We start from the raw sequence: 57,332 nt of genomic DNA on the forward strand, positions 1-57,332 counted from the left end.
CCGCCGGAGGAGTCGGATCGTGCCCCTGGCACCGGGGAAGGGGTGCCAGGAACGCGAAAGCGGCTGGAGATCTCGCAGTACGTCGGGCGCCGTCACGCCCTACAGACCGCCGGGCAGCACCCCCTCCTCGATGTCGGCGAAGTCGTCTTCGCTCTCCGCGAGGTAGGTCTCCCAGGCGACCTTGTCCCAGATCTCCACCCGGGTGCTGGCACCGATCACCACCAGCTCCCGGTCGAGGGCCGCGTAGGTCCGCAGATGCGCGGGAATGGTCACCCGACCCTGCTTGTCCGGCACCTCGTCGTGCGCGCTGGCGAAGAAGACCCGGCTGTAGGCCCGGGCCGCCTTGTGCGTCATCGGCTGCGCGCGCAACTGGTCCGCAATCCGCTGGAACTCCGGTGTCGGGAAGACGTAGAGACAGCGATCCTGCCCTTTGGTTATCACGACACCCCCCGCCAGCTCGTCCCGGAACTTCGCCGGAAGGATCAACCGGCCCTTGTCGTCGAGACGCGGAGTGTGGGTGCCGAGAAACACGGCCCAACCCCCTCGCCCCTGAACGGCGTTCGCGGCGCCGCTGACCCCCCGGGCCGGTGGGGCCCTCCCGGCCTCACCATCGCGCCCCACTCTACTCCACTTCCCTCCACCCGCAACCAGAATCGCCCGCGTGGCGCGCCGTTCGCGCGACCAAAACAGCACGTCAGTGCGGGTGGAGCGGAGTGGAGGGCGGGAGCGCCCGCCCGGCCAGGTCCGCTTTCCGACATTGATCGACTCCGCCCGGCCGATGCCATCCGGTCCCGGGGGTGGGTACGCCCCGACCGAACGGATCGCACTCGGCGGCGATCTGGTGGGCTCGCTGGTCCGGTAACCTCGCTCGCGTGACGGACGCGAAGATGCCCCTGCGGGCAAAGGTGGCCAGCTCGGTGTCGCGGACCGCCGCGGCGCTGTCCCGGGCCGCCGGCCGGGGCGACGGATCGGTGATCGGTGGCTGGATCGGCCTGAAGATCGACCCGGACCTGCTCGCCCACCTGTCGGCCGGACGCGCGATCGCGCTGATCTCCGGCACCAACGGCAAGACCACCACCACCCGGCTGACCGCCGCCGCCGTCGGCGTGCTCGGCCGGGTCGCCACCAACTCCTTCGGCGCCAACATGCCCACCGGTCACACCTCGGCACTGGCCAAGGCCGGCAGCACGCCGTACGCGGTGCTGGAGGTGGACGAGCACTACCTCGCCCAGGTGCTGGAGGCCACCGAGCCGCACGTGGTGGCGCTGCTCAACCTCTCCCGCGACCAGCTCGACCGGGCCAAGGAGGTCGCCATGATGGCGCAGCTCTGGCGCGCCGCGCTGGTCCGGCACACCGAGGTCCGCGTCGTCGCCAACGCCGACGACCCGATGGTCGTCTGGGCGGCCACCCCGCCACCCAACCACGACCACCGCATCTCACCGCCGCACGTCACCTGGTTCAGCGCCGGGCAGCGTTGGCACGACGACTCCTGGGTCTGCCCCGAGTGCGGCTCGACGATCGAGCGCAACGGCGAGCAGTGGTGGTGCACCGGCTGCCCGCTGCGCCGGCCGGAACCGCACTGGACGGTCGAGGACGACGGCGTGGTCGACCCGACCGGGGCCTGGCACAAGGTGACGCTCTCCCTGCCCGGCAAGGTCAACCTCGGCAACGCCGCGACCGCGCTGGCCGTCGCCGCCGAGTTCGGGGTCCGCCCGGTCGACGCCGTGCTCAAGCTGGGCAGCGTCACCTCGGTCGCCGGGCGTTACGCGCAGGTGGACCGGGACGGACGCAACATCCGGTTGCTGCTGGCCAAGAACCCGGCCAGCTGGCTGGAGGCGTTCGACATGGCCGACGAGGCCCCCACGCTGCTCTCCATCAACGCGCGCGACCCCGACGGCCTGGACACCTCCTGGCTCTTCGACGTCGACTTCTCCCCGCTGCGCGGCCGGCAGGTGCTCATCACCGGCGACCGCGCCTTCGACCTCGCGGTGCGTCTGGACGTCAACGGCGTGCCTTTCCAACACGTGCGGACGTTCGACGAGGCCGTCCGGGGCGTACCGCCGGGCCGGCTGGAGGTCATCGCGAACTACACCGCGTTCCAGGACATCCGAGCGGAGTTGGACCGTGTCAACTGAGAGCCTGCGCATCGTCTGGATCTACCCCGACCTGCTGTCCACCTACGGCGACCGGGGCAACATGCTGATCCTCGCCCGCCGGGCGCAGCAGCGCGGACTGCCCGTCGAGGTGCTGGAGGTCCGCTCCGACCAGCGCGTGCCGGCCAGTGCCGACATCTACCTCATCGGCGGCGGCGAGGACGGTCCGCAGGCGCTCGGCGCGCAGCGACTCCTCGCCGACGGGGGCCTGCACCGCGCGGTCGCCCAGGGTTCGGTGGTGTTCGGCGTCTGCGCCGGCTACCAACTGCTCGGCACCTCGTTCTTCGCCAAGGGCACCCGTTGTACCGGCCTGGAGCTGCTCGACCTCTCCTCCGACCGCGGCCCCACCCGGGCCGTCGGCGAACTGGCCGGCGACGTGGACCCGCGGCTGGGCATCCCCGCGCTGTCCGGCTTCGAGAACCACGGTGGCCGTACCCACCTCGGACCGGGGGTCGCCCCGCTGGCCCGGGTGACCGCCGGGGTCGGCAACGACGGCGCCACCGAGGGAGCGTGGCGGGGCAAGTTGCTCGGCACCTACTCGCACGGGCCGGCGCTGGCGCGCAACCCGGCGCTGGCCGACCTGCTGCTGCGGTGGGCCACCGGCGTGCACCAGCTGCCACCGCTGGACGACACCTGGTCCGACCGGCTCCGTGCCGAGCGCCGCGCCTCGGTGGCCGCCGCCGCCCGGCCGTGATCCGCGCCGTCCGGCGGCTCCTTCCCCGGCCGCCGGTCGTCCGGCGGCTGCTGCGGGACCCGTCGGCCGTACGCTTCGCACTGCTCCTGCTCCTGCTCGCGGTCCTCACGCCGGTCGCGCTGCTCGCGCCCCGGCCGGCCCTGGCGGACCTGCCGGCGCACGCCGACCGTCTCGGCGGGTACGCCCCGGTCGCGGCGATCGTCGGCGGCGCGGTGCTGCTGGTCGCACTGGTGCCCCGGACCTTCGTCACCCTCGCCTCCGGTGCGCTGTTCGGCGCGCTGGAGGGTGCCGCGTACGCCCTCGGCGCCGCGCTGCTGGCGGCGGCCGTCGGCTTCACGGTGGGTCGGCTGCTCGGGCGGGAGTTCGTCGCCGAGCGGGTCCGGGGCCGGCTGGCCCGGCTGGACGGCTGGTTCGCCCGGCAGAGCGTGCTCGGCGTGATCACCGTACGGCTGCTGCCGATCGCCGGCTTCGGCCTGGTCAGTTACGGCTACGGCACCACCGGCGCCCGGGTGCTGCCGTTCCTCGCCGGCAGCGTGCTCGCCTCCGCCCCGACCGCGTTCGGCTACGCCGCGGTGGGTGCCGCGGTCACCTCCCCCGGCGACGTGAACTGGCTCGCCGCCGCGCCCGCCGGGCTCGGGCTGATCGCCAGCGTGGTGCTGATCCGCCGCTGGTGGCTCGCCGAACGCCAGCGCCGCCTCGGCCCCACCTGATGTCGGCCGAGCAGCGGTTGCCGGGCGGCTTCGTCAGCGAGGTCTTCCGGGCCGGCGACACCGTTCGGCGTACCCCCGGACCGCACACCGCCCGGGTCGCGGCGCTGCTGCGCCACCTGGAGCGGGTGGGCGCGGACGTCGCGCCCCATCACCTCGGGTACGACGAGCGCGGCCGGGAGGTGCTCAGCCACGTCGACGGCCGGGTGCCCTGGCGGGACCGCGAGGACCCGGGCTTCTTCGCCGATCCGGCCCTGGCCCGGCTGGCGGCGTTGATCCGGCGGCTGCACGACGCCTGCGCCGGCACCCCGCTGGCCGGCGACGCCGAGACGGTCTGCCACCACGACCTGTCGCCGAAGAACACGGTGTACCGGGACTCCCCCGCCGGTCCGCTGCCGGTGGCGTTCCTCGACTGGGACCTCGCCCGGCCGGGCCGGCGGATCGACGACGTGGCGTTCGCCGCGTGGCACTGGGCACCGCTGGGGCCGGACGCCGACCCGGCCGAGCTGGGCCGGCGGGCGCGGCTGCTCTGCGACGCGTACGACGCCGCCGACGCCGACTCGCCACCCCGCCGCTCCGGCGCCGGCCGGGTCGACGGGCCCGGTGTCCCTCCGCTGCCCCGCGCCGAGCTGGTGGACGTTGCCCTCGACCAGCTCGACAGCACGTGGCGCGGCATCGAGGCGGGTGCGCGGCGCGGCGAGGGCGCGATGCGCCACCTGGCGGCGGCTGGTGTACCCCCGCTGATCCGCACCTGGCACGACTGGCTGCTCGCCCGCCGCGCCACCGTGGACACCGCCCTGCACGCCTGACCCACGCCCCGCGCCCCGCGCCCGCAGTTCCGGGGAACCACCGCGCGGTCGTGGGCGGTGCGGGTGCGATGGATGTGGGTGGGTCAGCGGGGTGGGCCGACCAGGGCGGCCTCGTAGGCGGCGATGACCAGGTGCACCCGGTCCCGGGCGCCGAGCTTGGTGAAGAGCCTCGCCACGTGCGCCTTGGCGGTGGCGGCGCTGATGTGCAGCTCGGCCGCGATCTCGCCGTTGGACAGACCCCGGCCGACCAGGGTCAGCACCTCCCGTTCGCGGTCGGTGACACCGGGCAGGGCGCGGGCCCGGACGGCCGCCTCGGGCCGGCGGGTGAACTCGGCGATCAACCGCCGCGTGACGGCCGGTGCGATGAGCGCGTCCCCGCCGGCCACCACCCGGACCGCGCCGAGGATGTCGTCCAGGGCCATGTCCTTGACCAGAAAACCGCTGGCGCCGGCGCGCAGGGCGGCGTGCACGTGCTCGTCGTCGTCGAACGTGGTGAGCACCAGGACCCGGGTCGGGCCGCCCGCCGCGGTGATCGCCCGGGTGGCCTGGATTCCGTCGGTTCCCGGCATCCGCAGGTCCATCAGCACCACGTCCGGGGCGACCTCGCGGACCAGCCGGACGGCCTCGGCGCCGGTGCCGGCCTCGCCCACGACCTCGATGTCGGGCGCGTCCGCGATCAACACGCGCAGGCCGGCCCGGACCAGGGGCTGGTCGTCGGCGAGCACCACCCGGACGGTCACCGCTCCACCCCCGGCGCCTCGGCGCGGTCCGCCACCGGCACGACCACGCCGTCCGCCACCGGCACGACCACGCCGTCCGCCACCGGCACGACCACGCCGTCCGTCCCCGGCACGACCACGCCGTCGGCTGTCGGGCCCGTCCGCGACGGAGTCGGCCGGGCGGGCATCGGGTCCGCACCCGACGGGCGGTCGGCCGGGAGGACGTCCGGCGGCACCGGAAGCCGGGCCGCCACCCGGAAGCCGCCCGCCGGCTGTGGTCCGGCCGTGAACCGGCCGCCGAGCAGCGCGACCCGTTCGCGCATGCCGACCAGGCCGTGCCCCTCGCCGCCGACCGGGCCGCCCCGGCCCCCGTCGACGACCTCCACGCTCACCTCGTCGGGGCGACGGGACACGGTCACCCGGCAGTGCCCGGTGCCCGCGTGTCGGACCACGTTGGTGAGCGACTCCTGCACGATCCGGTAGGCGGCCAGGTCCACCTCGGTGGGGATCGGCCCCGGCGCGCCGTCGCACCGCAGGTCGACGCGCAGCCCGGCGTCGCCGGCCGCGGCGACCAGCCGGTCGAGGTCCGCCAGTCCCGGCGTGGGTTCCAGCGGCGCGGCCTCCTGCTCCGGCCGGCGCAGGGCGCGCAGCGTACGCCGGAGCCCGGCGAGTGTCTCCCGACTGGTGGCCTCGATGGTGGCGAGCGCGGCGCGGGCCTCGGCGGGTTGGGTGTCGATGACCCGTGCCCCGACGCCGGCCTGAATGGCGATCACACCGATGCTGTGCGCGACCTGGTCGTGCAGTTCGCGGGCGATGCGCAGCCGTTCGGCGGTGACCGCCTCGGCCGCCGCGTGCGACCGCAGGGACGCCGCGTAGCGACGGCGGGTCCGGACCGAGTTGCCGACGGTCCAGGCGGTGGCGACGCCCAGCACGGAGAGGGTGGCCCGGTCCAGCGGGTCGAACCCGGTGTTCAGGAAGCTGGCGGCGATCTGGACCAGGAGCACCATCCCGGCGGCGGTCACCGAGATCCGCCGGGAGCGGGTGCCGGCGACCACGCCGACGGCGATGTCCACGGCCGCGAACTGGAGGTGGAAGACGTCGTCGTCGTAGCCGACGTCCCCGCCGTGGACCGTCCCGGCGGCCAGCGCCGCGCCGGCCAGCATCAGGCCGAGCGCGGTCAGCGGGTGGCGCCGCAGCAGCAGCGCGGGCAGCGCGACGACCAGCGCCGGCACCAGGTACCGCTCCGGCAGCCACCACCCCGCAACGCCGAGACCGGCACCGCTGTGCGCGGCGACCGTGGCATAGAACCAGAGGACGGGCAGGACGGCGATCAGCGCACCGACCGGCGCCAGCCGCAGCGTCGCCGCGAGAGCGGTCCGCGGCGACGGGGCGTTCTCCATGCGCCCACCGTAGCCAGCCGGGCCGCGCGCGGTCATCGGCCCGGAGGCGTACGCCCGGGGGCTGACCCGCCGCCGGCGGTTGTGGCCGGCGGGGCGACGATCCGGCGGCGGCCCACGGGCAGCGTGGTCGGCATGATCGCACTGAACGCCCTGACCAAGCGGTACGGCCGCACGACCGCGGTCGACGACCTGACACTGACCGTGCGACCCGGTCACGTCACCGGGTTCCTCGGCCCGAACGGCGCCGGTAAGTCCACCACCCTGCGGATCATCCTCGGTCTCACCGCGCCGACCAGCGGCAGCGCCACGGTCGACGGGGTGCGGTTCCGCGACCACCCGCGCGGGCTGCACCACGCCGGTGCCCTGCTCGACGCCGGTGACGTGCACGGCGGGCGCAACGCCCGGGCGCACCTGAGTGCGCTGGCCCGCAGCAACGACATCGGTCGCGGCCGGGTCGAGGAGGTGCTGCGCGAGGTGGGCCTGGCGGCCGTCGCGGGACGGCGGATCGGCGGGTACTCCCTGGGCATGCGGCAGCGCCTCGGCATCGCCGCCGCGCTGCTGGGCGACCCGCCGGTGCTGCTGTTCGACGAGCCCTTCAACGGCCTCGACCCGGCGGGCGTGCGCTGGGCTCGCGACCTGCTGCGGCGGCTGGCCGCGCAGGGCCGGACGGTCTTCGTGTCCAGTCACCTGATGAGCGAGATGGAGCACTGCGCGGACCGGCTGGTGGTGCTCGGCCGGGGCCGGCTGGTGGCCGAGGAGAGCCTGGCCGCGTTCGCCGCCCGCGGCGGCCGCGCCGACGTGGCCGTCCGCACGCCGGACCCGGCCGCACTGGCCGCGGTGCTCACCGCCGAGGGCGCGGGCGTACGCCGGGAGGACGGCGGACTGCTCGCGGTCACCGGGTTGGCCGCCGACCGGATCGGCGACCTCGCCCTGGCCCACGGGCTCCCGCTGCACGAGTTGACCACCCGTACCGCCTCACTGGAGGAGGCCTTCATGGACCTGACCGCCGACAGCGTCGAGTACGGCGGCCGGCCGGCCGCCCCCGTTGCCGCCGGGGAGCAGCGGTGACCCCGGCGACCGGCCGGGCCGCCGGGGTCGGAACGGAAGGGACCGGCACGACCGGTGCCCCGGTCCGCTTCCGCGACCTGGTCGCCGCCGAGCGGATCAAAATGTGGTCGCTGCGCTCCACCTGGTGGGCGCTCGGGTTGATCCTGGTCTCGATGGTCGGCCTGGCCGCGTACGCGGCGCTGGCCACCACCGACGGTTGGGCCGGGTGGTCGCCGGAGCAGCGGTCCCTGCACTCGCCCCTGGGCGACGCCTTCCCGGACGAGGCGCAGCTCTTCGTCATCCTGGCGGCGAGCGCCGTCGGGACGGTCGCGGTCGGCGGCGAGTACGCCAGTGGGCTGTTCCGCGGCACCTTCGCCGCGGTGCCCCACCGGGGTGCGGTGGCCGCCGCGAAGGTCCTGGTGCTCGCCACGGTGACGACCGCCGTCGGCGTGCTCGGCGCGGCGGCCGCGTTCACCGTCGCGCAGGTGATCCTCACCGACGTGGGCGCGCAGATGTCCGTCACCGACCCGGGCGCACTGCGCGGGATCACCGCGTCGGCCCTGCTGGTACCCCTGTCCGCGCTGATCGGCACGGCGGTGGCCGCGCTGGTCCGGCACTCCGCACCGGCGATCGTCGCCGCGACCGCCCTGCTGCTCCTTCTGCCGACCGCCCTGGACGAGGACGAACGGTGGACGGCGATGCTCCGGCACGCGATGCCGGTGGCCGCCTGGCAGCGCCTGATGGAGACCGGAGAACCGCCACCCTGGATCAGCCTGCCGTACCGCGCCACGGTCGGGGGCGCCTGGGGCACCTACGCGGGGTGGACGCTGGTGGCCGCCCTGCTCACGGTCGCGGCGATCCACCGCCACGACCCCTGACCACTCCCCACTGACCCGCGCGGCGGGTTGTTAAGAAAGGGCCCCTCCTCTACGCGAGGCGTTAAGAAGGGGCCCTTCCTCACGCCTCAGACGACGACGGACACCATCCGGCCGGCAACCACGATGACCTTGCGGGGCTCCTTGCCGGCCAGCGAACCCGCGACCGCCTCCAGGGCCGCCGCGCGGACGGTCTTCTCGGACGCGTCGGCGGGCACCTCGACCCGGCCCCGGACCTTGCCGTTGACCTGCACCGGGTAGGTGACCGTCTCGGCCACCAGCAGCGCCGGGTCGGCGGTCGGGAAGTCCGCGTACGTCAGCGACGTGGTGTGCCCCAGCCGCCGCCACAGCTCCTCGGCCACGTGCGGGGCGAACGGCGCCAGCATCAGCACCAGCGGATCGGCCACCTCGCGCGGGGTCTCCGCCAGCCGGGTCAGCCCGTTGGTCAGCTCGATCAGCTTGGCGATCGCGGTGTTGAACCGGATCCCCTCCATGTCGCCGCGGACGCCGTCGATCACCTTGTGCAGCAGGCGACGGGTCGCCTCGTCGGCGGGCGCGTCGGTGACCCGCAGGTCGCCGGTCTGCTCGTCGACGACCGCCCGCCACACCCGCTGCAGGAACCGGTACGAGCCGACCACCGCGCGGGTGTCCCAGGGGCGGGACACCTCCAGCGGGCCCATCGACATCTCGTACACCCGGAAGGTGTCCGCGCCGTAGGCCGCGCACATGTCGTCCGGGGTCACCACGTTCTTCAGCGACTTGCCCATCTTGCCGTACTCGCGGTTGACCTCCTGCTCGCCGTGGAACCACCGGCCGTCGACCTCGACGACCTCCTCCGCCGGCACCGGCGCGCCCCGGGAGTCGCGGAACGCGTACGCCTGGATGTAGCCCTGGTTGAACAGCCGCCGGAACGGTTCGAACGACGAGACGTGGCCCAGGTCGTACAGGACCTTGTGCCAGAACCGCGCGTACAGCAGGTGCAGCACGGCGTGCTCGCCGCCGCCGACGTACAGGTCGGTGCCCCCGCAGTCGCCGGCGCCGCGCGGCCCCATCCAGTACGCCTCGTTCTCCGCGTCGACGAAACGCTGCGCGTTCGTCGGGTCCAGGTAGCGCAGCTCGTACCAGCAGGAGCCGGCCCACTGCGGCATCACGTTCGTCTCGCGGGTGTAGCGCTTCGGCCCGTCGCCCAGGTCCAGCTCGACCTCGACCCAGTCGCGGCGGCGCGACAGCGGCGTCTCCGGGTCGCTGTCGGCGTCGTCGGGTGCGAAGGTGCGCGGGGAGAAGTCGTCGACCTCGGGCAGCTCGACCGGCAGCATCTCCTCCGGCAGCGCGATCGCCGCCCCGGTCTCGTCGTACACGATCGGGAACGGCTCGCCCCAGTACCGCTGCCGGGAGAACAGCCAGTCGCGCAGCCGCCAGGTGACCGCGCCCGCGCCGTGCCCGTTCGCCTCCAGCCAGGCGATCACCGTGGCCTTCGCGTCGGCGATGCCCAGGCCGTCCAGGTCCAGGCCGCGGTCGGGCGCGGCGCTGTTGACCGCCGGGCCCTCCCCGGTGTACGCCTTGCCGTCGAAGCCCTCCGGCGGCCGCACGGTACGCACGATCGGCAGCTCGAACACCTCGGCGAACGCCCAGTCCCGCTCGTCCTGGGCGGGCACCGCCATGATCGCGCCGGTGCCGTAGCCGGCCAGCACGTAGTCGGCGACGAAGACCGGGATCCGGCCCCCGGTGGCCGGGTTGACCGCGTACGCGCCGATGAAGACGCCGGTCTTCTCCTTGGTGTCGGCCTGCCGCTCGACGTCGGTCTTGGCCGCCGCCGCCTTCCGGTACGCCTCGACGGCCGCCCGCGGGCTGGCGTGCCCGCCGGTCCAGGCGTCCCGGGTGCCCTCCGGCCAGGCGGCCGGCACCAGCGCGTCGACCAGCTCGTGCTCGGGCGCCAGCACCATGTAGGTGGCCCCGAAGATGGTGTCCGGCCGGGTCGTGAACACCCGGATCGGCGCGTCGGCGGTCGCGAAGTCGATGTGCGCGCCGGTGGAGCGGCCGATCCAGTTGCGCTGCATCAGCTTGATCGGCTCCGGCCAGTCCAGGGTGTCCAGATCGTCCAGCAGCCGGTCGCCGTACGCGGTGATCCGCATCATCCACTGCTTCAGCTTCCGCTTGAAGACCGGGAAGTTGCCCCGCTCGGACCGGCCGTCGGCGGTGACCTCCTCGTTGGCCAGCACGGTGCCCAGCCCCGGGCACCAGTTGACCGGAGCCTCGGAGACGTACGCCAGGCGGTGGTCGTCGACGACCTGGCGGCGCTCCGCGACGCTCAGCTCGGCCCACGACCGGCCGTCCGGGGTGGGCCGTTCACCGCCGGAGAACTCGGCGACCAGCTCGGCGATCGGACGGGCCCGCCGCGCCTCCGAGTCGTACCAGGAGTTGAAGATCTGCAGGAAGATCCACTGCGTCCAGCGGTAGAAGTCGGTGTCGATGGTCGCCACCGTCCGGCGCTCGTCGTGGGCCAGGCCCAGCCGGCGCAGCTGCGCCTTGTACCGCTCGATGTTCGCCTCGGTGGTGGTCCTGGGGTGGGTACCGGTCTGCACCGCGTACTGCTCGGCGGGCAGGCCGAAGGCGTCGAAGCCCATCGCGTGCAGCACGTTGCGCCCGGCCATCCGCTGGTAGCGGGCGTAGCAGTCGGTCCCGATGTAGCCCAGCGGGTGCCCGACGTGCAGGCCCGCCCCGGACGGGTAGGGGAACATGTCCAGTACGTACAGCTTCTCCGCGCCGGCGCGCGGGTGAGCGGGGTCGGCCAGCGGACCGGTCGGGTTCGGCGCGTGGAACGTGCCCTCCCGCTCCCAGGTGTCCTGCCAACGCCGCTCGATCTCGTCGGCCAGGGTCGCGGTGTACCGGAACGGGGGAATGTCGCCCGTCGGTGCGGCTGCCTCACTCATGGCGTCTCCTCGTTTCACTGTGGCGGAGTCTGTGCTGGCTGGTCCCGTGCTCGGCGGCCACCGGTCTGACCGGCGGCGGACACGAAAAAGCCCCTCGCGCAGGAGGGGCCGCCGTGCTGTCGCGCGTCAGCGCATCAGCACGGCCCGGTAAGAAGCAGGAAGACTCCGGCCATGGCGTGAGTGTACCGCGCGGCGCCGCCGCGCGCGTGGCGCGCTACCGGCGGCCCGGACACCGACCCCGGTCGGTGATCATGGCAGCCACCCACAGCGACGGTCGATTCCCCCGTCGGAACGAATATTCCGGGCGTAACCGGCCGACCACCTGCGGGGGTCGGCGGTAGCGAGAAACATGGTTAGCCTGAGAGACCAGTGAGATTCCTGCGGCAGACGAGGCTCGGCGTCGCGAACCCTACGGCGGGTCCAGGTGCTCTCTAGAGAGCTGCCGTTTCGGCGACGAGGAGGAGGCCCGTGACACAACAGACCTGGGACGAGGTGGGCGGCGTACTGCCGCACGACGAGTTCCGCGCCGCCAGTGAAGCCATCGTCTCGAACATCGAGCACGTCATCGAGGGCAAGACCGCCACCGTGCGGCTGGCCCTGGCCGTGCTGCTCGCCGAGGGCCACCTGCTGATCGAGGACGTCCCGGGCGTCGGCAAGACCAAGCTGGCCAAGGCGTTGGCGCGCTCGATCGACTGCTCGGTCCGCCGGATCCAGTTCACCCCCGACCTGCTGCCCAGCGACGTCACCGGGGTCAGCGTCTACAACCAGGAGACGCACGACTTCGAGTTCCGGCCCGGCGCCGTCTTCGCCAACCTGGTGGTCGGCGACGAGATCAACCGGGCGTCGCCGAAGACCCAGTCCGCGCTGCTGGAGTGCATGGAGGAGCGGCAGGTCACCGTCGACGGGGTGACCTACCAGCTCCAGACGCCGTTCATGGTCATCGCCACCCAGAACCCGATCGAGATGGAGGGGACCTACCCGCTGCCGGAGGCGCAGCGCGACCGGTTCACCGCCCGGATCGCGATGGGCTACCCGGACCCGCACGCCGAGCTGGCCATGCTCGACGGGCACGGCGCCGTCGACCCGCTCAACGACCTGCGCCCGGTCTCCGACGCCGACACGGTGCGTCGGCTGATCGCGCACGTCCGGCAGGTGCACGTCGCCGACGCCGTCAAGCAGTACGCCATCGACCTGGTCACCGCCACCCGCGAGGCCCCCGACCTGCGTCTCGGCGCGTCGCCCCGGGCGACGCTCCAGCTGCTGCGCACCGCCCGCGCGGTCGCCGCCCTGGAGGGCCGCGACTACGTGCTCCCCGACGACCTCCAGGTGCTCGCGGTGCCGGTGATGGCACACCGGATCATCCCCACCGCCGACGCCCAGATGGCCCGCCGCACCACCGACGCGATCGTCTCCGAGCTGGTGCACCGGCTGCCGCTGCCGCACGACCGCAAGCGGTCGCCGTACGACACCCGGCCGCCGGCCGCCGGCAACGGCCACGGTGGTCCGTACGAGCCGCGGAGGCCGTGACGTGCGTGACGGGCTGCGTGGGCTGACCACCCGCGGCCGTTCCTTCCTGGCCGCCGGGGTGGCCGCGGCCGTCTCGGCCGGCATCCTCGGGGAGAAGGACCTGCTGCGGGTGGCCGTGCTGCTCGCCGTCCTGCCCCTGCTGGCCGCCCTCTACGTCGGACGCAGCCGCTACAAGCTGGCCTGCAACCGCTCGCTCGACCCGCACCGGGTGCCGGTCGGCGCCAACTCGCGGGTGGTGCTGCGCCTGCAGAACCTCTCCCGGTTGCCCACCGGCACCCTGCTGCTGGAGGACCGCCTGCCGTACGCGCTGGGCAGCCGGCCCCGGGTCGTGCTGGACCGGCTCGGCGCCCACCAGGCCAGCTCGGTCGCGTACACCGTGCGGGCCGACGTGCGCGGCCGCTACGAGGTCGGTCCACTGGTGGTCCGGATGACCGATCCCTTCGGGCTGTGCGAGCTGACCCGGGCGTTCCCGAGCACCGACCGGCTGACGGTGATCCCGCAGGTCACCCCGCTGCCGTCGGTCCGGCTCCCCGGCGAGTACGCGGGCAGCGGCGACAGCCGGGCCCGCTCGGTGGCGGTGCACGGCGAGGACGACGCCGCCACCCGGGAGTACCGGCGGGGCGACGACCTGCGCCGGGTGCACTGGAAGTCGACCGCGCGCACCGGCGAGCTGATGGTGCGGCGGGAGGAGCAGCCGTGGGAGAGCCGCGCGACGGTCCTGCTGGACACCCGCGCGTACGGCCACCGCGGTGACGGCCCGACGGCCAGCTTCGAGTGGGCCGTGTCGGCCGCCGCCAGCATCGCGGTGCACCTGCGGCACGCCGGTTACAAGCTGCGGCTGGTGACCGGCTCCGGCGCCGACGTCGACGCCACCGAGGCGGCCGGCGACGGCGTGCTCCTCGACCAGCTCGCCGAGGTCCGCCTCGACCAGCGGGTCGAGATCACCACGCTGGTCGAGCACGTCCGGCGACGGTCCGACGGCGGCCTGATCATCGGCCTGTTCGGGTCGCTGAGCACCGCCGAGGCCGAGCTGCTGGCGGCACTGCGGGGCAACGGCGCCACCTGCGTGGCCCTCCTGCTGGACAGCTCCACCTGGCTCAACCTGCCGGCCAAGGCCCGCGCCGAGGCCGATCACGCGCACGGTGCCGCCGCGCTGGCCCTGTTGCAGAGCGGCTGGCGGGTGATCGGGGTCGACCACGGCGCCCAACTGCCCGCGCTGTGGCCGCAGGCGGCGCGCGGCTCGCAGGGTTTCGCCCTGCGGGCGGCGCTCGCCGAGACGGTGGCCGGCGGCATGCGATGAACGGAAGGGTCCCCTCATGATCGCCCACCGGAACCTGGGCCTGGTGGCCGCCGCCGCGACCCTGCTCGCGGCGGCGCCGCTGTCGGCCATCTTCGAGCGGTGGACCTGGCTGATCCAGGCGACCATCGCGGTCGCCGTGGTCGCCGCCGTGGCCGCGCTCACCCGGCTCGGCCGGGTACCGGTGTGGGGTCAGGTGCTCGGCATGCTCGCCGGCCTCGCCGTCGCGCTGACCTGGCTGTTCCCCAGCGGCGAGGAACTGCTCGCCGTGGTGCCCACCCCGGGCACCTTCGCGCACTTCGCCGATCTGACGAGCTCCTCCGTGGAGGACATGCGCTCGTACGGCGTGAAGGTCCCGGACACCGACCCGCTGCTGTTCGTCACGGTGCTCGGCGTCGGTGGCGTGGCCGTGCTGGTCGACCTGCTGGCCGTCGGCCTGCGCCGGCCGGCCCTGACCGGCCTGCCGATGCTCGCCATCTACTCGGTACCGGTGGCGGTCTACGTGGACAGCGTCCCGCCGGTGCCGTTCGTCATCGGCGCCGCCGGCTACCTGTGGCTGCTGGTCACCGACAACGTCGACCGGGTCCGCCGCTTCGGCCGCCGGTTCACCGGGGACGGCCGGGGCGTGGACGTCTGGGAGGCGTCCCCGCTGGCCTCCGCCGGCCGGCGGTTGGCCGTCCTCGGGGTGGCGGTGGCCGTCGCGTTGCCGCTGGCCGTACCGGGGATGACCGGCGGCCTGCTGGACACGGTCGGCTCGGGCACCGGCGAGGGCAACGGCCGCCCCGGTCAGGGCGGACCTCCGGGCCGGATCGACCTGTTCGCCTCGCTGAGCGGCCAGCTCAACGAGCGCGAGGTGGTCGACATGGTCAAGGTCACCACCAACGAGCAGCAACCGTTCTACCTGCGCTTCGGCGCGGCCGACCGGTTGTTGGAGAGCGGCTTCCGGGTGCGCAACCCCAGCGGCACGGCCGCCAACCGGGAGTTGTCGGGCCCCGAGGGCCAGCCGGGCAACGGGGTGCAACGCAACGCCTACCGGGCCACGGTCGAGGTGACGAAGAACCTGGACATGCCGTTCCTGCCGGTCTACAGCGAGCCGGTGCGGACCGAGGGCCTCAACGGCAACTGGTACTACGACGACAACCTCAAGGTGGTCTTCTCCAACCGGGACACCGCCCGGGGCAAGCGCTACGCGTTCGACTACGTCCGCACCACGTACACCCCGACGGCCCTGCGGCAGGCGCAGCCGCTACCGGCCGACCACCCGATGCGAACGGCCGGGCTGACGCAGACGCCCGACGTGCCGGAGGTCGACGCGCTGGTCGGTGGCCTGGTCCGGGGCAAGCGCACCGACTACGACAAGGTGCGCGCGATCTACGACTACTTCTCTCTGGAGAACGGCTTCTCCTACAACCTGCAGACCGAGGGCGGCACCAGCGACCAGGACATCGTCAACTTCCTCGACACCAAGGTGGGCTACTGCCAGCAGTACTCGGCGGCGTTGGCGTGGATGGTCCGGGCGGCCGGCATCCCGGCCCGGGTGGCGTTCGGCTTCGCCAACGGCACCAACTCCGGAACCGGCACGTACACGCTGACCAACCGCAACCTGCACGCCTGGACCGAGGTCTACTTCGACGGGATCGGCTGGGTGCCGTTCGACGCCACCCCGGCGTACGGCGTCAGCGGCTCGACCCGCTCGGCCTGGGCGCCGGACACCGACGCCCCGGAGGAGCAGACTCCCGACGCCGGGGCGACCACGTCACCCGACGAGCCGGCCGCCGCGCCGACCGACGACCGCCGTGGTCCCGGTCAGGAGGACCCGGCCTCCGGGCTCCCGATCGACGCGGCGCCCCCGACCCGCGAGGCGCCGGTGTGGCCCTGGTGGCTGGCCGGCGCGCTGGCCCTGATCGCTCTGCTCGCCGTACCGGCGCTGCGCCGGCTCGCCCTGCGCCGCAAGCGCAGTGGCCGGTCGGCACCGGTGCTCGCCGGACCGGCGTTCGGCGCGGCGGCGGGCGACGGTGACACCGACGGGCAGCGGATGGTGGTCGTGGCGGACAACGACCGGGCCCGGGCGGACGCGCACGCCGCCTGGGACGAACTGCTGGACACACTGGTGGACTTCCGGGTCCGGATCGACCGGACGGAGACGCCGCGGGTGACCGCCGACCGGCTCGTCCGGGACGCGCTGCGTGACGACTCCGACGCCGCCGCGGCGGCCCGGCTGCTGGGACGGGCCGAGGAGCGGGCCACCTACGCCCGGAACCCGCTCGGCGGCGAGGACCTGCCCCCGGCCCTGCGCCGGGTACGCGGCGCGCTGGCCGCCCAGGCCGACCGGCGTACCCGGCTGGTCGCCGCGGTCCTCCCGCCGTCGGTGCTGCTGCGCTGGAAGACCGCCGCGGCCGACACGTCGTCCCGCCTGGTGACCGGGTACGGCCACACCCGCCACCGTCTGACGAGGTGGAGCCCTCGCCGTCTCCTGGCCGGGCGCCTGGCCCGCTGACCCGAACCGGACGGGGTCCGGCCTGTCCGCACGGGCGCGACCCGTCCGGGCGGTCCGACCCGTCCGCCTCGGGGGACCCGGCTACACCGCCTTGACGGCCACTGCCGGGTTGTCCCCTGCACCCCGTCCCAATGTGTCCCCCTTCTTCCTCCGACTCGATATCAGTGATATCGGGGTGACCTGGAACCCGGACACCCCGACATCACGGAAATCGAGTGGATCTCCGACAACACCGTCGAGCGATCGCGACCGAGACGGCCCGGAGCAGGAGGGTCAGGGCGCGCGGGAACGCCGACGGTCGCCGGGGCTTCCGGCGACCTCACACGTCGTCGCGCCGGGTGGCGTGCTCAGTGGCCGGCCGTGGTCAGCGGTGCCCTTCCGGGCGCTGCCGCCAGCGGTCCTCCATCCGGTCAAGGATGGAGGATCGGCGACCGGCCCGACCGCGGGGACGGCGACGACTCGTCGTGCCACCCACCACGTGCAGGTCGGGCGACTGCGCCCGACGGTGCGACTGCACCCCGTAGCCCAGCGCGGCCAGCATGACGACGAACCCCGCCACTGCCAGCGGCGGAGTCTTGATCACCGCGCCGTAGACCAACAGGGCGAGGCCGATGACGACCACGCCGGCGGCGACGAGCAGGCGACGCCGCGTCTGGAAACGCGGGTCGCTGGCGCGCACGGCCGAGGCGAATTTGGGGTCCTCGGCAAGCGACCGCTCGATCTGCTCGAACAGCCGCTGCTCGTGCTCCGAGAGCGGCACGGCACTCCTCCCCGGTCATGTTGGTCGGGCCCGGTCGGGCCGACAGACCGTGGCAGCCAACCGGCTGCTTACCCGCAAGTCTACGAGGGCCCTCGCGCGTCGGAAAGCGGGACGACCTACGGCCGGGGTGGATTTTCGTTTCGTCGGGTCTCCGGGGTGCCGAGCAGACTGGCCGGACCTATGACGGACCGCCCGAAACGGGCAGCCGCGGCGTCGGCGGCGGCTTCCGCCTCGCGCCAGCCACGCTCGGGCGCGCCGAGGGCGAGCTGCCGGGGAGTCTCCCGGGCGACGGCGAGCCCCTCGGCCCGTACGCCGACGAGGCGGATCGGCTCACCGGGGTCGAGCGCGGTGTAGAGCGCCCAGGCGGTGTCGAACATCTCCCGGGCGACGTCGGTGGGCACCCCGAGGGTGCGGGAGCGACTGACGGTGCGGAAGTCGGCCAGCCGCACCTTCAACGACACCGTCCGCCCCACCTGACCCGCCCGGCGCAGCCGGGTGCCGACCTTCTCGGCGAGGGCGAGCAGGGTCCGGCGGATCTGCGCCGGGTCGGTGACGTCGACGTCGAAGGTCACCTCGGCGCCGATCGACTTCTCCACCTGCTCCGGGCTCACCCGGCGCGGGTCGCGTCCCCACGCCAGCTCGTGCAGGTGCCGCGCGGACGCCTCGCCGAGCGCCCGGCGCAGCATCCCGTAGGGCGCTTCGGCGAGGTCACCGATGGTGGTCAGGCCGAGCCGGCGCAGCGTCTCGGTCGACCGCTCCCCCACCCCCCACAGCGCGGACACCGGAAGGGGGTGCAGGAAGTCGAGCACCCGGTCGGCCGGGACCACGAGCAGACCGTCGGGCTTGGCCCGGGTGGAGCCGAGCTTGGCGACGAACTTGCTCGGCGCCACCCCGACCGAACAGGTCAGCCCCTGGTCGGCCGCGACCCGCTCGCGGATCTGCCGGGCGATGGCGGCCGGTGACCCGAACAACCGCCGGGCGCCGGTCACGTCGAGGAACGCCTCGTCCAGGGAGAGCGGCTCGACCAGCGGGGTGACGTCCCGGAAGATCTGCATCACCGCCCGGGACGCGGCCGAGTAGGCCGGGAAGTCCGGCGCCAGGAAGATCGCGTGCGGGCAGAGCGCGCGGGCGCGCATGGTCGGCATGGCGCTGCGGACGCCGTACCGTCGGGCCTCGTAGCTGGCGGAGCTGACCACCCCGCGCGGCCCGATGCCGCCGACCACGACGGCCCGGCCGCGCAGCTCCGGCCGGGCGCGCACCTCGACGGAGGCGAAGAAGGCGTCCATGTCCACGTGCAGCACGGTGCAGCCGGTGTCGTCGGCGTCCGGCCCGAAGCGGGGATCGCCACCCCTCGGCAACGACTGGCTGCGACCCATGCCGGCAGGCTAGCCCCCGGCTACGACGGAAACCGGGTCAGCCCCGGACGACCAGCAGCGGGATGGTCATCTCGGCCGCGGTGTCCGCCCCGTGGTACGCGACCAGGCGCGACGCCATCGGCGGCTCGGAGCGGGTGGCGAGCACGGCGTGGGTGCCGTTGCTGACCACGACCACGTCGCCGATGCGGCCCAGGTGTTCCTCGGGCACCGGGCCGAACCAGCCCTCGGCGACCATCTCCTCGCGGGTCCGCACCCGGGCCGCGTCGCCGAGCACCGCCGACCAGGCGGCCCGTACGTCGTCCCGGGCGCCCGGCGCGACGTGCAGGTAGCGGACCCGGGGTTCGCCGGCGACCACGGTCACGCCGGCCCGCAACCGCTCGTCGGCGTCCAGGTCGACGCGGTGCCCGGGCGGGATGTCGAGTTGGCCGTGGTCGGCGGTGACCAGCAGCGCCGCGTCCGGGCCCAGCCCGTCCACCAGGCGCGCGAGCAGCCGGTCCACGTCCGCGGCGGCGGCCCGCCAGGGCATCGAGTCGACTCCGGCGAGGTGGCCGTGCCGGTCCAGATCGGGATGGTAGCCGGAGACCAGGGTGGGGCCCGGTCCGGCGGCGAGCGCGGCGAGCATCTGCCCGGCCAGCGCGTCCACCCCGGCCGCGCCCCGGTAGTCCCCGCCCCGGTTGGCCGCCACGGTCAGCCCGCTGCCGCCGAACTCGGGCCGGCTGACCACGGTCACCGTGACCCCCGCCGCCCGCGCCCGTTCCAGCCGGGTGGGCACCGGCTGCCAGCGTCGCGGGTCGGGGTCGGCCGCCCACTCGACGTGGTTGAGCACCCGGTCGGTGCCGGGTATCCGCAGCGTGAAGCCGAGCACCCCGTGCGCGCCGGGCGGCGCGCCGGTACCGAGCGTCACCAGGCTGGTCGGCGTGGTGGACGGGAAACCCGAGGTGAGCGGGCGGCCGGTGGTCGCGGCAAGCCCGGCCAGGGTCGGCGCGTACGGGGCGGCGGTGGGGATCTGGTACCAGCCGAGGCCGTCGACGAGGAGCACCGCGATCCGGCGTACCCCGGCGAGGGCGTCGGTGAGGCCGAGCGTGTCGGCGGCTCCCGGCACCCCGAGCACCGCCAGCGCGGCGGGCAGCACGTCGGCGAGGCTGGCCGCGCCGTAGCGCGGCGCGACGACCTCCAGCGGCGCCGGCGCGGCGGCCGGACCGGGGGCGGGGGGTGCGCCGCTCATGCCGGGCGGCGGGCGAACAGGTGCAGCTGGGCGGCGAGGTCCCGCCAGGGCGCGCGGGCGGCGAGCGCCCGCTCCAACTCGACGAGCGCCGCCGGTTGGCCGTCGGCGACGGTGGCGGGCAGCAGGTCGGCCAGGACGCGTACGCCGTGGATCTCCTCGACGGTGAGCCCGGCGGCGGCCAGCAGCGCGGCGGCGCCGTCGGCGTCGTAACGCCGACGCAGGGTGTCCCGTGGCCCGGCGGCGCCGGCCGGGTCGGCGGCCAGCGCGGCGGCGGTGTCCAGGTGGCCGTTCATGGCCCGGCCGAGCACGGCGGCGGCCCGCCCGGCGACCAGCACGCTGGCGGCGCCACCCGGACGCAGTGCGTCGGCGAGTGCGGCCACCACCGCCGCCGGGTCGTCGACGACCTCGAGGACGGCGTGGCAGAGGACCAGGTCCACGCTGGCCGGCTCGACCAGCCCGGCGAGCGCGTCGCCGTCACCCTGCACGGCCCGTACCCGGTCGGCGACCCCGGCCTCGGCGGCCCGGCGGGTCAGCGCGGCGAGCGCGTCGGGACTGGCGTCGACCACCGTGACCCGGTGCCCGGCGTGGGCCAGCGGAACGGCGAAGCCACCGGTGCCGCCGCCCACGTCCAGTACGGTCAGCGGGGCGTCCGCGCGGCGGTCCAACTCGGCGCGCAGCACCGACCAGATGACGGCGGTACGGGGGGTCAGCGGCGGCCCGGCGAGCCGGCCTCGGGTCTGGTCCACCCCGACGAGCCTAGTCACCCGGTCCAGCCGCACCGGGAACCCGCCCGGCCCGGCCGGGAAACGGCCCGCCCGTGGTCACGCCGGGCCGTCGGTGCCGTTCTCCTCGGCGCGGGAGCGCAGGGCGTTGGCGACCGGCCGGTCGCTGATCTCGTACTCGCGCGGCTCGGCGTGGTGGGCCGGCACCCAGCCGGCGCCGAGTCGGGTCCGGCGGGAGTTGGCCACCCCGCCGCTGGCTGCGCGATTACCCGTCATCGGTTCGTTCCCCCTCGTGACGCGCGGGCCACTCTGCCCGCGCGGGCTGCAAGTCTCCCGCCGGACGGGACGGAAAACCGTAATGTGGATCACTCTCGGCTCAGCGGAAGTCACGGGAGGCGGGACTGACCGGTGGCTCGATCGCGTCCAACCGGTCGGCGGTGAGATTGATCACTCCCTCGTGCCGCTGCAACAGGCCCCGCACCACCAGGGCGGCGCTGGTGCGGGCCACCCGCCGGTACCGTTCCCACAACCCCGGTGAACAGGTGACGTTGAGCATGCCGGTCTCGTCCTCCAGGTTGAGGAAGGTGACCCCGCCGGCGGTCGCCGGGCGCTGCCGGTGGGTCACGATCCCGCCGACCCGGATCCGCCGGCCCGGCTCCACCCGGGGAAGCCGGGCGATCGGCACCGCACCCAGCGCGTCCAGCCGCGGGCGGAGGAAGCGGGCCGGGTGACTCTCCGGCGACAACCCGGTCGCCCACACGTCGGCCATCAACCGGTCCACCGCCTCCAGGCCGGGCAGCGGCGGCGCGGTCGTGCCGGTCACCGTGCCGGGCAGCCGGCCGGGCCGGTCCTGGGCCGCCGCGCCGGCGGCCCAGAGCGCCTGCCGCCGGGACAGCCCGAAACAGGCGAAGGCGTCCGCGGTGGACAGCGCCTCCAGCTGCGCGGCGGTGAGGCCCACCCGCCGGGCCAGGTCCGGCATGTCGCGGTACGCCCCGTGCGCCGTCCGCTCCGCCTCGATCCGCTCGGCCACGTCGTCGCCGAGGGTCCGCACGCTGGACAACCCCAGGCGTACGGCGGGACCACCCAGCCCCCAGGCGTGCGGCGGCTCCCCCGGCACGCTGCCCCAGCGGGTCCGCGGGGTCGACTCCAGCACCGCCCGGGCCCCGCTGGCGTTGACGTCCGGCCGGCGGACCTCGACCCCGTGCCGGCGGGCGTCGTCGACCAGGGTCTGCGGCGCGTAGAAGCCCATCGGCTGCGCGTTGAGCAGGGCGGCCAGGAACGGCCCCGGGTGGTAGCGCTTGAGCCAGGAACTGGCGTAGACCAGGTAGGCGAAGCTCATCGCGTGGCTCTCCGGGAAGCCGTAGCTGGCGAACGCCGACAACTTCCGGTAGACGTCGTCGGCCAGCTCTCCGGTGATGCCCCGCTCGGCCATCCCGGCGTAGAGCCGCTCGGCGATCCGGGCCATCCGCTCGGCGGACCGCTTGGCGCCCATCGCCCGGCGCAACTGGTCGGCCTCCGCCGCGTCGAACCCGGCCAGGTCGATCGCCAGCTGCATCAACTGCTCCTGGAACAGCGGCACGCCGAGCGTCTTCTCCAGCGCGTTGCGCATCAGCGGGTGCGCGTACTCCACCGGCTCCTGGCCGTTCTTGCGCCGGATGAACGGGTGCACCGAGCCACCCTGGATCGGACCGGGCCGGATCAGCGCCACCTCGACCACCAGGTCGTAGAACTCGCGCGGCTTCAACCGGGGCAGGGTGGCCATCTGGGCCCGGCTCTCCACCTGGAACACCCCGACCGAGTCGGCCCGGCACAGCATGTCGTAGACCTCGGGATCGTCCAGCGTCATGTCGCCCAGGTCGAGGCTGGCGCCGATCATGTCGTAGCCGTAGTGCAGCGCGGACAGCATGCCGAGGCCGAGCAGGTCGAACTTCACCAGTCCCACCGCGGCGCAGTCGTCCTTGTCCCACTGGAGCACGCTGCGGCCGGGCATCCGGCCCCACTCCACCGGGCAGACCTCGATCACCGGCCGGTCGCAGATCACCATGCCGCCGGAGTGGATGCCCAGGTGCCGGGGGAAGGTCTGCAACTCATTGGCGTACGCGACCACCTGCTCGGGGATGTCCTCGACGTCCACCGCCGCGACCGAGCCCCAGCGGTCGATCTGCTTGCTCCAGGCGTCCTGCTGGCCCGGCGAGAAACCGAACGCCTTCGCCACGTCCCGCACCGCGGAGCGGGGTCGGTAGGAGATGACGTTGGCGACCTGGGCGGTGTGCTCCCGGCCGTAGCGGGCGTAGACGTGCTGGATCACCTCCTCCCGCCGGTCGGACTCGATGTCCACGTCGATGTCCGGCGGGCCGTCCCGCTCCGGGGCGAGGAACCGCTCGAAGAGCAGTCGGTGCCGCACCGCGTCCACGTTGGTGATCCGCAGCGCGTAACAGACCGCCGAGTTCGCCGCCGAACCACGGCCCTGGCAGTAGATGTCCTGCGCGCGGCAGAACGCGACGATGTCGTAGACCACCAGGAAGTAGCCGGGGAAGCCCAGCTCGTCGATCATCCGCAGCTCGTGGTCCAACTGCGCGTACGCCCTCGGGTGCGCCTCGCGCGGGCCGTACCGTTCCCGGGCGCCCTGCTCGGTCAGGTGCCGCAGCCAGCTCATCTCGGTGTGCCCCGGCGGCACCGGGTACGCCGGCAGCGTCGGCGCCACCAGTTGCAGGTCGAAGGCGAGTTCGGCGCCGAACTCGGCGGCCCGCGCCACCGCACCCGGGTACGCGGCGAACCGCACCGCCATCTCCGCGCCGCCGCGCAGGTGGGCGGTGGCGGCGGCGGGCAACCAGCCGTCGATCTCGTCCAGGCTGCGCCGGGCCCGTACGGCGGCGACCGTGGTGGCCAGCCGCCGCCGCCCCGGGGTCGCGTAGTGCACGTTGTTGGTGGCCACCGTGGGCAGTCCGGCCGTGGCCGCCAGCTCGGCGAGGGCGTCGTTGCGGTCGGCGTCGACCGGGTGCCCGTGGTCGGTCAGCTCCACCGCCACCGTCTCCGCCCCGAACAGCGCGGTCAGCCGGTCCAGCTCCCGGGCCGCCGCGTCCACCCCCTCGGTGAGCAGCGCACCGGGCACGTGACCCTTGCGGCAGCCGGTCAGCACCAGCACGTGGTCGCGCAGTTCGGCGGCGACCTCCTCCAGTTCCCCGTACACCGGGCGGCCCTTCTCCCCGCCGCGCAGCTGGGCCCGGGAGATGACCGACGCGAGCCGCGCGTATCCCTCGTGGCCGTGGGCGAGCACCAGCAGGTGCGCGCCGAGCGGGTCCGGCTCACCGTTCTGCGGACCGGGCAGCCCGAGGGACAGCTCGGCGCCGAAGATGGTCGGCAGGTGCAGCTCACGGGCGGCCTCGGCGAACCGCACCACCCCGTAGAAACCGTCGTGGTCGGTGACGGCGAGCGCGGTGAGACCCAGCCGGGCCGCCTCCTCGGCCAGTTCCTCCGGATGGCTGGCCCCGTCGAGGAAGCTGAAGTTGGTGTGCGCGTGCAGCTCCGCGTACGGCACCGCGCCGTCGTCCGGGCGGGGCAGCTCGGGCGCCTCGTACGGCTGGCGCTTGCGGGTCCACGCCGGTGCGTCGCCGCCGTCGGCGTCCACCGCCAGGGGGTCCACCACGTGCAGGTGCCGCTCGTCCCGGGACGTGCCCCCGCTCCGCCCGCCGCCCGACCCGCGCCCGGAGAGCACCCGCTCCAACTCCGACCAGGGCTGCTTCGGGTTGTGGAAGCTCACCGGGGGATCCCGCCCGGGTGCTGCTCAGTCATAGACGGCCTCCACCAGCCAGCGGCCGGCCTCGACCGCGAGCAGCAGGGCGGAGCCGTCGGCGAGGCACACCTGGAACCGGGCCCGCCGCCGCGCCTCGGCCGGCGCCCACCAGCGCTCGTCGACCGGCCAGGGGCCGGCCCACCCGGTGACCTCGAGCGCGTCGGCCGGCCCGACGGCGACCCGGGCCGGCGCCGCGCTGACCAGCAGGCGGGCGCTGACCACCACCGGCTCGCCGGTGGCGTCGTGCACGGTGGCGGGCAGCGGTGCGGGCAGCACCACCGCCGGCGACGGCGGCGGCAACCGCCCCGGCCAGGGCGGCTCGACCGCCCGCCCGGTGCGCCGGACCGCCCCCCGACCCGACCGCGTCCCGCGCCCCCGGTCCGGGAACGCCACGGCGGGGGGCCCGGCCGGCGGCGGGCCGGACACGGCCGGACGGAGTGCCGGACCGGATTCGGCCGCGAGGACCGACGGACCGGATTCGGCCGCGAGCGTCGACGCCCCGGACGCGGCCGGCGGTGGCGGCGGGCCGGGCCGGGCCGGGAGGCGCTCGTCGCCCCAGGGGACCAGGCGTACCTGGTCGGCCGGGGACCGTCCGCCGCCGAGGACCGCGGTGAGCACCGCCTCGGGGCCGAGGATGCCCTGGACCCGGCTCAACGCCCGGTGCGCCCGCTCGCGTTCCTCGCCGGTCTCCCCCCACAGCCCGGCCTGCAGGCCGGACCGGGCGAGCACCCCGTCGGGGACCAGCCGCAGCCGGATGATCCCCGAGGTGGGGCGGCTCGGGCGGGCCCCGGACCGGCCGGTGCCGCCGGAGAGCCATCCGTCGAGCTGCCAGCGCACCCGGTCCGCGATGGCCGCGGCGGTGAGCAGGCCGTCGTGCCGCCAGACCCGGTGCAGTTCCTGACCGTGCGCGGTGACCGCCTCGATGCCGAGCCGGGTGCAGGCCAGCCCGTGCCCGGCGAGCCGGTCGTGCAACTGCTCGGCCAGGGCGCGGGCGGCGAAGGCCGCGGCGTCGACCCGGTCGAGCGGTTCGTCGTACCCGGCGGTGACGGTCAGGTCGACCGGGGGACGCCGGACCGCGAGGGGACGGTGGTCCCGGCCCGCCGCCAGCCGGTGGGCCAGCGCGCCGTCGAAGCCGAACCGGGCCAGCACGTCCCCGGCGGGCAGGGCCGCGAAGTCGCCGAGCGTACGCACCCCGAGCCGGCGCAGCAGGTCGGCCAGCGCCGGCCGGCCGAGCGCCTCGACCGGCAGGTCGGCGAGGAATTCCGGGGTCCCTCCCGGCGGTACGACGTGCCCGCCGCGAGCGGCCAGCCCGGCGGCGAACACCCCGTCGGCGATGCCGATCTGGCTCTCCACCGCGCAGGCCTGGGCGACGTGTTCCACGATTCGCTCGGCCGCCGCCTCCTCGCCCCCGAGGTAGCGACTCGGCCCCCGGGCGGGCACCGCGCACGCGCCGGGGCGTACCACCTCCACGCCCGCGACCAGTTCCTCCACGGCGGCGACCACCGGCTCGAACGCCCGCGCGTCCCGGCCCGGATCGTGGTCGACGGCGGTGAGCTGCGGGCAGCGACCCTGCGCCTCCCGTTTGCGCAGGCCACGGCGTACCCCCTCGGCGCGGGCCCGCTCCGAGCAGGCGACCACCCGGTTGGCGTGCAGCACCGCGACCGGGCCGGTGGCGGGCGTCCCGTCGACGATCTCGGCGGCGACCACCGGCCAGTCCGGGCACCAGAGCAGCAGGGTCCGCAGCGGCTCGTCGGGACGGCCGGTCATGCCGGTCCGACCAGGGTGAGGGCGTCCCGCCGGGACCGGACGGTGCCGGCGGCCGGCGGCACCGCGCGGAGCCGACCGGCGGCCGACCGGCCGGTGACCGAGGTGGCCGGCGCGGTGGCGACGGACCGGGGAATGACCCGGGTCAGCCCGTCACCGGGCAGCCAGACCTTGACCTCCCGGGGTCGGGCGGCCGCCCCCCGTCCGCGCGCCGAGACGGTCACCTCGCGGCGGCGCAGCCGGCCCCGCCCGGCACCAAGTCCCTCCCAGATCCCCCGGACCACCTGGAGGGTCACGTCGGCGCCGTCCCAGCGCCCGTACGGGACGAGCACGCTGCCGCGCTGCCGGGCCCGGGCGGCGAGCCGGTTGGCCACCGGCGCGGAGACCGCCGCCGGGACGGCGGCCACCACCACGTCCACCCCGTCGATCAGCGCGGCGACGACGGTGGCCCACTCCGGACCCGGATGGGGTACGAGGGCGAGCCGGTCCAGGGCGATGCCGAGTTCGGCGGCGGCTCCGGCTCCGAGGGAGGGCACCCCCACCACGGCGCACCAGGAGCCGGCCCGGGACGCCTCGGCGAGCAGCGCCAGGACCAGCGAGGTGCCGCCACCACGCCGGGGCTGCCCGGCGGCGACCGCGACCGTGCTGCCCCGACGCAGCCCCCGACCGGGCAGCAGCCCGGTCAACTCGGGTGCCACCGGGAGCAGCCGGTGACCGCCCGCCGGATCCGGTGCGCTCGCCGGACGCACCAGCCCGGCCAGTGCGGCGGAACCGACCACCATGCGGCCCGCCATCGGACCTACCCCCCGTCGTGCTGGTGCGATTGCGATGCGGGATGACAACTCAAAACCAGGCCGGGGGCACCGTCTCCCGGACCCGGGCCCAGGAGACGGTGCCCGCAGGTCAGGCGGCGAGACCGTCGAGCGCCGGTTGGTGGGCCACGCCGAGGGCGGTTTCCACCACCGTGACGAACTCCTCGGCGGCCCGCAGCAGGTCGTCGGCCTCCCGGGCGGTCACCACCCGGGGGATGCCGGCCTCGGCGGCGGCCCGCTTGCCGGCGCCGAGGGCGAAGAACCGGGCCCACTCGTCCAACTCGGGGGCGACACCGGAGAGCAGGATCCAGACACTGGTGACACGGTTGCGCCGGGTGGGTGCGGGACGGGCGCGGGCGGCGAGCAGGGCCGCGGCGGCGCGGAGCGCGGCCAGGTGGGCGGCGGCGTACCGCAGGCCGTCGGGGCGGGTCTGGGCGGCCTCGGCCAACCCGTGCCGGGCGACCGCGAGAAGCTGCGCCGGGGTGCGGTGCGGCAGCACGTGCGCCGGCACCGTCGGTGCCTGAGCCGGGTTCGTCGGCATGGGACTGTCTCCTCCACGTGGCCGGGTCACTGGCCCGCGACGGGTGCTGGCCCGCCGGCGGGACGCCGGATCGAGTGGTGCGGAGGAAGACGCACCGGGTGGGGGCCGGCCGGGTGCGGATGCTTCCCCACACCACACCCGGCCGGCGTACCGGCGGGTTCGTCGCCCGCCGCCCGGGGGTCGTGGGCGGCGGGCGACGCTCCTGCCTGACGGGTGCCGGACTCGCGACTGTCCGGAACCCTGGGTGCGGCCCGCGGTGCCGCACCGCCCGGGGGAGGTGCCGCGAAACACCATCCCGGGCTGTTGGAACGGGCGTACGAGGCAATCGAACACTCGTTCTAACTGCTGCTGACAGTACACCCTGCCTCCGACAAAAACGCAACGCATGACGCGCCCCGGTCCGACCGGGCCACCGGGCACCCCCGCGGCACCCGTACCCAGGTAACGAGCGCCCGGCGCACCGGCCCTCACCAGGCCGGCGGTAGCCTCCGCTGGTGACCACCCCGCGTCCCGCCCTCGGCGTGGCCATGGTGCTCGGTTCGGGTGTGCTGTTCGCCGTCAACGGCACGGTCTCCAAGCTGGTGCTCCGGGCCGGCCTGGACCCACAGCAGCTCACCCTGCTGCGAGCGGTCGGCGCCGTGGTCGGGGTGCTGGCCCTGTGCCTGCTGGTGCCGCCCGGCGCCCGCCGGCTCCGGGCCACCCGCCGCGAGCTACCCCTGCTGGTCGGGTACGGACTGACCGGCTTCTTCGGCGTACCGATGCTCTATTTCGTGGCCATCTCCCGGCTGCCGGTCGGGATCGGGCTGCTGTTCGAGTACACCGCGCCCCTGCTGGTGGCCCTCTGGGCCCGGTTCGGTCAGCGGCACCGGGTCCGCCCGCGACTCTGGGTCGGCCTCGCGCTGAGCCTGGCCGGCCTCGGCTGCGTGGCCGAGGTGTGGGGTGAGCTGAAGCTGGACGGGATCGGCGTGCTCGCCGGCCTCGGCGCGGCGGTCCTGCTGGCCGTCTACTACGTGCTCGGCGCGCGCGGCGTCGCCCGGCGGGACACCCTGTCGCTGTGCGCCTGGGCGTTCGGCGCCTCGGCCGTGGCCGGCCTGCTCACCCGCGCGGCCGTCGCGGGCACCGGCGGCTGGGCGCCGCTGGCCGCCGACACCGACCGTGGGGTCCCGGTGGCACTGCTCTGCGGGTACGTGGTGGTGCTCGGCTCGATCGTGCCGTACCTGCTGGTGGCGGGCGCGATGCGGCACCTCCCGGCGACCAGCGTGGGGATCGTCGGCATGGTGGAACCGGTGCTCGCCGCGGCGGTCGCCTGGACGGTCATCGGCGCCGGCGAGTCCCTCAACGCCGCCCAACTGAGCGGCGGCCTGCTGGTGCTCATCGGCGTGGCCCTGGCCGAAACCGCCCGCGTCGCGAACCCGTCCCCCGCCCCGCTCCCCCTCCCACCGACCTCCCCCTCCACGCGCGTTAGGAAGGGGCCCTTTTACCACGCCAGGCGTTAACAAGGGGCCCTTCCTTACACCCCGGGGCGTACCGGGGAGAATGGCGGCATGCAGTCACACCCGAACGTGCGGGCGGTGCAGGCGGCGCTCGACGGCGCCGCCGCCCGGAACGGCTCCGGCGCGCCCACCGAGGTCCGCCTGCTGCCCGCGGCGGTGCACACCGCGGCGGCCGCCGCCGACGCGCTCGGCGTCCAGGTCGGGCAGATCGCCAACTCGCTGGTCTTCGAGGCCGACGGCGCGCCACTGCTGGTGCTCACCTCCGGGGCGCACCGGGTGGACACCGCCGAGCTGGCCGCGCGCCTCGGCGTCACCCGGCTGCGCCGGGCCAGCCCGGCCTTCGTCAAGGAACACACCGGGCAGGTGATCGGCGGCGTCGCCCCGGTCGGCCACCCCACCCCGTTGCGCACCCTGGTGGACACCGCCCTGGAGGCGTACGGCGAGGTCTGGGCGGCCGGGGGCGTGCCGCAGGCGGTCTTCCCCACCACGTACGCGGAACTGCTGCGGGTCACCGCCGGAACCCCCGCCGAGGTGGCGTGAACACCGTTCCCGAGCTGGTCACCCTGCACGTCTGGCGGACGCACCGGACCGCGCTGCCCCGGGCGCTGACCCGGATGGCGCTCGACCCGCGCCGGCTGCGCGCCGCCGACGGCGTCCGGTTCGGCAAGCTGCTCGGCACCGGAACCGGCACCGGGTTCGGGCCGGGCGACGCCGACCTGACCCGCTGGGCGGCGCTGACCGTGTGGGACTCCCCGGCGGCGGCGGCCGGCTTCGACGACTCACCCGTCGGGCGGGCCTGGGCCCGGATCGCCCACGCCGCCGTCCGGGTCGACCTGCGACCCCTGACCAGCCGGGGCGAGTGGTCCGGCCGGCAGCCGTTCGGCGACCCGCCCGGCGGCCGCTCCACCGGGCCGGTGCTGGCGCTGACCCGGGCCCGGCTGCGTCCGGCCCGCGCGGCCACCTTCTGGCGGGCGATCCCTCCGGTGGCCGCCGCCCTGCGAACCGCGCCCGGCCTGCTGGCCCGCTTCGGCGTCGGCGAGGCGCCGCTGGGCTGGCAGGGCACGGTGAGCGTGTGGCGCGACGCGGCGGACCTGGTGGCGTTCGCGTACCGTCACCCGGAGCACCGCGCCGCGATCACCGCGACCCCCACCGAGAGGTGGTACGCGGAGGAACTGTTCGCGCGGTTCGAGGTACGCGACGTGGTCGGTGACCGGGCGGTGCTGGGGTGGGTCGCGGACGGCGACGCGGCTGACGGCAAAGGCCCACGTGAGCGCGAGGAGTGAGCCGGGTTTGCGAGCCCCGCAGTCGCGAACGAAAGAGGCCCACGTGAGCGCGAGGAGTGAGCCGGGTTTGCGAGCCCCGCAGTCGCGAACGAGAAGAGGCAGAGCATGAGGTTGGTGCGCTGGACGCCGGACGACCTCGTCCGGCGGCTGGACGACGTGGTGACGGTCTACGGCGAGGCGATGGGATACCGCGCCGACCTGCTGGAGGCGCGCCGCGGCTACATCGCCACCCACGTACGCCGCCCCGGGTTCCGCGCGGTGGCCAGCCTCACCAACGACGGACGCCTGGCCGGCTTCGGCTACGGCTACCTCGGCGCGTCCGGCCAGTGGTGGCACGACCAGGTGTGGCGGGCCATGGACCAGACCGCCCGCCGGCGCTGGCTGGCGTACTGCTTCGAGGTGGTCGAACTGCACGTCCGGCCGGCCGCGCAGGGGCACGGCCTGGGCGCCGGGCAGCTGCGTGCCCTGCTCGCCACCGCCGAGGGGGACACCACGCTGCTGTCCACCCCGGAGGCCGACGAGCAGCGGTCCCGGGCCTGGCGGCTGTACCGGCGCTTCGGCTTCGTCGACCTCCTGCGCAACTTCCACTTCCCCGGCGACGAGCGCCCGTTCGGTGTGCTCGGCCGGGACCTGCCACTGCCGGCACCGGAGGCGCCCGGCCCGCGGACGACCGGAGTGGAGACAGCCGGACCGGACCCGACCGGACCGGAGGCAGCCGGACCGAACCCGACCGGACCGGACGCGCCATGACCGCGCGGCGATTCTCCTGGGCCCTGCTGGCCGTGCTGGTGCTGGCGCAGATCTGCTATCCGCTGACCGACGGCACCACCCGGGCCCGGCTCACCGTGGCCACGGTCGTCCTGGGTTACCTGCTCTCGGTCGGTCACGCGCTGCTCAGCCGCGGTCCGCGTACGGCGGCGGCGCTGGTCGCGGTGGCCACCGGCGGCGGGTTCGCCATCGAGGCGCTGGGCGTGGCCACCGGCTTCCCGTTCGGCAGCTACGACTACTCCGGGCAGCTCGGCCCGAAGCTCGCCGGGGTACCACTGATCATCCCGCTGGCGTGGACCTGGATGGCGTGGCCGGCGTGGCTGGCCGCCGTCCGCCTGACCGGCGGCGCCGACCGGGCCGGTGGGACCGACCTCGGGCGTACGCTCCGGCGGATCGCGCTGGCCACCCTCGGCCTGGCCACCTGGGACCTGTTCCTCGACCCGCAGATGGTCGCCGAGGGCCACTGGGTCTGGCGCGACGCCACCCCGGCACTGCCCGGTCTGCCCGGCATCCCGGTCAGCAACTACCTCGGCTGGCTCCTCTTCGCGGTGCTGATGATGAGCGCGCTGCGCCCCCTGGCGGGGCCGGCGGTCGCGGTCACCGACACCCGGGACGATCCGATGGCCGCGCTCTACCTGTGGACGTACTTCTCCAGCGTGCTGGCCCACGCGGTCTTCCTCGCCCTGCCCGCGTCGGCGGTGTGGGGCGCGGTGGGCATGTCGGTGACCGCCGTACCGCTCGCGGTGAGCCTGTACCGGGCCCGTCGGGACGGCCAGGACAGCCCGCCCCGGCGTAACCGGGTCGACGTCCCGGCATGAGCGAGCGTCAACGAGGCGGAGTGCCGGCATGAGCGGTGTGCTCGCGCTGCTGGTCGGTGTCGCGGTGCTGACCGCGCACACCCTGGTCAACGCCGGTCGGTGGTTGCGTCGGCCGGTCGACCGGCCGACCGAGGTGACCGAGCCGGTGGCGGTGCTGCTGCCGCTGCGGGACGAGGCCACCCGGGTCACCCCGTGCCTGGCCGCGCTGCTGGCCCAGCGGGGTGTGCCGGACCTGCGGATCGTGGTGCTCGACGACGGGTCGACCGACGGCACCGCCGACGTGGTCCGCGCGGTGGCCGGCGACGACCCGCGGGTCACCCTGTTGACCGGGGTCGCCCCGCCGCCGGGGTGGCTGGGCAAGCCGCACGCCTGCTGGCAGCTCGCCACCCGGGCCGACCCGGCGGCCACCGCCCTGGTGTTCGTCGACGCCGACGTGGTCCTGCGCCCGTACGCGGTGGCCGCGGCCGTCACCGAGCTGCGCGCCGCGCGGGTGACGCTGCTGTCGCCGTACCCCCGGATCCTGGTGGCGACGGCGGCCGACCGGCTCGTGCAGCCGTTGCTGCAGTGGTTGTGGCTGACCTTCCTGCCGCTGCGGGCGATGGAGCGCTCGCCGCGGCCGTCGCTGGCGGCGGCCGGCGGGCAGTTCCTGGTGGTGGACCGGGCCGGGTACGCGGCCGCCGGCGGGCACACCGCGGTGGCCGGCAAGATCCTGGAGGACGTGGAGCTGGCCCGGGCGGTCAAGCGGGCCGGCGGTCGGATCGCGCTCGCCGACGGGTCCCGGCTGGCCTCCTGCCGGATGTACGACGACTGGCCGCAGCTGCGCGACGGCTACACGAAGTCGCTGTGGGCGTCGTTCGGGCACCCCGGGGCGGCGGCGGTCGTGGTGGGACTGCTGCTCCTGCTCTACGCCGCTCCCCCGCTGGTCGCGCTGGTGGCCCTGCTGACCGGCGCGCCCGCGGTGGCCGGGGTGGCGCTGGCCGCGTACGCCGTCGGGGTCCTCGGGCGGGTGGTCAGCGCGCGGGCGACCGGCGGGCGGTGGTGGCCCGACGCGCTGGCACACCCCGTGTCGGTCGTGGTCCTCGGTTGGCTGACCCTGCGGTCGTACCATCTGCGGAAGCGGCACCGCCTGTCCTGGCGCGGCCGCCCGGTCACCTAGGAGGGCGCGATGGCGCGGATCGTGGTCGTCGGCGCCGGGGTGGGCGGGCTGGCCACCGCCGCCCGGTTGGCCGCCACCGGGCACGAGGTCACCGTGTTCGAGCGGGCCGACACGGTGGGCGGCAAGCTCGGCCGGTACGCGCACGACACCCCGGCCGGTCCGTTCCACTTCGACACCGGGCCGAGCCTGCTCACCCTGCCGGAGGTCTTCCACGACCTGTTCGAGGCGACCGGCGCGAAGCTCGACGAGTACCTGGACCTGGTGCCGCTGGACACGATCGTGCGGCACGTGTTCCCCGACGGCGGGCCGACGCTGGACTCGTGCGCCGACCCGGCGGAGTTCGCCGCCCGGATCGGCGCCGCCTTCGGCGACCGGTCGGCGGCCGACTGGCGGCGGCTGTGGCGGCGCGCCGAACGGGTCTGGGCCGCCTCGCACCGGGACATCCTGCGGCGGGCCGTCGACTCCCCCCGGGACCTGGCCGCGCTGGCCTGGCGGCTGGGCGACCTGGCCGCCATCGGGCCGGGCCGCACCCTGCGCGGGCTGGGCCGCAGCCACCTGTCCGACCCGCGGCTGCGGATGCTGCTGGACCGGTACGCCACGTACACCGGCGCCGACCCACGGCGGGCCCCGGCCGCGCTGGTCGCCGTCCCCTACGCCGAGTTGGCGTTCGGCGGCTGGTACCTGCGCGGTGGGTTGGGCACCCTCGCCGACGCGCTGCTCACCCGCTGCCTGGACCTCGGCGTGGTGGTGCGGACCGGGGCCACGGTCACCCGGATCGACGCCGCCGGCGGCCGGGTGCACGGCGTACGCCTCGCCGGCGTCGCCGCGCCGGTCCCGGCCGACGTGGTGGTGGCCAACGTGGACGCGCTGACCGTCTACCGGGACCTGCTGCCCTCCCCGCGCCGGCTGGCCGGGCTGGCCGATCGCAGCCTCGCCGGTTTCGTGCTGCTGCTCGGGGTGTCCGGCGAGAGCGGGCTGGCCCACCACAACGTCTTCTTCCCCCGCGACTACGACGCCGAGTTCGACGCGGTCTTCGGCCGGCCGGGGCACGGTGTGCGGGCCCGCCCGGCGGCCGACCCGACGGTCTTCGTCACCGTCGCCGACGACGAGATGGTCCGGCCGGCTGGACACGAGGCATGGTTCGTGCTGGTCAACGCCGCCCGGCACGGCACCGCCGCCGGTGCGGTGGACTGGCGGCGGCCGGGGCTCGCCGAGGCGTACGCGGACCGGATCCTGGATGTGCTGGCCGAACGCGGCGTGGACGTACGCGACCGGCTGGTGTTCCGGGAGATCCGCACCCCGGCGGACCTGGACGCGGCGACCGGCGCACCCGGTGGGTCGATCTACGGCACCGCCGGTGGGCTGCTGCGCCCCGCCAACCGGGGACCGGCGGCCGGGCTGTGGCTGGTCGGCGGCTCCAGCCACCCGGGCGGCGGCCTGCCGATGGTCACCCTCTCCGCCCAGATCGTCGCCGACGAGATCGGCCCCGCCTGGTAGGTGTAAGGAAGGGCCCCCTATTAACGCCTCCGGTAGAGGAAGGGCCCCTTCTTAACGCCCGCGCCCCGCGCACGGCGCACGGCGCACGGCGGGCGGCGGGCGGCGGGCGGCGGGCGCACGGTCAGCCGGCGTCGATGAGGGCGCGCCGGACGGTGGAGAGCAGCTGCCCGAGGCCGAACCCGGCCAGCAGCACCCACACGGCGGTCGCCATGGTGATGGTGCCGGCGGCCAGGTCCGGGTCGATCAGCCCGGTCAGGCCGGCCAGCAGCAGCCCGACCAGGGCCACCGAGACCCGGGTGGGCCGCTCCCCCACCGTCACCGCGCCGATCTCCCGCATGCCGGCGGAGATCGCCCGGGCCCGCACGTACTCGTGCAGCCAGGACAGCGCGCCACCGGCGGCGACCAGCGCGCCGGGCGCGCCGATCAGCCAGAACGCGACCAGCCAGGCCACCTCGCCGAGCCGGTCGGCCAGCGAGTCGTAGACGTAGCCGAGTCGGGTGGTCCGCCCGGTGGCCACCGCCACCGCCCCGTCCACGCTGTCCGCGACCGCGGCCAGCAGCACGAACAACGCGCCCAGGAACGGCCCGTCACCGGGTCGTACGGCGAACAGCGGCACGCAGGCGCAGAGCAGCACACCGACCACGGTGACCGGGGTGGGGCCGACCCGCAGCCGGCCGAGCACGTAGCCGACGTGGTAGGCGAAGCGCAGCCAGGCACGGACGACCGGGGCCGCCGCCCGGGGGTCGAAACCGCCGTGCAGCCGTGCCCAGGCCGTCGCGTACTGGTCCCAGTTCAGCTGTGTGCCCACCACGGATCAACCGTCGCAGCGGGTCTCAGGTGTCGCGGCACGCCGGCTCACACCCGGGCGCCGGCCTGGAGGTGCTGCCAGACCTCCCGGGTGGCCGTCGACCGGTTGAGGGTGATGAAGTGGATCCCTGGCACGCCCTCGTCGAGCAGCCGGGCGCACATCTCGCTGGCCTGCTCGATGCCGAGCCGACGGACCGCCTCCGGGTCGTCGGCGACCCGTTCGAACCGCGCGGCGAGGGCCGGCGGGAACGGCGCCCCGGAGAGCTGCACCGAGCGCGCGATGGTGCCGATCTGGGTCACCGGCATCACGCCGGGCAGGATCGGGGTGTCGCAGCCGGCCGCGGCCACCCGGTCGCGCAGCCGCAGGTATTCCTCGGCGTCGAAGAACATCTGGGTGATCGCGAACTCCGCCCCGGCCCGGCACTTGCGCACGAAGTGCGCGGTGTCCGCGTCGATGTCGGGCGAGCGCGGATGTTTGTAGGGGAAGGCGGCGACACCCACGCTGAAGTCGCCCGAGTCGCGCACCAGCCGGACCAGGTCCTCGGCGTAGAGCACCCCCTCCGGGTGCGGGATCCACTCGGCGTTCGGGTCGCCCGGCGGGTCGCCCCGGACCGCGAGCACGTTGCGCACGCCCGCCCCGGCGAGCCGGCCGATGACGTGCCGCAGCTCGGCCACCGAGTGGTTGACCGCGGTCAGGTGGGCCATCGGCAGCAGGGTGGTCTCGGTGGCGATGCGCTCGGTCAACGCGACCGTGGTGTCCCGGGTCGATCCGCCCGCGCCGTAGGTGATCGAGACGAAGGACGGCCGCAGCGACTCCAGCTCGCGGATCGCCTGCCACAGCAGCCGTTCGCCCTGCGCCGTCTTCGGCGGGAAGAACTCGAACGAGAAGGTCGGTTGGTGGTCACGGATCAGCTCCCCGATCGCCGGCTGCGGATTGGGGAGGACGGAGGGAAGACCGAGCGCCACGTCACGACTCTAGCGGGCCGGACCCACCGCACCCACCGGCTTGTCCGCCGCCGGCCGGCCGGTGGGACACCGACGCCGCCGGGCCCGCCGGGGCCGGGCCGCCGACGCGGGCGTACGCGCAGGTCGGGCCGGTGGAGGGCGGAGAACGTCGTACCCCCGGGGTAGTCATGGGGGCAGCGCGGGGCGGTCGGGTCGGACGTCCGGGGGCACGCGCGGGGGTCAGTCATCCGCCACGGTGGCGTGTCGACCCGCCCGGTCGACGCGGCACCATCCGCCGACGCCCGCCCGGAGACCCGATGACGTCGCTCCCGCCGCCTGACCCGCCGCGCCTCGGTCCCCTGTTCGCCCGCCTCCGGCTGGCCCGGGGGTGGAGTCAACGCCGGCTCGCCGCCGAGCTGTGCGCCGTCTCCGGCCAACCGACGCTCAGCCGGCACGAGATCTCCCGGTGGGAGCGGCAGCTGCGCGTTCCCGGTGGGTTCTGGCTGGGCTGGCTCGCCGTCGTGCTGGCCGTACCGCTCGACGTGCTGGTGGGCGCGGCGGCCCGCACCCGGCGCACCGACCCGCCGCGGACCGCCGCGGCGGCACCGGCCGGACGCTCCGGACCGGGCCGCGACGACCGGGCGGACCGTGGTCGCGGCGGGCCGACCGGGTCCCGCCGAGCCGCTGCCGGACGCCGCCCGGCGGCGGGCCGGCCCGCGCGGGGCCGCCCCGGACCCGACCCGGTTCTCCGGTGGCCCGGGCCATCCGCCCGGTCACCGGGCGCCGCCGAGCGGGCGGCGCGTCGCGACCCCGGCGGTGGACCGCGCACGGCCCCGACCCGCTAGCGTCGTGGGGTGACCCACGCTGCTCCCGTTTCTCCCGTCGACCGCGCCGGGCTACGTCAACGGATCGACAAGTCCCTGTCCGCGTTCCTGGCCGGTCAGCGCGCCTGGATGGCCGGCGTGGACGACGCGCTCTCGCCGGTCGCCGAGGCGATCGAGGCGTTCGTCCTGGGCGGCGGCAAGCGGCTCCGGCCGGCCTTCGCCTACTGGGGATACCGGGGCGTCGGCGGCGTGGACACCGACCAGGTGGTCACCGCCCTGGCCGCGCTGGAGTTCGTCCAGGCCAGCGCGCTGATCCACGACGACCTGATGGACCGCTCGGACACCCGGCGGGGTGAGCCGGCGGTGCACCGGAGGTTCGCCGCCCGGCACAAGGCGGCCGGCTGGGAAGGCGACGCGAACGGCTTCGGCGACGCCGCCGCCATCCTGCTCGGTGACCTCTGCCTGGTCTGGTCCGACGAGCTGCTGCACTCCGCCGGGCTCGATCCGGCCATGGTGGCCCGCGCCCGGCCGGTGTTCGACGAGATGCGGACCGAGGTCACCGTCGGGCAGTACCTCGACGTGCTGACCCAGGCCACCGGTGACACCTCGGTGGAGCGGGCCGGGAAGGTGGCCCGGTACAAGTCGGCGAAGTACACCGTCGAGCGGCCGCTGCTGCTCGGCGCCGCGCTGGCCGACGCGCCGGCGGAGGTCCGCGCGGCGTACTCCGCCTACGGCCTGCCGCTGGGTGAGGCGTTCCAGCTCCGCGACGACGTGCTGGGGGTGTTCGGCGACCCGGCGCAGACCGGCAAACCGGCCGGCGACGACCTGCGGGAGGGCAAGCGGACCTACCTGGTGGCGGCGACCCTGGAAGCCACCGACGAGGCGGGTCGGAGGCTGCTGCTCGACGGTCTCGGCGACCCGGGGCTGGACGAGGCGCGCGTCGCCCGGCTCCGCGAGTTGATCACCGACGCCGGCGCGCTGGCCCGTGCCGAGCAGCGGATCACCACGCTGACCGAGGCGGCGCTGGCCGCGCTGGGCACCGTCGACCTGGACACCGAGGCCCGGCAGACCCTGGTCGACCTGGCCATCGCCGCCACCCGCCGCCCCGCCTGACCACCCCACCCCGCCGCCGGGTCCGCCGCCCCGGACCCGGGGGAGGTGGGGGGTGGGGGTCAGAAGCCAAGGGCTTGAGCGCGGCGCTTGACCTCGCGGGCCTGGTCGCCGCCGAGAGCGGTGGCGGGGGTGCCGCCGGGCAGGGTGTCGTCCTGCTCGTACAGCCAGCGCAGCGCGGCCTCGTCGTCGTAGCCGTTGTCGGCCAGCAGGTTGAGCACACCGGGCAGGTGCTTGCGTACGGTGTCGTTCGCCACCAGGTCGGCCGGGATCCGCCGGATGCCGTCGCGGCGGACGGCGAGCAGCTCACGGTCCCGGATCATCTGGTGGACCTTGCTGATCGACACGTCGAAGCGTTCGGCGACGTCCGGCAGGGTCAGCCAGGCCGCCGGGTCGGCGGGGCCGGCGAGGTCGGCGTCGGAGACGCCCTTGTCGGCGGGTACGGAGTCGGTCACCCGAACACCCTGCCACGTCCCGCCCGGCCCGGGCCAACGGCACCCCGGAGCACCGCACCGACCGGGGCGGACGACCGGGCGAGCGCGGCGGGACGCCCGCTGTCAGGGGCCGGCGGTAGCATCCTGTTCTACCCTCACCTCCTGGGCACATTCACCTCCTGGACACATAGACCCTCCTGGACACATAGACTGCCTGCCGATGGACACACAGGTCGCCGACACGTTGCTGGGCTCGCTGATCGACGGGCGCTACCGCATCCGCGGTCGCGTGGCTCGTGGCGGCATGGCGACCGTCTACACCGCCACCGACGAGCGCCTGGAGCGCACCGTGGCGGTCAAGATCATTCACCCGTCCCAGAAGCCGGACACCCGGGCCCGGATGGCCGGCTTCGTGGCGCGGTTCACCGACGAGGCGAAGACCATCGCGCGGCTGACCCACCCCAACGTGGTCGCCGTCTACGACCAGGGCACCCACGCCGGCATGCCCTACCTGGTGATGGAGTACGTGCGCGGCCGCACCCTGCGTGACGTGCTGGCCGAGCGCCGCCGACTGAACCCGGACGAGGCGCTCGCCATCACCGAGCAGATGCTCGCCGCGATCGCCGCCGCGCACCGGGCCGGGCTGGTCCACCGGGACGTCAAGCCGGAGAACGTGCTGGTCGCCGAGGCGCCCACCGGGGGTGCGGCCAACCTGATCGACAGCGTGGTCAAGGTGGCCGACTTCGGGCTGGCCCGGGCGGTCGAGGCGAGCGCCGACGACGAGCAGGGCACCCAGCTGATGGCCACCGTGGCGTACGTCGCGCCGGAGCTGGTCACCGACGGCCACGCCGACCCGCGGACGGACGTCTACTCGGCGGGCATCGTCCTGTTCGAGATGCTCACCGGCCGGGTGCCCTACGACGGCGACCGGCCGGTCGAGGTCGCCTGGCAGCACGTCGACCGCGACGTGCCGGCGCCCTCGACCCTGGTGCCCGGGCTGCCCCGGGCGCTGGACGACCTGGTCGGCCGGGCCACCCGCCGGGACCCGGGCGCCCGTCCGACCGACGCCGGCGCGATGCTGGCCGAGGTGCAGGTCGCCCGGGACGACCTGGGCAACCCCAACACGCGTACCGCGGTGCTGCGCCGGGTGACCGACGAGCCGATGGCTCAGCCGACCATGATGGTCGCGGCGGTCCAGCCGGCGCAGCGGCCCACCTGGGCCCGACTGCCCGAGACCGGCGGCGGGCAGCGGGCCGGCCGACGCCGGGCGGCGCCGGAGCAGGGCGACGACCTCTGGTCCCGGCTCGGCGCGCTGCGCGCCCGGGTGCTCGGTGACCCTCGGGGCCGGGTCGCGGTGGCCGCCGCCGTGGTGGTCCTCGGCCTGGTCGCGGCCATCGGTGGCTGGTGGGTCGGCGTCGGTCGCTACACGGTCGCGCCCCAACTGGTCAGCCTCAGCAAGGCCGAGGCCGAGTCGCAGGCCACCCGCGGCGGTTTCCAGCTGGCGTACGCCGAGCCGCGGTTCGACGAGAAGGTCCCGAAGGACGGCGTCCTCGCCCAGGACCCGAGTTCGGCCAGCCGGATCGAGAAGGGCGGCACCATCACGCTGACGCTCTCCCTCGGCCCGGAACGGTTCGGGGTGCCCGACGTGGTGGGCAAGGAGTTCGAGCTGGCCGAGGCCGACCTGGCCGACGCCAAGCTGGTGGTTGCCAGGGGCACCGCCCGCTACGACGACAACCTGCCCGAGGGCGTGGTGGTGGACACCAACCCGAAGGTGGGCGCCCAGGTCAAGCCCGGCGACAAGGTGACCGTGATCCTCAGCAAGGGCCGTGCGCCGATCACGGTGCCGAACGTGGTCGGCAAGAACCTCAACGAGGCCCGGGCGATCCTCGCCCAACTGGGTCTGGTGCTGGTCGAGCCGCCCACCGGGAAGGAATCGGACAAACCCAAGGACGAGGTGCTCGGGCAGAGCCCGGCCGACGGCGCCGGCGTGGAGAAGGGCACCCAGGTCAAGCTGGAGATCAGCAACGGGCCGCCGCTGGTCGTGGTGCCCCGGGTGGTCGACCTGCCGTGCCCGCAGGCCAAGCAGACCCTGGAGAGCCAGGGCTTCCCGGTCGCCGTGCAGTTCAACCCGAACGGCCTGACCCGCTTCCAGAACCCCGGCGAGAACGCCCAGGTGCCACCGGGCACCCAGGTCACCATCGGATGCCTGTGACGACCGTGGACGCCTACCGGCCGGTCGGCACGCACACGCCGACCTCCGGCGGTCTGGCGAAGGCGGCCCTGCCGTACGTGGACGCGACCGGCGCCGAGGTGGTGCAGGTCTATGTCTCCAACTCGCGGGGCTGGGCGCTGCCCCCGGGTGACCCGGCGCAGGACGTGCTGTTCCGCGACGGCTGCGCCGAGCGGGACGTCCCGGTGTTCATCCACGCCTCACTGCTGGTCAACCTGGGCTCCCCCACCGCCGCGACGGTGCAGCGGTCCGCGGAGACCCTGGCACACGCCCTGCGCCGGGGCACCGCGATCGGGGCCCGTGGGGTGGTGTTCCACGCCGGCAGCGCGGTCGACGCGGGACACGCGGACGCGGCGATGACCCAGGTTCGCGAGACGCTGCTCCCCCTGCTGGACTCGGTCGCCGCGGCCGGTGGACCGATGCTGCTCGTCGAGCCCAGCGCCGGCGGCGGCCGGTCCCTGGCCTCGCGGGTCGAGCAGCTCGGGCCCTACCTGGACGCGGTCGAGCGGCACCCCTGGCTCGGGGTCTGCTTCGACACCTGCCACGCGTGGGCGGCCGGGCACGACCTGGCCGCCGAGGGCGGCATGACCGCGACCCTGGACACCCTGGTGGCGACGGTGGGTGCGGGCCGGCTGCGGCTGGTGCACGCCAACGACTCGAAGGACCTGTGCGGCTCCACCCGGGACCGGCACGAGAACATCGGCAAGGGCTCGATCGGCGAGCCCGCCTTCGCCGAGCTGATGGCGCATCCGGCCACGGCCGGCATCCCGGTCGTGGTGGAGACCCCGACCGAGAAGCACGAGGGGCACGCCGTCGACGTGGCGACCCTCAAACGCCTCCGCCCCTGACCGCCCGGGTCAGGCGCGGAGGATGGTGGTCAGGGCGTCGGCGGCGCGGTCGACGGCGTCGTCGTCCACGTCCATGTGGGTGACCAGGCGTGCGGTACGCGGGCCGAGCACCGAGACCAGCACCCCGCGGGCGCGGGCGGCGGCGGCCAGGGCGTGCGCGTCCAGCGGAGCCTTGGTCAGGTCCAGGGGCACCAGGTTGGTGCGTACCGTGGTGGCGAGCACCCCGAACGGGGCGATCGCCTCGGCGAGCCGGGCGGCCTTCGCGTGGTCGGCGGCGAGCCGGTCGATGTGGTGCGCGAGGGCGTACCGGCCGGCGGCCGCGAGCACACCCGCCTGCCGCATCCCGCCGCCCATCCGCTTGCGGACGAAGCGGGCCCGCTCGATCTTCTCCGCGCTGCCCACCACGAGCGAGCCGACCGGCGCGCCGAGGCCCTTGGAGAGGCAGACCGACAGGGTGTCGAAGAGCGCGCCGTACTCGGCCAGCGGCACCCCGTCGGCGACGTGCGCGTGCCAGATGCGGGCACCGTCGCAGTGCAGCGCCACCTGCGCCTCGTCCGCGACCCGGCGCAGCTCGCGGAGGGTGGCCAGGGGGATCACCCCGCCACCGCCCCGGTTGTGGGTCTGCTCGACGGCGATGGCCCGGGTGGGCACCGCCCAGTACCCGTCCGGCCGGATCATGGCGGCGACCACGTCCGGGTCGACGTCCGCACCGACCGCCGGCCAGGTCCGCGAGGAGATCCCGCCGTACGCGGCCGCCGCGCCGATCTCGTACGTCACCACGTGCGCGTCGGCGTCGCACAGCAACTCGTGCGCCGGGGGGACCACGAGTTGCAGGGCGATCTGGTTGGCCATCGACCCGGTCGGGGCGAACAGCGCGGCCTCGTGCCCGAAGAGCGCGGCCACCTCGGCTTCCAGCGCGTTGACGGTGGGGTCCTCGCCGTAGACGTCGTCGCCGACCTCCGCGGCGGCCATCGCCGCCCGCATCCCGGCGGTGGGCCGGGTGACGGTGTCGGACCGGAGATCGATCACGCTGTCAGCCACGGAGCATCTCCGCCACCAGGAAGGCCAGCTCCAACGACTGCTGGGTGTTCAGTCGCGGGTCGCAGGCGGTCTCGTAACGGCCGGGCAGGTCGAGGTCCTCGATGCCCTGGGCGCCGCCGAGGCACTCGGTGACGTCTTCGCCGGTCAACTCGACGTGCAGGCCGCCGGGGTGGGTGTCCAGGCCACGGTGCACCTCGAAGTAGCCGAGCACCTCGTCGACGATGCGGTCGAAGTGCCGGGTCTTGTAGCCGTTGGACGACTCGTGGGTGTTGCCGTGCATCGGGTCGCACTGCCAGACCACCTTGGCACCGGCGGCGGCGACCTTGGCCACGATCGGGGGCAGGGCGTCGCGGACCCGGTGGTTGCCCATCCGGCTGATCAGGGTGAGCCGGCCGGGGACGTTGTCCGGGTTGAGCTTCTCGCACAGCTCGATCGCCTCGTCCGGCGTGGTGGTCGGGCCGAGCTTCACGCCGATCGGGTTGGCGATGCGGGAGATGAAGTCGATGTGCGCGCCGTCGATCTGCCGGGTGCGCTCACCGATCCAGAGGAAGTGCCCGGACAGCCCGTACGCGCGGTCGCCGGAGACCCGGGTGAGCGCCCGGTCGTACTCCAGGGCGAGCGCCTCGTGCGAGCAGTAGAGGGTGACCGTGCGCAGGGCCTCCTCCTCGGTCATCCCGCAGGCCCGGATGAACGCCAACGCCCGGTCGATCTCCCGGGCGATGGCCTCGTAGCGCTCACCGGCCGGGGAGTTGCGCACGAAGCCCTTGTTCCAGTCGTGCACGGCGTGCAGGTCGGCGAGGCCGCCGCCGAGGTAGGCGCGGAGCATGTTCATCGCGGCGGCCGAGTTCGCGTACGCCCGGATCATGCGCTGCGGGTCGGCGACCCGCGCCTCCGGTGTGGCCTCCAGACCGTTGATCATGTCGCCGCGGTAGGCCGGCAGCCCGCGGGCGTCGGTCGGCAGCGACCGGGGCTTGGTGTACTGCCCGGCGACGCGGGCGACCTTCACCACCGGCAGCGACGCGCCGTAGGTCAGGACGATCGCCATCTGGAGCAGGGTGCGCGCGTTGGCCAGCAGGTGGCTCTCGGTGTTGTCGACGAAGGTCTCCGCGCAGTCGCCGCCCTGGAGCAGGAACGCCTTGCCCTCGCAGACCAGGGCCAGGCGCTGGCGGAGCTGGTCGACCTCGTAGGGCGCGACCACCGACGGCACGGTGTCCAGGACCTTGCAGACCTCGGCGACCTGGCCCGGGTCCGGCCAGGGCGGGGTCTGCTGACGCGGCAGCTCCCGCCACCGGTCCAGGCCGAGGGCTGCGTCCTCGGCGGAGTCGACGGTCGGGCGGCTCGTCTGCAGACCGGGGCTGCCCACCGCGGGATGGCTCAGCTGGTGCCACTCATGGCGCATGACAGAAAGCGTACGGCGACCGGATGGACATGGGGTCCCCGAGGGGCATGGTTCCGGCTGTTGAGAGCCGGCTCACCGACGGGCAGTTCAGGGGGTCGCGGCGGGCTCCGGGGTGTTGCCGCCGGGCGCCTCGCCGGCGATGCACCAGTCGGCACCGTCGCGGGTGACGGTGAACAGCAGCGCCCGGGTCACCTTCCGCGAGCCGACGGTCACCGAGACGGAGGCGCTGACCTGCTGGCCGAGCCCGCCCGCCCGGACGTCGACGATCTCCGCCTGCGGCACCTGGAAGTGGTCGGCGAAGTCGCCGTTGGGGCCGGTCGCGGACGCGTCGAAGCTCTGGTGCAGGGCGGCGCAGAGTTGGCTGCGCCCGGCCGCGACGTCCTTGGCGGTCATCGCGTCGAGGTAGGCCTGGACCCGCTCGCGGGACTTCGCGGCGGCCTCCTCGGCGGGGGCCCGGCCGGGTTTCTCGGCGGGCTTCTCGTCGTCCCCGACGATCCCGCATCCGAGCAGGGCCGACGGCAGGACGGCCAGGGCCAGCACAACCGTCGCCACCCTCCGGTGCGTCACCCGCATCGCCACCTCCGTCGCCACCGGCATCGAACCCGTTGACCGGCGAGTCTGTCACATCGGTCCCGGCTCATGTCGCTCCCGTGGCACCGGAGGTCGCCGCCACCGCCAGAAGGACCGGCCCCAGACGTCGCCGAAGGCGCCACCCGGACCGACCGGAGGCGTCGCGGGCGGCGCGCTGGCCCGGCGGGACCCGGCGTAGGACGATGTCCGCGGGAGGTGATCGGCATCCTCACGGTCACATCGGTCGACACGGCGCACCTCGATCCGAGCGAGCGGTTCGACTTCTGGCACGACCTGGTGGCCCGGGAGTCCGCCAGCGCCCGGATCAGCAGCGCGCACGCCGCCGACTTCACCGCCTCCGCCCGGGTCGTCGACCTCGGCACGGTCAAGCTCTCCGCGTGGCGGTACCCGTCGCTGGACCTGCGCCGCACCGCACGGATGATCAGCAGCACCGATCCGGAGCTGTACCAGTTGGCGCTGCCCCTGTCCGGCCGGGGCACGGTGACCCAGCAGGAGCGGACCGGCCCGCTCGACCCGGGCGGCTTCGCCCTCATCGACACGGTCCGTCCGCACGGGTCGTCCCACCGGCCGGTCGCCGCCTCCCGGCTGCCGCTGTCGACCCTGACCGCCCTGATCCCGCACAGCGCCCTGCCGGTCCCCCACTACCGCGACGGAGGGTCCCGGATCGGCCGGATCCCCGCCGACCGGGGGATGGGCCTGCTTTTGGCCCAGTTCCTCCGCCAGGTCGTCGACCACCCCGAGCAGTACGCCCCCGCCGACGCCACCCGGCTGGACGCCGCCGCCCTCGCCCTGATCGCCGGCACGGTCGCCGCCGGCCTGGGCGCGGAGGACGCCCTGCCCGCCGAGGTCCGGGCCGGTGGCCTGCGGGCCCGGATCGAGGCGTTCGTCCGGCGGAACCTGGACGACCCGGCGCTGGGCCCGGCGACGGTGGCGCAGGCGCACCATCTCTCGGTCCGCTCGCTGCACCGGCTGTTCGAGGGGTCGCCGACCACGGTCGCGGCGCTGATCCGCACGCTGCGACTCCAGCGGTGCCGGCAGGACCTCGAAGACCGGCGACTGCGACATCTCTCGGTCCGGGACATCGGCCGCCGGCGGGGCTTCAGCGATCCCGCCCACTTCAACCGGGTGTTCCGCGCCGCGTACGGGATCTCCCCGGGCGAGCACCGGCAACGATCCGACGGCGGCTGACGCGCGGGCGGGGAGGGACCCGGTGCATGGTCCCTCCCCGCCGTGTGGGTGGTGCGTCGGCACTCGGCGTCAGCCGAGACCGCCCTTGATGGCGCCGATCAGCTCGCCGTTTCCGGTGTCACCGGAGAGCTCCCAGAAGAAGGCGCCACCGAGGCCCTGGTTCTTCGCGTACGTCATCTTGCCGTTGATCGTGGACGGGGTGTCGTAGCTCCACCAGTTGCTGCCGCACTTGGCGTACGCCGTGCCGCCGACGGTGCCGGTGGCCGGGCAGGTGTTCTTGAGGACCTTGTAGTCCTCGATGCCCTGCTCGTAGGTGCCGGGCGCCGCACCGGTGGCGCTGCCGCCGGGTGCCGTCTGGGTGACCCCGGTCCAGCCCCGGCCGTAGAAGCCGATGCCGAGCAGCAGCTTGTTCGCCGGGATGCCCTTGCTCTTGAGCTTCTGGATGGCCGCGTCGGACCAGAAGCCCTGCTGCGGGATGCCGCTGTAGGAGTAGAGCGGCGAGTGCGGTGCGGTGGGTCCCTGCGCGGCGAAGGCGCCGAAGTAGTCGTACGTCATCGGCATGATCCAGTTGAGGTGCGTCGCGCCGCCGGCGTAGTCGGCGGCGTCGATCTTGCCGCCGTTGCTGCCGTCGGCGGTGATCGCGGCGGTGACCAGCGCCGACGAGCCGAACTTGGCGCGCAGCGCGCTCACCACGTTCTTGAACGCGGCGGGGCCGCTGGCGTCACAGGTGAGGCCGCAGGCGTTCGGGTACTCCCAGTCGACGTCGATGCCGTCGAAGACGTCGGCCCAGCGCGGGTCCTCGACCAGGTTGTGGCAGCTCTCGGCGAAGGCGGCCGGGTTCTGCGCGGCCTGGGTGAAGCCGCCGGACCAGGTCCACCCGCCGAAGGACCAGATCACCTTGATGTGCGGGTACATCTTCTTGAGCTTGCGCAGCTGGTTGAAGCTGCCGCGCAGCGGCTGGTCCCAGGTGTCGGCGACGCCGTCCACGCTGTCCGCGGCGGTGTACGCCTTCTCGTAGTCGGCGTAGCTGTCGCCGATGGTGCAGCGACCGCCGGTGGTGTTGCCGAACGCGTACAGGATGTGGGTCAGCTTCGACGCCGAGCCGCTGGTGTGGATGTTCTTCACGTGGTAGTTGCGGGCGTAGACGCCCCACTGGGCGAAGTAGCCGACGACCTTCTTGTCGCCGGTGTTCGGCGGCGGGGTGGTCGGCGGCGGGGTGGTGGGGGGCGGCGTGGTCGGCGGCGCGGTCGTCGGCGGGGCCGTGGTGGGCGGGGCCGTGGTGGGCGGCGGGGTGCCGCCACCGGCGCAGGGCGCGCCGTTGATGGTGCAGTTCAGCGGCGCCCGGTAGGGCCCGCTGCCGTTGTATCCCCAGCTGAAGGCGGCACCGGGCGCGAGCGGTCCGGCCCAGCTCTTCTTCACCGCGACGTAGTGGTCGCCGGTGCGGGTCACGTCGGCGTCCCAGGAACTGCTGATGCTGGTGCCCGCGGGCAGGTCGAACTCGATGCGCCAGGTGCTGACGGAGGCGTTCGAGCCGTTGGTGACGGTCACCCGCGTCTCGTGGCCGGTACCCCAGTCCTGGGCCTTGGCGAAGGCCGCGGTCACGCTGCCGGCACCGAAGGCCGAGGCCATCGGCACCGTGGCGGCGGTCACCGCCATCACGGCCCCGACCCAGAGGGCGCGGCGGAGCGATCTCTTCATGTGGCGTCACCCCAAACAGTTAGGAAACTTTCCAGAAGATGCTGAGACGCTACTCACGGCGTCATCACTTCGTCAAGATGTGCATCTATCGATTTCCGGTGGGAGCGTGACCGCCCGTCCGGACCGCCCGGCTCGACCGACCGTGGCGGCATCTCCCGCGCCCGCCCCGGCGGAACCCCGATCGCGGCGGCGTAGCCTCGCCCCATGACCGTCTTCGACATCCGGATCGACGCCTTGGGCGGCGGACCCGCCGACCTCGCGCGGTACCGCGACCACGCGCTGCTGGTCGTCAACGTGGCCAGTCGCTGCGGCCTGACCCCGCAGTACGCCGGCCTCCAGTCCCTGCACGACGAGTACGCCGACCGCGGTCTGGTGGTGCTGGGCGTGCCGTGCAACCAGTTCGCCGGGCAGGAGCCGGGCAGCGCCGCGGAGATCAGCGACTTCTGCCAGGTCAACTACGGGGTGACCTTTCCGCTGACCGAGAAGGTGGACGTCAACGGCCCGGACCGGCACCCGCTGTACGCCGCGCTGGCGGACACCCCGGACGCCGACGGGCACGCCGGGGATGTGCGGTGGAACTTCGAGAAGTTCCTGGTGGGCCCGGACGGCGCGGTGGCCGCGCGGTTCGCCCCGACCGTCGCACCGGACGCCGCCGAGCTGCGCGCCGCGATCGAGAAGGTCCTGCCGCCGGCCGCCTGACCGACGGAGGGCCCCGGGGTACGCCCCGGGGCCCTCCGCGGTGCGGTGTCAGTTACCGCACGCCTGGCCGTTGAGCGTGAACGCCGTCGGCGTCGGGTTCTGCCCCGACCAGGTGCCGTTGAAGCCGATGCTGGTCGAGGCGCCCGGGGCGAGCCGGCCGTTCCAGCCCATGCTGTCCGCGGTGACGCTCACCCCGGTCTGCCGCCAGGTCGCCGACCAGCCCTGGCCGACCCGCTGCCCGGCGTTCGGGAAGTCGAAGGCCAGCCGCCAGCCGTCGATCGGGACGGCGGTGCCGTTGGTGATGGTGACGGTCGCGGTGAAGCCGCCCGGCCAGCTGTTCGCCGCGTACGCCACCCGGCAGGCGCCGTCCGGTCGGTGCGCGGTGCGGGCCACCAGTTCCGGCGAGGCCGCCGAGACGTTGCCCGCCGCGTCCCGCGCGGTCACCACGAAGGTGTACGACCGGTCCGACGACAGCCCGGTGACGGTGACCGACGGGCCGGTGCTGCTGGCCACCTTCACGGTGGTGCCGCCGTCCACCCGGTGCACGTCGTAGCCGGCCACCCCGACGTCGTCGGTGGACGCCGCCCAGCTCAACGCGATGCTGTTGCCGGTGACAGCGCCCGCCACCGGCTTACCGGGCGCGGTCGGCGCGGTGGTGTCCTCGCCGGCGCCGCGCGGCAGCACGATCATGGTCACCGAGTTGGCGCCGAAGGTGCCGGTGAAGCCGGTGGCACCGACCGGCTGGTCCGCCTGGCGCACGATGCCGGTCAGGTCCGCGCCGCTGTAGCGGTAGACCTCGGCGGTGCCGGTGGAGGCGCCGGTGAGCGAGACCGGGCTGGTCAGCTCGTCGCCGGTCTTGTTCACCACGACCATGGTCAGCGCTCCGTCGCCGCTCCGCTCGGCCGCGTAGATCGCCAGCTTCCCCTGGTCGGCGCTGGTGGCCCGCACCGAGGTATCGCCGAACGCCCCGCCCCGGCCGTCGTAGTTGCGGTAGATCCGGAAGGCGTGGGCCACCGGCTGGTCGGCCTCCGGCGCGGTCCACAGGTTGGCCATGTCCAGGCCCTCGCGGCCGAAGATGCCGAGGATGTCGGCCTGGGTGAGCGCCCCGTTGAGGTGCCCGTACGCGCCCCAGTTGTACTCGGTGATCGCGACCTTCGTGCCGGGGTAGTGCCGGTCCACCAGCTCCCGCATCCGCGGGATCATCCGCACCGGCTGGTCGATCCAGCTCTCGTCGACGTACGTCGGGTCCCAGAGCTGCCGGGTGGAGCGCAGCCGACGCTCCTGGGTGGCCGCGTCGCCGGGCTCGTTGCTGTGCACACCGGCCTGCTGCGGGTAGATGTGGATGTCGAAGTAGTCCAGGATGCGCTCGCCGTGCTCCTGCTCGTAGGCGCGCATCTGGTCCAGGTACCAGGGGCCGAGCTCCTGACCGTCGTGGGCGGCCCGGTCCGGCGGGTTCGACCAGCAGCCGGTACGCGAGCAGACGTCCTGGTCGAGGCCGGAGAAGCGGATCGAGTTGAGTCCCCAGCCGACCGGCCCCAGGGTCTTCGCGTCCGGGTCCGCCCCCTTGATCGCCGCGGCGTACGCGTACGTCCGGTCCCGCAGCTCGTCGTAGCCGAGCCCCTCGGGGCGGACGTCGCGGTGGGTGGCGTGCCACAGGTCCGGCTCGTTGTCCAGGTTGTAGAACTGCACACCGCCGTCGGCCGCGCCGCCGAACTGGGTCTTCAGGTGCGTGACGAAGTCGGCGGCGTACTCCGGGCCGACCGCCACGCTGGTGTCGGTCGGGTCGTTGCCGGTGATCGGCGTGCCGTCCGGCTTCTTCCCGTTGCCGCAGTCCGGCGCCCACTGGTCGGTGGACTCCTGCGGGCCGTACTTGGCCACGCTGAAGCCGCAGGCGCGGGCCCGGTCCTTGGCCACCCAGCCGATCATCGGCAGCGTCATCAGCGTCCCGGTCCCGGTCGCCTTGTTCGCCGCGACGAACTCGTCGCTGTCGGAGCCCTTCGGCAGGCTGGCCGGGTCGGGATTGTCGTTCGGGATGTTCTCGAAGTACCAGTCCGAGGCCCGGTTGGTGGTGTCGTTGCGGAAGTTGTAGCGGGTGGTGGCGTTGCCGCCGTACCGGTTGACCGGCAGCCGGATGTCGCGGGCCAACTCCTCGGAGGCGAAGTTCATCCCGTAGACGTACGGACTGATCGGGTGCCGGCCGGCGGTGACGTCGACGGCGAGCGACGGCCCCGGGGCGGCAGCGGTGGCGGTGGACGGTGCAGGGACGACGGCGCCGACCGTGGCGGCCAACGCCACGGGCAGCAGCATGGTGCGAAATCGCACGGCCTTTACCTTTCGGTGGGGGTTCAGGCCGTCGATGGGAGCGCCGCACCAGGATTACGGTTTCCTGGCGCTCCGTCAACACCCGGTCACGATCAGCAGTACGTTGAGGACGGCCGGGCGATTGTCGACCAGCCCGGTGGGGAATGCCGGCACAGTGGACGGAGTTGGGACCGGTATGACAACCGTGGGACTTATCGGCAGTGGCAACATCGGCGGCACGGTGGCCCGGCTGGCGGTGGACGCCGGCTACGACGTGGTGCTGAGCAACTCGCGCGGACCGGAGACCCTCAAGGATCTGGTGGACGAGCTGGGTCCGCGGGCCCGCGCCGCGACGGCGGCCGAGGCCGCCCGGGACGGTGACCTGGTGGTGGTCACCATTCCGCTCAAGGCGTACCGGGACGTGCCGGCGGAACCGCTGGCCGGCAAGGTGGTCATCGACACCAACAACTACTATCCGCAGCGCGACGGCCAGATCCCGGAGCTGGACTCCGGCGCGACCACCAGCAGCGAGCTGCTCCAGCGGCACCTGCCGGACTCCCGGGTGGTCAAGCTCTTCAACAACATCTACTTCTCCCACCTGCGGTCGCTGGCCCGGCCGACCGGCAGCGCCGACCGCAGCGCGTTGCCGATCGCCGGTGACGACGCCGGCGCCAAGGCCGAGGTCACCGCCTTCCTGGACCGGGTCGGCTACGACGCGGTGGACGCCGGCCCGCTCGCCGAGGGCTGGCGCTACCAGCCGGACACGCCCGCGTACGGGATCGTCTACATGGTCGACCCGCAGGACTGGGAACGAGAGGCGCCCGGCGACGCCGCGAAGGTCCGCTCGGCCCTGGCCGCCGCCACCCGCTGACCACCCGCCCGTTCCGGTCCACCCGGACCGGAACGGGCGGCGTCCCGCGCGTCCGCCCGCCGCACCCGCGACACCGCGACACCGCGACACCGCGAGACGGTGCCGGAAGGGCGGGCGGGCACCGTGTCCGAGTTGCGTCCTAGTCCCATTAACGGGACTCTGGGGGGCGGACACCCGTACCGGACGCCACCGGAGGCGACATGCACCTGTTCCCCGCCACCCCACGCCGCCTGCTCGCGGCCACCGGCGCGCTCCTGCTCGGCACCACGACCGCGGTCGTCACCGGCGCGCCGACGGCGGCCGGGGCCGCCACGGTCGGCTACGTCCGGCTGGCGCACCTCTCCCCCGACACCCCCGCCGTGGACGTCTACCTGGACGCCCCCGGCGACGGGAAGCCGCAGGTCTTCCCCGCCGTCGGCTACGGGGTCGTCTCGACCTACCTGCCGCTGCCGGTCGGCCGCTACGCGGTCGCCATGCGCGAGGCCGGCGCACCCGCCGACGAACCGCCGGTGCTGACCACCGAGGTCGCGGTGACCAGCGGCTCCGCGCACACCGTCGCCGGGGTGGGCCGCTACGCCGACCTCGGACTGCGGGTGCTGCGCGACGATCTCAGCACCCCCGCCGCCGGCCGGGCCCGGGTCCGGGTCGTCCAGGCGTCGGTCCGCGCCCCGATCGTCGACGTGGCCGCCGCCGACGGACCCCGGATCGCCGAGGGCGTCCGCTTCGCCACCACCTCCGACTACCGGGAGGTCGAACCGGGTCGCTGGCGGCTGCGCCTGGGCGGTTCCGGGGGCCCCACGACGGACACCGAGGTCACCCTGGAGGGCGGGGCGGTCTACTCGCTGCTGGTGCTCGACGCCAAGCAGGGCGGGCTGACCACCGAACTGCGGCAGGACGCCGCGAGCGGAGCGGCCGTCGTGCCGGCGGGCGGCATCGACACCGGCGCCGGCGGCACCGCCGGGCGGTCCGCGTACCCCCTGGTGGCCGGCGGACTCGCGGTGGCCGCGCTGCTCGCGGGCCTCGTGCTGCTGCGGCGGCGCGGGCGTGGCACCTGGTGAACCGACGTCCCGGCCCGGCGGTCCGGCGGCACCGTGCCCGCCGGGCGCCGACGCTCGCGCTGGTCGCGGCCGGCGCGGCGCTGTGCGTGGCGGCGGGGACCGGGGTGGGGCTCGCCACCACGACCGACGGGCCGACGCCGGCCCCGGGATGGCGGCCGGGTTGCGCCGTCGACTGCCCGTCCGCAGGCGCGAGCGCCACGCCGCGACCGGCCCCCACCCGGGTACGCGTGCCACGGATCCGGGTGGACTCGCCGCTGACCGTGCTCGGGCTGGACGCCGCCGGAGCGGTCGAGGCACCGGCCGACTTCGCCACCGCCGGCTGGTACGGCGGCGGCCCGGTCCCCGGTGACCCCGGCCCGGCGGTGATCGCCGGGCACCTCGACTCCCGGGCCGGCCCGGCCGTGTTCGCCCGGCTCGGCGAGCTGCGGCCGGGTGACCTGGTGCAGGTGTGGCGCGGCGACCGCACGGTGTCGTTCCGGGTGACCGGCGCGGTGCGGGTACCCAAGGACCGCTTCCCCACCGAGGCCGTGTACGGCCCGACACCCGCCGCCGAGCTGCGCCTGGTCACCTGCGGCGGCGCCTTCGACCGGCGCACCGGGCACTACCGGGACAACGTGGTGGTCTTCGCGGTCGCCGACACGCCGACCGACGTCCTCCCCCACTCCGCCGCCGGCTGAGGTGCAAGGAAGGGCCCCCTATTAACGCCTGGTGCATAGGAAGGGCCCCCTATTAACGGAGCGAGCCGCGCGAGGGCGGAGCGAGCCGCGCGAGGGCGGCGGCGGCTGTCAGACCGGGCGGCGGCCGGCGAAGCCGCACTCGATCCGGTGGTACCACCGCACGTCGCTGTCCCCCTCCAGCCAGCACCAGAGCACCGGCCGGCCGTCCCGCTCACCGGGGAAGTCGAGTAACACCGGCGCGATGCCCTTGACCTGGATGTCGTGCGCGTGCAACTCGTCCACGACCGCGTGCATCCGCGCCTCCAGCCCCTTGACCTCGGGGCGTCCGCCGAGCGCGCTCACGCCGTGGTCGGCGAGGTCGGCCCGCAGCTCGGCCAGATCGGCGCGCAGCCGGATCAGTTCGTCGACGCGCGGGCGCAGCGTGGCCACGAGGTGCCGGGCCTGGGCGAGAGTGAACACGCGGCACAGTATGCGGCACGCGCGGAGCGGTCCGTCCGACTCGACCGGTCACCCGGCCTTTGCGGCCAGCTCCTGGGCCCGGTCCCGGGCCGCCTCCAGGGCGGCCAGCAGCGCCGCGCGTACGCCGTGCTTCTCCAGCTCCCGGATGGCGGAGATGGTGGTGCCGGCCGGCGAGGTGACCGCCTCGCGCAGCTTCACCGGGTGCTCACCGGAGTCCCGCAGCATCACCGCGGAGCCGATCGCGGTCTGCACGATCAGGTCGTGCGCCACCTGCCGGGGCAGTCCGAGCAGGATCCCCGCGTCGATCATCGCCTCGACCAGCAGGTAGAAGTATGCCGGGCCGGAGCCGGACAGGGCGGTCACCGCGTCCTGCTGGGATTCCGGCACCCGGATCGTCGCGCCCAGCGGCTTGAACATCTCCTCGGCCAGCGCCAGGTGCGCCCCGGTCGCGTGCGCGCCCGCCGAGATGGCGGTCATCGCCTCGTCCACCAGCGCCGGGGTGTTGGTCATGACCCGCACCACCGGGGTGCCCTCGGGCAGCCGGCGGCTGAAGAAGCTGGTCGGCAGGCCGGCGCAGAGCGAGATGACCAGCTTGTCCGCCGGCACCTTCGGGCCGATCTCGTCCAGCAGCGCCGCCGCGTCCTGCGGCTTGACCGAGACGGCGAGCACCTCCGCCTCGTCCACCGCGGTCAGGTTGTCCACCACCCGTACGCCGTAACGCGTGGTCAGTTCCTCCGCGCGGGCCGGCCGGCGGGCCGTGGCCAGCAGCCGGTCCACCGGCCAGCCCGACCGCAGCAACCCGGACAGCATCAACTCGCCGATCTTGCCCGCGCCGATCACCGCGACCGTGTGCACCGCACCCACCATGTCGCCGTACCTCTCTCCCCGGGACAGCGGGGCGCGGCGGACCCGCGGGCCCGCCGCGCCACCGGCCGTGCGTCAGTTGCCGAAGAAGACCTCGGCCTCGGCGTACCGCTCCAGCGGCACGGTCTTCAGCTCACGGGTGGCCTCGGCCAGCGGAACGCGGACGATGTCCGTGCTCTGCATCGCGACCATCTTGCCCCAGTCGCCCTCGTGCACCGCGTCGATGGCCTGCAGGCCCAGCCGGGTGGCGAGCACCCGGTCGAACGCGGTCGGGGTGCCGCCGCGCTGGATGTGCCCGAGCACGACCGTGCGGGCCTCCTTGCCGGTCTTGGCCTCCAGCTGCTCGGCCAGCCACTGGCCGATGCCGCCCAGCCGGACGTGGCCGAAGGCGTCCAGCTCCTGGTTGTGCAGGACCATCTGGCCGTCGAGCGGCTGCGCGCCCTCGGCGACCACGACGATCGGGGCGTACTGGTGCTGGAAGCGCTTCTCCACGTAGCCGGCGACCTGCTCGACGTCGAACTGCCGCTCCGGCAGCAGGATGACGTTGGCACCACCGGCCAGGCCGGCGTGCAGGGCGATCCAGCCGGCGTGCCGGCCCATCACCTCGACGACCAGGGTGCGGTGGTGGCTCTCCGCCGTGGTGTGCAGCCGGTCGATCGCCTCCATGGCGATGTTCACGGCGGTGTCGAAGCCGAACGTGTAGTCGGTGGCGCCGAGGTCGTTGTCGATGGTCTTCGGTACGCCGACCACGTGCACGCCCAGCTCGTAGAGCTTGGTGGCCACGCCGAGGGTGTCCTCGCCGCCGATCGCGATCAGGGCGTCGACGCCCTGCGCGGCGAGGTTCTCCTTGATCCGCTCGACCCCGTTCTCGATCTTGAACGGGTTGGTGCGGGACGAGCCGAGGATGGTGCCGCCGCGCGGCAGGATGCCGCGGACCTCGCCGATGCCCAGGGGGCGGGACAGGCCCTCCAGCGGGCCCTTCCAACCGTCCCGGAAACCCACGAACTCGTGACCGTAGTTGGTGACGCCCTTGCGGACCACCGCTCGGATCACCGCATTGAGACCTGGGCAGTCGCCGCCGCCGGTGAGCACGCCGATACGCATGATCTGGTCATCCTCCTGGGAGCATCAATGAAGCCCGGTTTGCCCCAGGATAGGTGTCACATCAGACCATCGGCGCCGTTGCCGGCCCGGGGCGGGCCGTCACTGCGCACTGTAGTCCGCGCGGGTGTACGCCGACCGGCCGCCCCGGGCACTCCCGGCTACCGGTCAGTAGCTGACCTCGCGGTTCTCCCCCGCCGCCGGCGGCTTGCCGGTCACCGCCGCCTTGGCGAAGCCGAGCAGGTTGACCACGGTGCTGCTCGGCGAGTCCCAGTACTCCGCGGAGCTGGCGCGCACCGTGATCAGGGTCAGGCCGGGGGTGTCCAGCCCGTCCGGGAACCACGTCTTGAGCAGCGGGTTCCACAACTGTTCGGCCTTGCTCCGGTCGAAGCCCTCGCGGGCGGTGCCGGACATCGACACCCACGCGTTGTGCTTCTGGTCGGAGAACGACACGTTCACCTCCGGGTTGACCCGGATCTGGCGCACCTTGGCCGAGTCCGCGTACGCGAAGAACCACAGGTCCCCGTCGAAATCGGCTTCCTGGAGACCCATCGGCCGGCTGACCGTACGGCCGTCCACGGCGGTCGTGGTCAGCATGCAGATCCGCGCCTGCCGGACCAGTTCGGTGACCCGTTGCCGCGCCTGCGCGACGTCACTCGGTTCGTTGCTCATGAGACCCTCCCTCGGCTCGACGCGAAATCCGTGCCCGGGACGGAACGGGCCAAACCTACGAACCGGTCATCGCCCGCCACCGGGCGAGGTTGTGCCGGGCGTCGACCAGCGCGTCGTGCCGGGCGGCGTCGGCGTCCGGCAGCGTCGGGCGGCCCCGGTCGTCCCAGAGCTGACGCAGCTCCTTGGTGAACCGGGGGATCTCCCGGGGCAGCGCCGGCATCGCTCCCCACAACTGGGCGAGCACCACGTGGTCGTACGCGGCGTACCAGGCCCACAGCTCCAACTGCTCCCCCGGCCGGTCGCGGACCGGCTCCAGCAGGAAGTCGTACAGCTCGTCGCGGATCCGCTCCCGGGACCGCCAGGCACGGTCGGCCGGCGAGGGCAGCTTGTCCAGCACGTTGCGGCGGACCCAGGGCACGGCCCGCGAGTCGTCGAACTCGGTGGAGACGGCGTAGAACTCCCGGCCGTACTCGTCGACCACGCCGATCGACACGAGGTCGACGATCCGGCCGTCCTCGATGAACTCGCAGTCGTAGAAGTAGCGGTAGACCATTCCCGCCATCCTCGCCGACGCCCCGCCGACGCCGGCGACCGGGGCGGCCCCACCACCGGCTCGGGCCGGCGCCGGCGCGCCCCGTCCCTGGTGGCGCGGGCCAGGGACTGTCACAGAAGTGACGTGAGGGCTGTACAGCACGCGACCGGACCGTCATGATCTGATGGATACCGCTACCGGACACCGAACCGGTGTCAGTTCACCTTGCGCAGGGCCTTGAGGGTTCACCCGGTGAGCGAGTTGTGGGTCCTTGACCGGGGAGGGGTTGGGCCGTGGAGATGCGCCTGCCGGAGCCGGGT

The 57,332-nt window shown here is 74.5% G+C and carries 50 protein-coding genes and 3 pseudogenes (1 of these 53 running past the window's edge); 26 read left to right on the forward strand and 27 right to left on the reverse strand.

Annotated features, from left to right (window positions below; genetic code table 11):
- Positions 1-99: 99 nt before the first annotated feature.
- Positions 100-531: a division/cell wall cluster transcriptional repressor MraZ gene (mraZ, locus tag D7223_RS03290; RefSeq protein ID WP_120724600.1), complete on the reverse strand. Its 432-nt coding sequence runs from the start codon at positions 529-531 to the stop codon at positions 100-102.
- A 356-nt stretch (positions 532-887) separates the two neighbouring features.
- Between mraZ and D7223_RS03295 the strand changes: the two genes are divergently transcribed.
- From D7223_RS03295 to D7223_RS03310, 4 genes are read left to right on the forward strand one after another with little or no spacing between them, the layout of a single operon-like run.
- On the forward strand, positions 888-2,135 hold the full coding sequence (locus tag D7223_RS03295; RefSeq protein ID WP_120725714.1) for a MurT ligase domain-containing protein: 1,248 nt from the start codon (positions 888-890) through the stop codon (positions 2,133-2,135).
- The gene (locus tag D7223_RS03300; protein ID WP_120724603.1) at positions 2,125-2,847 is read left to right on the forward strand and encodes a type 1 glutamine amidotransferase; all 723 of its coding nucleotides are present in this window, start codon (positions 2,125-2,127) and stop codon (positions 2,845-2,847) included. The genes D7223_RS03295 and D7223_RS03300 overlap by 11 nt, the downstream gene beginning before the upstream one ends.
- Positions 2,844-3,557: a TVP38/TMEM64 family protein gene (locus D7223_RS03305; RefSeq protein ID WP_120724606.1), complete on the forward strand. Its 714-nt coding sequence runs from the start codon at positions 2,844-2,846 to the stop codon at positions 3,555-3,557. Before D7223_RS03300 ends, D7223_RS03305 begins: the two co-directional genes overlap by 4 nt.
- Entirely contained in the window at positions 3,557-4,363 is an 807-nt protein-coding gene (locus D7223_RS03310; RefSeq protein WP_120724608.1) for a phosphotransferase, read from the forward strand. The genes D7223_RS03305 and D7223_RS03310 overlap by 1 nt, the downstream gene beginning before the upstream one ends.
- Positions 4,364-4,446: 83 nt before the next feature.
- Here D7223_RS03310 and D7223_RS03315 read toward each other — a convergent pair whose 3' ends face one another.
- Together D7223_RS03315 and D7223_RS03320 are read right to left on the reverse strand one after the other, a co-directional pair.
- Positions 4,447-5,103 (reverse strand): response regulator, encoded by a 657-nt coding sequence (locus D7223_RS03315; protein ID WP_120724610.1) that lies wholly within the window; start codon positions 5,101-5,103, stop codon positions 4,447-4,449.
- Positions 5,100-6,482, reverse strand: a complete 1,383-nt coding sequence (locus D7223_RS03320) for a sensor histidine kinase (RefSeq protein WP_238161530.1) — start codon at positions 6,480-6,482, stop codon at positions 5,100-5,102. Before D7223_RS03320 ends, D7223_RS03315 begins: the two co-directional genes overlap by 4 nt.
- 132 nt (positions 6,483-6,614) lie before the next feature.
- Between D7223_RS03320 and D7223_RS03325 the strand changes: the two genes are divergently transcribed.
- Together D7223_RS03325 and D7223_RS03330 are read left to right on the forward strand one after the other, a co-directional pair.
- Complete coding sequence (locus D7223_RS03325) at positions 6,615-7,550, forward strand: ATP-binding cassette domain-containing protein (protein WP_120725716.1); 936 nt, start codon at positions 6,615-6,617, stop codon at positions 7,548-7,550.
- Positions 7,547-8,407 carry an ABC transporter permease gene (locus D7223_RS03330; protein WP_120724612.1) on the forward strand — a complete coding sequence of 287 codons (861 nt, stop codon included), beginning with the start codon at positions 7,547-7,549 and terminating at the stop codon, positions 8,405-8,407. The genes D7223_RS03325 and D7223_RS03330 overlap by 4 nt, the downstream gene beginning before the upstream one ends.
- 86 nt (positions 8,408-8,493) lie before the next feature.
- Here the strand turns inward: D7223_RS03330 and leuS are convergent, their stop codons facing one another.
- Entirely contained in the window at positions 8,494-11,334 is a 2,841-nt protein-coding gene (leuS, locus tag D7223_RS03335) for a leucine--tRNA ligase (RefSeq protein ID WP_120724614.1), read from the reverse strand.
- Positions 11,335-11,802: 468 nt separating this feature from the next.
- On the opposite strand from leuS, the gene D7223_RS03340 reads away from it, so the two are divergent.
- From D7223_RS03340 to D7223_RS03350, 3 genes are read left to right on the forward strand one after another with little or no spacing between them, the layout of a single operon-like run.
- Entirely contained in the window at positions 11,803-12,861 is a 1,059-nt protein-coding gene (locus D7223_RS03340; protein ID WP_120724616.1) for an AAA family ATPase, read from the forward strand.
- 1 nt (position 12,862) lies between these two features.
- Positions 12,863-14,161: a DUF58 domain-containing protein gene (locus tag D7223_RS03345; protein ID WP_120724618.1), complete on the forward strand. Its 1,299-nt coding sequence runs from the start codon at positions 12,863-12,865 to the stop codon at positions 14,159-14,161.
- A gap of 16 nt (positions 14,162-14,177) precedes the next feature.
- Positions 14,178-16,655: a transglutaminase TgpA family protein gene (locus tag D7223_RS03350; protein ID WP_120724620.1), complete on the forward strand. Its 2,478-nt coding sequence runs from the start codon at positions 14,178-14,180 to the stop codon at positions 16,653-16,655.
- Positions 16,656-17,019: 364 nt separating this feature from the next.
- On the opposite strand, the gene D7223_RS03355 is transcribed toward D7223_RS03350, so the two are convergent.
- The 10 genes and pseudogenes from D7223_RS03355 to D7223_RS03390 form a co-directional block, all read right to left on the reverse strand.
- Positions 17,020-17,415: a DUF3040 domain-containing protein gene (locus tag D7223_RS03355; RefSeq protein ID WP_120724622.1), complete on the reverse strand. Its 396-nt coding sequence runs from the start codon at positions 17,413-17,415 to the stop codon at positions 17,020-17,022.
- Between the two features lie 116 nt (positions 17,416-17,531).
- A complete protein-coding gene (locus tag D7223_RS03360) occupies positions 17,532-18,791 on the reverse strand; it encodes a DNA polymerase IV (RefSeq protein ID WP_120724624.1) in 1,260 nt (419 codons plus the stop codon).
- A gap of 37 nt (positions 18,792-18,828) precedes the next feature.
- Positions 18,829-20,016, reverse strand: coding sequence for an alkaline phosphatase family protein (locus D7223_RS03365; protein ID WP_120724626.1), 1,188 nt, complete (start codon positions 20,014-20,016; stop codon positions 18,829-18,831).
- Positions 20,013-20,780, reverse strand: coding sequence for a methyltransferase domain-containing protein (locus D7223_RS03370; protein ID WP_120725718.1), 768 nt, complete (start codon positions 20,778-20,780; stop codon positions 20,013-20,015). The genes D7223_RS03365 and D7223_RS03370 overlap by 4 nt, the downstream gene beginning before the upstream one ends.
- Positions 20,781-20,837: 57 nt before the next feature.
- Positions 20,838-21,014 carry a hypothetical protein gene (locus D7223_RS32960; RefSeq protein ID WP_186832181.1) on the reverse strand — a complete coding sequence of 59 codons (177 nt, stop codon included), beginning with the start codon at positions 21,012-21,014 and terminating at the stop codon, positions 20,838-20,840.
- A gap of 100 nt (positions 21,015-21,114) precedes the next feature.
- On the reverse strand, positions 21,115-24,498 hold the full coding sequence (locus tag D7223_RS03375) for an error-prone DNA polymerase (RefSeq protein WP_120724628.1): 3,384 nt from the start codon (positions 24,496-24,498) through the stop codon (positions 21,115-21,117).
- Positions 24,499-24,522: 24 nt separating this feature from the next.
- Positions 24,523-24,864: pseudogene (locus D7223_RS34220) on the reverse strand (DNA polymerase Y family protein); the annotation flags it as partial.
- 180 nt (positions 24,865-25,044) lie between these two features.
- Positions 25,045-26,298 (reverse strand): annotated as a pseudogene (locus D7223_RS03380) (DNA polymerase Y family protein); the annotation flags it as partial.
- Entirely contained in the window at positions 26,295-27,089 is a 795-nt protein-coding gene (locus tag D7223_RS03385) for a hypothetical protein (protein WP_120724632.1), read from the reverse strand. The pseudogene D7223_RS03380 and the gene D7223_RS03385, both read right to left, overlap by 4 nt.
- 109 nt (positions 27,090-27,198) lie before the next feature.
- On the reverse strand, positions 27,199-27,648 hold the full coding sequence (locus tag D7223_RS03390; protein ID WP_120724635.1) for an SAV_6107 family HEPN domain-containing protein: 450 nt from the start codon (positions 27,646-27,648) through the stop codon (positions 27,199-27,201).
- Positions 27,649-28,142: 494 nt separating this feature from the next.
- On the opposite strand from D7223_RS03390, the gene D7223_RS03395 reads away from it, so the two are divergent.
- The 7 genes and pseudogenes from D7223_RS03395 (at position 28,143) to D7223_RS03425 (ending at position 34,663) form a co-directional block, all read left to right on the forward strand.
- Complete coding sequence (locus D7223_RS03395) at positions 28,143-29,144, forward strand: EamA family transporter (protein WP_120724637.1); 1,002 nt, start codon at positions 28,143-28,145, stop codon at positions 29,142-29,144.
- A gap of 48 nt (positions 29,145-29,192) precedes the next feature.
- A complete protein-coding gene (locus D7223_RS03400; protein ID WP_120724639.1) occupies positions 29,193-29,681 on the forward strand; it encodes a YbaK/EbsC family protein in 489 nt (162 codons plus the stop codon).
- A complete protein-coding gene (locus D7223_RS03405; protein WP_120724641.1) occupies positions 29,678-30,424 on the forward strand; it encodes a monooxygenase in 747 nt (248 codons plus the stop codon). The genes D7223_RS03400 and D7223_RS03405 overlap by 4 nt, the downstream gene beginning before the upstream one ends.
- Positions 30,425-30,529: 105 nt before the next feature.
- A pseudogene (locus tag D7223_RS03410) lies at positions 30,530-31,084 on the forward strand (N-acetyltransferase family protein); the annotation flags it as partial.
- Between the two features lie 86 nt (positions 31,085-31,170).
- Positions 31,171-32,010: a carotenoid biosynthesis protein gene (locus D7223_RS03415; RefSeq protein WP_120724646.1), complete on the forward strand. Its 840-nt coding sequence runs from the start codon at positions 31,171-31,173 to the stop codon at positions 32,008-32,010.
- 28 nt (positions 32,011-32,038) lie between these two features.
- Complete coding sequence (locus D7223_RS03420) at positions 32,039-33,166, forward strand: glycosyltransferase family 2 protein (protein WP_120724648.1); 1,128 nt, start codon at positions 32,039-32,041, stop codon at positions 33,164-33,166.
- Between the two features lie 9 nt (positions 33,167-33,175).
- Positions 33,176-34,663, forward strand: a complete 1,488-nt coding sequence (locus D7223_RS03425) for a phytoene desaturase family protein (protein WP_120724650.1) — start codon at positions 33,176-33,178, stop codon at positions 34,661-34,663.
- 121 nt (positions 34,664-34,784) lie between these two features.
- On the opposite strand, the gene D7223_RS03430 is transcribed toward D7223_RS03425, so the two are convergent.
- Entirely contained in the window at positions 34,785-35,474 is a 690-nt protein-coding gene (locus D7223_RS03430; protein ID WP_120724652.1) for a CDP-alcohol phosphatidyltransferase family protein, read from the reverse strand.
- A gap of 44 nt (positions 35,475-35,518) precedes the next feature.
- Positions 35,519-36,436 (reverse strand): methylenetetrahydrofolate reductase [NAD(P)H], encoded by a 918-nt coding sequence (gene metF / locus D7223_RS03435; protein ID WP_120724654.1) that lies wholly within the window; start codon positions 36,434-36,436, stop codon positions 35,519-35,521.
- Positions 36,437-36,732: 296 nt separating this feature from the next.
- On the opposite strand from metF, the gene D7223_RS03440 reads away from it, so the two are divergent.
- Complete coding sequence (locus tag D7223_RS03440; RefSeq protein ID WP_120724657.1) at positions 36,733-37,260, forward strand: helix-turn-helix domain-containing protein; 528 nt, start codon at positions 36,733-36,735, stop codon at positions 37,258-37,260.
- A gap of 9 nt (positions 37,261-37,269) precedes the next feature.
- Positions 37,270-38,352 carry a polyprenyl synthetase family protein gene (locus tag D7223_RS03445; RefSeq protein ID WP_120724659.1) on the forward strand — a complete coding sequence of 361 codons (1,083 nt, stop codon included), beginning with the start codon at positions 37,270-37,272 and terminating at the stop codon, positions 38,350-38,352.
- 59 nt (positions 38,353-38,411) lie between these two features.
- On the opposite strand, the gene D7223_RS03450 is transcribed toward D7223_RS03445, so the two are convergent.
- A complete protein-coding gene (locus tag D7223_RS03450; protein ID WP_120724661.1) occupies positions 38,412-38,804 on the reverse strand; it encodes an Rv2175c family DNA-binding protein in 393 nt (130 codons plus the stop codon).
- Positions 38,805-39,003: 199 nt separating this feature from the next.
- On the opposite strand from D7223_RS03450, the gene pknB reads away from it, so the two are divergent.
- Positions 39,004-40,995 (forward strand): Stk1 family PASTA domain-containing Ser/Thr kinase, encoded by a 1,992-nt coding sequence (gene pknB, locus D7223_RS03455; protein WP_120724663.1) that lies wholly within the window; start codon positions 39,004-39,006, stop codon positions 40,993-40,995.
- Complete coding sequence (locus tag D7223_RS03460; RefSeq protein WP_120724665.1) at positions 40,986-41,861, forward strand: deoxyribonuclease IV; 876 nt, start codon at positions 40,986-40,988, stop codon at positions 41,859-41,861. The genes pknB and D7223_RS03460 overlap by 10 nt, the downstream gene beginning before the upstream one ends.
- A gap of 9 nt (positions 41,862-41,870) precedes the next feature.
- Here the strand turns inward: D7223_RS03460 and D7223_RS03465 are convergent, their stop codons facing one another.
- The 3 genes from D7223_RS03465 to D7223_RS03475 all read right to left on the reverse strand — a co-directional run bounded on the left by D7223_RS03465 (position 41,871) and on the right by D7223_RS03475 (position 44,874).
- Complete coding sequence (locus D7223_RS03465) at positions 41,871-42,902, reverse strand: threonine aldolase family protein (protein WP_120724667.1); 1,032 nt, start codon at positions 42,900-42,902, stop codon at positions 41,871-41,873.
- Entirely contained in the window at positions 42,895-44,301 is a 1,407-nt protein-coding gene (locus tag D7223_RS03470) for a class II 3-deoxy-7-phosphoheptulonate synthase (RefSeq protein WP_120724669.1), read from the reverse strand. Before D7223_RS03470 ends, D7223_RS03465 begins: the two co-directional genes overlap by 8 nt.
- A gap of 87 nt (positions 44,302-44,388) precedes the next feature.
- Entirely contained in the window at positions 44,389-44,874 is a 486-nt protein-coding gene (locus tag D7223_RS03475; RefSeq protein ID WP_120725720.1) for a hypothetical protein, read from the reverse strand.
- A gap of 213 nt (positions 44,875-45,087) precedes the next feature.
- Here D7223_RS03475 and D7223_RS03480 point away from each other — a divergent pair, with 213 nt between their 5' ends.
- Complete coding sequence (locus D7223_RS03480) at positions 45,088-46,080, forward strand: AraC-like ligand-binding domain-containing protein (RefSeq protein WP_158610815.1); 993 nt, start codon at positions 45,088-45,090, stop codon at positions 46,078-46,080.
- A gap of 69 nt (positions 46,081-46,149) precedes the next feature.
- On the opposite strand, the gene D7223_RS03485 is transcribed toward D7223_RS03480, so the two are convergent.
- Positions 46,150-47,778: a glycosyl hydrolase family 18 protein gene (locus tag D7223_RS03485; RefSeq protein WP_120724673.1), complete on the reverse strand. Its 1,629-nt coding sequence runs from the start codon at positions 47,776-47,778 to the stop codon at positions 46,150-46,152.
- Between the two features lie 204 nt (positions 47,779-47,982).
- Between D7223_RS03485 and D7223_RS03490 the strand changes: the two genes are divergently transcribed.
- On the forward strand, positions 47,983-48,477 hold the full coding sequence (locus D7223_RS03490) for a glutathione peroxidase (RefSeq protein WP_120724677.1): 495 nt from the start codon (positions 47,983-47,985) through the stop codon (positions 48,475-48,477).
- Positions 48,478-48,525: 48 nt separating this feature from the next.
- Here D7223_RS03490 and D7223_RS03495 read toward each other — a convergent pair whose 3' ends face one another.
- Positions 48,526-50,799 (reverse strand): glycoside hydrolase family 44 protein, encoded by a 2,274-nt coding sequence (locus D7223_RS03495; RefSeq protein WP_120724679.1) that lies wholly within the window; start codon positions 50,797-50,799, stop codon positions 48,526-48,528.
- Positions 50,800-50,974: 175 nt separating this feature from the next.
- On the opposite strand from D7223_RS03495, the gene D7223_RS03500 reads away from it, so the two are divergent.
- The 3 genes from D7223_RS03500 (at position 50,975) to D7223_RS03510 (ending at position 53,384) form a co-directional block, all read left to right on the forward strand.
- Positions 50,975-51,649 carry an NADPH-dependent F420 reductase gene (locus D7223_RS03500; protein WP_120724681.1) on the forward strand — a complete coding sequence of 225 codons (675 nt, stop codon included), beginning with the start codon at positions 50,975-50,977 and terminating at the stop codon, positions 51,647-51,649.
- 200 nt (positions 51,650-51,849) lie between these two features.
- A complete protein-coding gene (locus D7223_RS03505) occupies positions 51,850-52,707 on the forward strand; it encodes a DUF4397 domain-containing protein (protein ID WP_120724683.1) in 858 nt (285 codons plus the stop codon).
- Complete coding sequence (locus tag D7223_RS03510) at positions 52,704-53,384, forward strand: class F sortase (RefSeq protein WP_238161534.1); 681 nt, start codon at positions 52,704-52,706, stop codon at positions 53,382-53,384. Before D7223_RS03505 ends, D7223_RS03510 begins: the two co-directional genes overlap by 4 nt.
- 108 nt (positions 53,385-53,492) lie before the next feature.
- Here D7223_RS03510 and D7223_RS03515 read toward each other — a convergent pair whose 3' ends face one another.
- The 5 genes from D7223_RS03515 to D7223_RS03535 all read right to left on the reverse strand — a co-directional run bounded on the left by D7223_RS03515 (position 53,493) and on the right by D7223_RS03535 (position 57,033).
- Positions 53,493-53,843 (reverse strand): DUF2203 domain-containing protein, encoded by a 351-nt coding sequence (locus D7223_RS03515; protein ID WP_120724685.1) that lies wholly within the window; start codon positions 53,841-53,843, stop codon positions 53,493-53,495.
- Positions 53,844-53,891: 48 nt separating this feature from the next.
- A complete protein-coding gene (gene proC, locus D7223_RS03520; RefSeq protein WP_120724687.1) occupies positions 53,892-54,710 on the reverse strand; it encodes a pyrroline-5-carboxylate reductase in 819 nt (272 codons plus the stop codon).
- 72 nt (positions 54,711-54,782) lie between these two features.
- Entirely contained in the window at positions 54,783-55,811 is a 1,029-nt protein-coding gene (locus D7223_RS03525; protein ID WP_120724689.1) for a 6-phosphofructokinase, read from the reverse strand.
- Positions 55,812-55,976: 165 nt separating this feature from the next.
- A complete protein-coding gene (locus D7223_RS03530; RefSeq protein ID WP_120724691.1) occupies positions 55,977-56,480 on the reverse strand; it encodes a pyridoxamine 5'-phosphate oxidase family protein in 504 nt (167 codons plus the stop codon).
- Positions 56,481-56,535: 55 nt separating this feature from the next.
- Entirely contained in the window at positions 56,536-57,033 is a 498-nt protein-coding gene (locus D7223_RS03535) for a polyadenylate-specific 3'-exoribonuclease AS (RefSeq protein WP_120724693.1), read from the reverse strand.
- A 272-nt stretch (positions 57,034-57,305) separates the two neighbouring features.
- Between D7223_RS03535 and D7223_RS03540 the strand changes: the two genes are divergently transcribed.
- Positions 57,306-57,332, forward strand: the 5' portion of a protein-coding gene (locus tag D7223_RS03540; protein ID WP_120724695.1) for a Crp/Fnr family transcriptional regulator. The gene runs 666 nt beyond the window's last position; 27 of the gene's 693 nt are visible here — the first part of the coding sequence; it begins with the start codon at positions 57,306-57,308; the stop codon falls past the right edge of the window.

This window comes from Micromonospora endolithica (assembly GCF_003626595.1).
GTDB lineage: Bacteria > Actinomycetota > Actinomycetes > Mycobacteriales > Micromonosporaceae > Micromonospora > Micromonospora endolithica.

Excerpts from the sequence above, each read along its gene's own strand:
- D7223_RS03350 (WP_120724620.1), top strand. The coding sequence starts at position 14,178 with ATGATCGCCCACCGGAACCTGGGCCTGGTGGCCGCCGCCGCGACCCTG.
- D7223_RS03360 (WP_120724624.1), bottom strand. The coding sequence starts at position 18,791 with ATGGGTCGCAGCCAGTCGTTGCCGAGGGGTGGCGATCCCCGCTTCGGG.
- D7223_RS03310 (WP_120724608.1), top strand. The coding sequence starts at position 3,557 with ATGTCGGCCGAGCAGCGGTTGCCGGGCGGCTTCGTCAGCGAGGTCTTC.
- D7223_RS03390 (WP_120724635.1), bottom strand. The coding sequence starts at position 27,648 with ATGCCGACGAACCCGGCTCAGGCACCGACGGTGCCGGCGCACGTGCTG.
- D7223_RS03425 (WP_120724650.1), top strand. The coding sequence starts at position 33,176 with ATGGCGCGGATCGTGGTCGTCGGCGCCGGGGTGGGCGGGCTGGCCACC.
- D7223_RS03320 (WP_238161530.1), bottom strand. The coding sequence starts at position 6,482 with ATGGAGAACGCCCCGTCGCCGCGGACCGCTCTCGCGGCGACGCTGCGG.
- D7223_RS03470 (WP_120724669.1), bottom strand. The coding sequence starts at position 44,301 with ATGCGCCATGAGTGGCACCAGCTGAGCCATCCCGCGGTGGGCAGCCCC.
- D7223_RS03490 (WP_120724677.1), top strand. The coding sequence starts at position 47,983 with ATGACCGTCTTCGACATCCGGATCGACGCCTTGGGCGGCGGACCCGCC.
- D7223_RS03475 (WP_120725720.1), bottom strand. The coding sequence starts at position 44,874 with ATGCGGGTGACGCACCGGAGGGTGGCGACGGTTGTGCTGGCCCTGGCC.
- D7223_RS03295 (WP_120725714.1), top strand. The coding sequence starts at position 888 with ATGCCCCTGCGGGCAAAGGTGGCCAGCTCGGTGTCGCGGACCGCCGCG.
- D7223_RS03525 (WP_120724689.1), bottom strand. The coding sequence starts at position 55,811 with ATGCGTATCGGCGTGCTCACCGGCGGCGGCGACTGCCCAGGTCTCAAT.
- D7223_RS03485 (WP_120724673.1), bottom strand. The coding sequence starts at position 47,778 with ATGAAGAGATCGCTCCGCCGCGCCCTCTGGGTCGGGGCCGTGATGGCG.
- D7223_RS03400 (WP_120724639.1), top strand. The coding sequence starts at position 29,193 with ATGCAGTCACACCCGAACGTGCGGGCGGTGCAGGCGGCGCTCGACGGC.
- D7223_RS03460 (WP_120724665.1), top strand. The coding sequence starts at position 40,986 with ATGCCTGTGACGACCGTGGACGCCTACCGGCCGGTCGGCACGCACACG.
- D7223_RS03420 (WP_120724648.1), top strand. The coding sequence starts at position 32,039 with ATGAGCGGTGTGCTCGCGCTGCTGGTCGGTGTCGCGGTGCTGACCGCG.
- pknB (WP_120724663.1), top strand. The coding sequence starts at position 39,004 with ATGGACACACAGGTCGCCGACACGTTGCTGGGCTCGCTGATCGACGGG.
- D7223_RS03415 (WP_120724646.1), top strand. The coding sequence starts at position 31,171 with ATGACCGCGCGGCGATTCTCCTGGGCCCTGCTGGCCGTGCTGGTGCTG.
- D7223_RS03325 (WP_120725716.1), top strand. The coding sequence starts at position 6,615 with ATGATCGCACTGAACGCCCTGACCAAGCGGTACGGCCGCACGACCGCG.
- D7223_RS03500 (WP_120724681.1), top strand. The coding sequence starts at position 50,975 with ATGACAACCGTGGGACTTATCGGCAGTGGCAACATCGGCGGCACGGTG.
- D7223_RS03505 (WP_120724683.1), top strand. The coding sequence starts at position 51,850 with ATGCACCTGTTCCCCGCCACCCCACGCCGCCTGCTCGCGGCCACCGGC.
- leuS (WP_120724614.1), bottom strand. The coding sequence starts at position 11,334 with ATGAGTGAGGCAGCCGCACCGACGGGCGACATTCCCCCGTTCCGGTAC.
- D7223_RS03365 (WP_120724626.1), bottom strand. The coding sequence starts at position 20,016 with ATGAGCGGCGCACCCCCCGCCCCCGGTCCGGCCGCCGCGCCGGCGCCG.
- D7223_RS03535 (WP_120724693.1), bottom strand. The coding sequence starts at position 57,033 with ATGGTCTACCGCTACTTCTACGACTGCGAGTTCATCGAGGACGGCCGG.
- D7223_RS03385 (WP_120724632.1), bottom strand. The coding sequence starts at position 27,089 with ATGGCGGGCCGCATGGTGGTCGGTTCCGCCGCACTGGCCGGGCTGGTG.
- D7223_RS03530 (WP_120724691.1), bottom strand. The coding sequence starts at position 56,480 with ATGAGCAACGAACCGAGTGACGTCGCGCAGGCGCGGCAACGGGTCACC.
- D7223_RS32960 (WP_186832181.1), bottom strand. The coding sequence starts at position 21,014 with ATGACGGGTAATCGCGCAGCCAGCGGCGGGGTGGCCAACTCCCGCCGG.
- proC (WP_120724687.1), bottom strand. The coding sequence starts at position 54,710 with ATGGTGGGTGCGGTGCACACGGTCGCGGTGATCGGCGCGGGCAAGATC.
- D7223_RS03440 (WP_120724657.1), top strand. The coding sequence starts at position 36,733 with ATGACGTCGCTCCCGCCGCCTGACCCGCCGCGCCTCGGTCCCCTGTTC.